The sequence below is a fragment of the Luteimonas salinilitoris genome, assembly GCF_041300785.1.
In the GTDB taxonomy this organism is placed as follows: Bacteria; Pseudomonadota; Gammaproteobacteria; order Xanthomonadales; family Xanthomonadaceae; genus Luteimonas; species Luteimonas salinilitoris.
This window is the reverse complement of the sequence record NZ_JBFWIB010000020.1, coordinates 1-42660: the sequence shown is the minus strand read 5'-3', so window position 1 is coordinate 42660 and position 42660 is coordinate 1. Positions and strand designations below refer to the sequence as shown.

Annotated in this window: 29 protein-coding genes and 2 pseudogenes; 20 read left to right on the top strand and 11 right to left on the bottom strand. The window is 67.8% G+C overall.

The window, feature by feature from the left end; all coding sequences use genetic code 11:
• Positions 1 to 1537 (top strand): ArnT family glycosyltransferase (locus AB5T46_RS18810; RefSeq protein ID WP_370565630.1); only part of this gene is annotated, 1537 nt, incomplete at its 5' end.
• A gap of 306 nt (positions 1538 to 1843) precedes the next feature.
• On the opposite strand, the gene AB5T46_RS18805 is transcribed toward AB5T46_RS18810, so the two are convergent.
• Positions 1844 to 2593: a LytR/AlgR family response regulator transcription factor gene (locus AB5T46_RS18805; protein WP_370565628.1), complete on the bottom strand. Its 750-nt coding sequence runs from the start codon at positions 2591 to 2593 to the stop codon at positions 1844 to 1846.
• A complete protein-coding gene (locus tag AB5T46_RS18800) occupies positions 2590 to 3834 on the bottom strand; it encodes a sensor histidine kinase (RefSeq protein ID WP_370565627.1) in 1245 nt (414 codons plus the stop codon). The genes AB5T46_RS18805 and AB5T46_RS18800 overlap by 4 nt, the downstream gene beginning before the upstream one ends.
• On the opposite strand from AB5T46_RS18800, the gene AB5T46_RS18795 reads away from it, so the two are divergent.
• Both AB5T46_RS18795 and AB5T46_RS18790 read left to right on the top strand, forming a co-directional pair.
• On the top strand, positions 3829 to 5790 hold the full coding sequence (locus AB5T46_RS18795) for a TonB-dependent receptor (protein ID WP_370565626.1): 1962 nt from the start codon (positions 3829 to 3831) through the stop codon (positions 5788 to 5790). The two genes, AB5T46_RS18800 and AB5T46_RS18795, sit on opposite strands and share 6 nt — an antisense overlap.
• Before the next feature lie 327 nt (positions 5791 to 6117).
• Entirely contained in the window at positions 6118 to 6753 is a 636-nt protein-coding gene (locus tag AB5T46_RS18790) for a hypothetical protein (protein WP_370565625.1), read from the top strand.
• Between the two features lie 89 nt (positions 6754 to 6842).
• Here AB5T46_RS18790 and AB5T46_RS18785 read toward each other — a convergent pair whose 3' ends face one another.
• The 6 genes and pseudogenes from AB5T46_RS18785 to AB5T46_RS18765 form a co-directional block, all read right to left on the bottom strand.
• The gene (locus tag AB5T46_RS18785) at positions 6843 to 9275 is read right to left on the bottom strand and encodes a glycoside hydrolase family 127 protein (RefSeq protein WP_370565624.1); all 2433 of its coding nucleotides are present in this window, start codon (positions 9273 to 9275) and stop codon (positions 6843 to 6845) included.
• 40 nt (positions 9276 to 9315) lie between these two features.
• Positions 9316 to 10713, bottom strand: coding sequence for a glycoside hydrolase family 27 protein (locus tag AB5T46_RS18780; protein WP_370565623.1), 1398 nt, complete (start codon positions 10711 to 10713; stop codon positions 9316 to 9318).
• Between the two features lie 488 nt (positions 10714 to 11201).
• Positions 11202 to 12116, bottom strand: coding sequence for an alpha/beta hydrolase (locus tag AB5T46_RS18775; protein WP_370565622.1), 915 nt, complete (start codon positions 12114 to 12116; stop codon positions 11202 to 11204).
• A gap of 59 nt (positions 12117 to 12175) precedes the next feature.
• Positions 12176 to 12364, bottom strand: coding sequence for a glycoside hydrolase family 97 C-terminal domain-containing protein (locus AB5T46_RS18770; protein ID WP_459558945.1), 189 nt, complete (start codon positions 12362 to 12364; stop codon positions 12176 to 12178).
• Positions 12344 to 12445 (bottom strand): annotated as a pseudogene (locus AB5T46_RS20500) (glycoside hydrolase family 97 catalytic domain-containing protein); the annotation flags it as partial. The pseudogene AB5T46_RS20500 and the gene AB5T46_RS18770, both read right to left, overlap by 21 nt.
• A 25-nt stretch (positions 12446 to 12470) precedes the next feature.
• Positions 12471 to 14066, bottom strand: coding sequence for an alpha-L-fucosidase (locus AB5T46_RS18765; RefSeq protein WP_370565620.1), 1596 nt, complete (start codon positions 14064 to 14066; stop codon positions 12471 to 12473).
• Between the two features lie 641 nt (positions 14067 to 14707).
• On the opposite strand from AB5T46_RS18765, the gene AB5T46_RS18760 reads away from it, so the two are divergent.
• From AB5T46_RS18760 to AB5T46_RS18715, 10 genes are all read left to right on the top strand, one after another.
• Positions 14708 to 17167 (top strand): glycoside hydrolase family 2 TIM barrel-domain containing protein, encoded by a 2460-nt coding sequence (locus AB5T46_RS18760; protein WP_370565618.1) that lies wholly within the window; start codon positions 14708 to 14710, stop codon positions 17165 to 17167.
• A gap of 458 nt (positions 17168 to 17625) precedes the next feature.
• Positions 17626 to 18963 (top strand): GntP family permease, encoded by a 1338-nt coding sequence (locus AB5T46_RS18755; RefSeq protein ID WP_370565617.1) that lies wholly within the window; start codon positions 17626 to 17628, stop codon positions 18961 to 18963.
• A 27-nt stretch (positions 18964 to 18990) separates the two neighbouring features.
• Positions 18991 to 19803 (top strand): fumarylacetoacetate hydrolase family protein, encoded by an 813-nt coding sequence (locus AB5T46_RS18750; RefSeq protein WP_370565616.1) that lies wholly within the window; start codon positions 18991 to 18993, stop codon positions 19801 to 19803.
• Positions 19800 to 21401: an aldehyde dehydrogenase family protein gene (locus AB5T46_RS18745; protein WP_370565615.1), complete on the top strand. Its 1602-nt coding sequence runs from the start codon at positions 19800 to 19802 to the stop codon at positions 21399 to 21401. Before AB5T46_RS18750 ends, AB5T46_RS18745 begins: the two co-directional genes overlap by 4 nt.
• 12 nt (positions 21402 to 21413) lie before the next feature.
• On the top strand, positions 21414 to 23417 hold the full coding sequence (locus AB5T46_RS18740; RefSeq protein WP_370565614.1) for a YjhG/YagF family D-xylonate dehydratase: 2004 nt from the start codon (positions 21414 to 21416) through the stop codon (positions 23415 to 23417).
• 204 nt (positions 23418 to 23621) lie between these two features.
• Positions 23622 to 24728 (top strand): WD40 repeat domain-containing protein, encoded by a 1107-nt coding sequence (locus AB5T46_RS18735; protein ID WP_370565613.1) that lies wholly within the window; start codon positions 23622 to 23624, stop codon positions 24726 to 24728.
• 258 nt (positions 24729 to 24986) lie between these two features.
• Positions 24987 to 25937 (top strand): MBL fold metallo-hydrolase, encoded by a 951-nt coding sequence (locus tag AB5T46_RS18730; RefSeq protein WP_370565612.1) that lies wholly within the window; start codon positions 24987 to 24989, stop codon positions 25935 to 25937.
• A 181-nt stretch (positions 25938 to 26118) separates the two neighbouring features.
• Positions 26119 to 26256, top strand: a complete 138-nt coding sequence (locus AB5T46_RS18725; RefSeq protein WP_370565611.1) for a hypothetical protein — start codon at positions 26119 to 26121, stop codon at positions 26254 to 26256.
• Between the two features lie 195 nt (positions 26257 to 26451).
• On the top strand, positions 26452 to 29061 hold the full coding sequence (locus AB5T46_RS18720) for a TonB-dependent receptor (RefSeq protein WP_370565633.1): 2610 nt from the start codon (positions 26452 to 26454) through the stop codon (positions 29059 to 29061).
• The gene (locus AB5T46_RS18715; protein ID WP_370565609.1) at positions 29061 to 30440 is read left to right on the top strand and encodes a CehA/McbA family metallohydrolase domain-containing protein; all 1380 of its coding nucleotides are present in this window, start codon (positions 29061 to 29063) and stop codon (positions 30438 to 30440) included. Before AB5T46_RS18720 ends, AB5T46_RS18715 begins: the two co-directional genes overlap by 1 nt.
• Before the next feature lie 248 nt (positions 30441 to 30688).
• On the opposite strand, the gene paoC is transcribed toward AB5T46_RS18715, so the two are convergent.
• From paoC to paoA, 3 genes are read right to left on the bottom strand one after another with little or no spacing between them, the layout of a single operon-like run.
• Entirely contained in the window at positions 30689 to 32890 is a 2202-nt protein-coding gene (gene paoC, locus AB5T46_RS18710; protein ID WP_370565608.1) for an aldehyde oxidoreductase molybdenum-binding subunit PaoC, read from the bottom strand.
• Positions 32887 to 33843 (bottom strand): FAD binding domain-containing protein, encoded by a 957-nt coding sequence (locus AB5T46_RS18705; RefSeq protein ID WP_370565607.1) that lies wholly within the window; start codon positions 33841 to 33843, stop codon positions 32887 to 32889. The genes paoC and AB5T46_RS18705 overlap by 4 nt, the downstream gene beginning before the upstream one ends.
• The gene (paoA, locus tag AB5T46_RS18700) at positions 33840 to 34472 is read right to left on the bottom strand and encodes an aldehyde dehydrogenase iron-sulfur subunit PaoA (protein ID WP_370565631.1); all 633 of its coding nucleotides are present in this window, start codon (positions 34470 to 34472) and stop codon (positions 33840 to 33842) included. Before paoA ends, AB5T46_RS18705 begins: the two co-directional genes overlap by 4 nt.
• Positions 34473 to 34761: 289 nt before the next feature.
• Between paoA and AB5T46_RS20495 the strand changes: the two are divergent.
• The 7 genes and pseudogenes from AB5T46_RS20495 to AB5T46_RS18670 form a co-directional block, all read left to right on the top strand.
• Positions 34762 to 34924, top strand: a pseudogene (locus tag AB5T46_RS20495) (MFS transporter); the annotation flags it as partial.
• 202 nt (positions 34925 to 35126) lie between these two features.
• Positions 35127 to 35975 (top strand): right-handed parallel beta-helix repeat-containing protein, encoded by an 849-nt coding sequence (locus AB5T46_RS18695; protein WP_370565606.1) that lies wholly within the window; start codon positions 35127 to 35129, stop codon positions 35973 to 35975.
• A 322-nt stretch (positions 35976 to 36297) separates the two neighbouring features.
• Positions 36298 to 36813 (top strand): 3-hydroxyacyl-[acyl-carrier-protein] dehydratase FabA, encoded by a 516-nt coding sequence (fabA, locus tag AB5T46_RS18690; RefSeq protein WP_370565605.1) that lies wholly within the window; start codon positions 36298 to 36300, stop codon positions 36811 to 36813.
• A 1-nt stretch (position 36814) separates the two neighbouring features.
• The gene (gene fabB / locus AB5T46_RS18685; RefSeq protein WP_370565603.1) at positions 36815 to 38068 is read left to right on the top strand and encodes a beta-ketoacyl-ACP synthase I; all 1254 of its coding nucleotides are present in this window, start codon (positions 36815 to 36817) and stop codon (positions 38066 to 38068) included.
• A gap of 331 nt (positions 38069 to 38399) precedes the next feature.
• The gene (locus AB5T46_RS18680) at positions 38400 to 39923 is read left to right on the top strand and encodes an OpgD/OpgG family glucan biosynthesis protein (RefSeq protein ID WP_370565602.1); all 1524 of its coding nucleotides are present in this window, start codon (positions 38400 to 38402) and stop codon (positions 39921 to 39923) included.
• Complete coding sequence (mdoH, locus tag AB5T46_RS18675) at positions 39911 to 41812, top strand: glucans biosynthesis glucosyltransferase MdoH (protein WP_370565601.1); 1902 nt, start codon at positions 39911 to 39913, stop codon at positions 41810 to 41812. Before AB5T46_RS18680 ends, mdoH begins: the two co-directional genes overlap by 13 nt.
• Before the next feature lie 65 nt (positions 41813 to 41877).
• Positions 41878 to 42543: an alpha/beta hydrolase gene (locus AB5T46_RS18670; RefSeq protein ID WP_370565600.1), complete on the top strand. Its 666-nt coding sequence runs from the start codon at positions 41878 to 41880 to the stop codon at positions 42541 to 42543.
• Positions 42544 to 42660 lie beyond the last annotated feature (117 nt).

Sequence of the window (42660 nt, the reverse complement as noted above, 5' to 3'; positions counted from 1 at the left end):
TCTCCTAACAAACAGCGAGAGCGGAAGGCTTAAGTTCGGAGCACTGCGGCTTCGGGGGCTTAGCAACACGGCATTCTTCCGTAAAGGTAACTCTCTGATGCGGCTTTCCGTTTTCACCATATCAATTTCGTTTCTTGCCGTTCACCTCGCCATCGCCGCATTGGTACCCCTCTTTGATGATGAAACCTACTACGCACTGTGGGCCCGCGATCTGGCGCTTGGTTATTACGATCATCCGCCCATGATCGCCTACATGATCCGCATGGGAACCAACCTCTTCGGTGAAACCTCGCTCGGCATCCGCCTGTTTCCGGTTATTGGTTTTGTCGCCTCGGGATACCTCGTGGGCGATATGGCGCGGCGCATGTCCGGTGGCGCTGTGGGTCTGCCAGTGCTGGCGACAACGCTCTATAACCTTAGCCTGCTTGTCTTCGCTCTGGGCAGTTTCGCCACCCCCGACGCGCCCTCAACCTTGTTCTGGGTCGCCGCACTTTGGGCCGCGATCCGCGCGACCAACACGCCCCCAGACACACGTTCCGCGATGCTATGGTGGGTCTGCACAGGTCTACTCATCGGGTTCGGCGGCCTGTCGAAGTTCACCAATGCCTTTCTGGCCTTCGGATTGCTGGCCTACCTGATTGCCACGCTAAAAGGCCGCGCGTACCTGCTCACACGTCTGCCCTATATGACCGTGGTAGCGGCGATTCTGCCGCTTCTGCCCTATCTTTTCTGGAACCTGCAAAACGATTGGCTCGGCTTGGAACGCCAAGGCGCGCGCCTCGTCGCCTCCGGCTTCTCGACCCGATATCTTGGGGAATATGCCGCGCTCCTGCTCCTGGCGCCGACACCATTGGTCACCTGGTTCGCCTTCCGAGCTCTCAAGGCCCCGCCAAAAGACAGCGCGCTGCTGGTCTGGAGCTCTGTTCCGCTCCTGCTCTACTTCGCCTATCACGCGACACATGCGCCAGTTCAAGCCAATTGGATCGTGCCGCTGCAGGCGCTCTTCGCCATTCCTGCGGCCTTTGGCCTCGCTCAAGCGCAGTCGCCGCGGCTTTGGACCAAGGCTACCCTCGCCATCGCATTGTTGATGAGCGTCGGTTTAGTCGCGACCGCCTTCAATCCGGTCACCCCGATCGGCACGACCGACAATCCACCAAACCAAACGCGCGGATGGTCAGCGACCCAAGATGCCATCACTGAACTGCTCGCGGAAACGGGCGCAACATGGATCGCCACGACCGACTACGCTCGAACCGGATCGCTCGCGCTTCGTTTTCCGCAAGTGCGCGTCTGGTCCGTGGCTCAACTGCAGCGCTACGGCTTCCGTGGCGCCTTCCCTACCGAATTGTGCACCGCCCCCGGCCTCTTAATCGAGCGGGCAAGACGGTCGGAAACGACCTCTGAGACAGCCCCAAGCCTCTTTGAAACAGTCGAAGCCACTCATGCAGCCATTCGAACGCAAGACGGAGTTACACTGATGCGATATCATCTAACACCGGTATCCCGGGTTAAATTGCCCGATTTGTGCCCAAACTAACGTACACGGCCTGGTCGCCATGCTTGCGAAGTAAGCTGGCGAATCCGACGCTACAGCTATCACGCCGTAAGTGAGTCAGCGTGTGAGTCACACGCCTGACGACGTATCAAGAAAGCCAACGGAATCAATCACGTATTGGCGGTGTGCGACTGCTGGTGGGCCATTCGTTGATCCAACGCGGTCCGATACAGTCCAGTTGGATACGATAAACCCAGGAAATCACGGGGTTTTTCGTTTTTGAGGCCCCAGCCAGTCGCATTGCATCCGGAGTGCAACGCCGGAAGGGGCACTCGCACCGGCTCTCGGCTATGCGGGAGGCGATGTCGAGATCAAACGCTCGTGCAGCGGCTTTCTGTAACGTCGGCTCACCGGCAGCTCGACGCCGGTGCGCAAAACGACCGCATATTCTCCAGAACTTTGAAGCGTGAGCCCGCGGACGCGCTCGAGGTTCACGATGGTCGAGCGGTGGATGCGGATGAAGGCGTCGCCGAGATCCCGTTCGAGCTCCGACAAGGTGCGGCGGATCACATGCGTCTCCCGCCCGACGTGCAGGCAAGCATAGTAGCTCGCGGCTTCCACCCAATCGATGTCCGGCACATCGATGAAAAGCAGCCGCCCCGGCGATTTGACGACAACCCGGCGCGGCGCCTGCCGATGCGACGCATAGTGCGCGATCTTCTCCTTCGCGCGAGCCAGCGCCCTCATGAAACGCGCGTCATCGAAAGGCTTCAGCAGGTAGTCGAGCGCGCCAGCCTCGAAGGCACACAGCGCATATTCATCGTGGGCAGTCACGAAGATGATCGTCTGGGGCAGATCGGCGCCCAGCAATTCCAGGACATCGAAGCCACCGCACTCGGGCATCTGCACGTCGAGGAACACCAGATCCGGCTTCCGGTGCCGAATGGCCTCGACGGCCTCCGCTCCCGAGGCGCATTCCTCGATCGATCCGATGTCGGGGTCGCGGCGCAGCAAGAGCGTGAGATTGCGCCGGGCGAGGGGCTCGTCGTCGACGACGAGGGTGCTGATTGGCGTGCCGCGCCGGTCGGACGGCGTCATGCGGCATCGGCCAGGGGCAGTGTCACGACCACTTCGACGCCGCCGCCCTCCACGCTCCTGACGAGAAGATCGGCAGCGTCGCCGTGCATGATCTGCAGTCGCCTGCGCAGATTTGCGAGGCCGACGCCGGCGCTCTTCGACTCCCAATCGGCCGCGAAGTCCGAGCCGTCGTTATAGACGCTGAGACACAGGGCCGCGTCCTTTCTCACTGCCGCAACGCGGATCTCTCCGCCCGCCACCCGCTCCGCCAGCCCATGCTTGATGGCGTTTTCCACGAGAGGTTGAAGCAGGAGGCTCGGGACTCGTGTGTCCATCAGTGCTTCCGGAATATCCACGCTGTACCCAAGGCGCTCTCCGAAGCGGACCTTCTGGATGTCGACGTAGCGCTGAAGATACTCGACCTCCTCCGCGAGCGTCACCTCCGGCCTGTGGAAGTCCTGGGACGCGCGGCGGAGGATTTCGCTGAGGCCGACGATCATGCCTACTGCCGCTGCCTTGCGGCCATCGCGCACCAGCCCGGCGATGGAATTGAGCGTGTTGAACATGAAGTGCGGCTCCATCTGGCGGCACAGCGCCGCGAGCTGGGCTTTCGAAAGCTCTGCGTTGAGCTGTGCGGTCTCGGCGATCTTGCGCGCAACCTTGTCCCGCGAGTCCACAAGATAGGTGATGGCCAGGATCAGCGCATAGGCAAACACGCAGATCAACCCGTGAAAAACCAGCGTCGCGCTCAACGTGTCCCAGAAGGTTGGCGCCTGCCGATGCGTCCAAGGATTGAAGAGCATCTGCAGTGCCGCAGACCACGCCTCCGCGATCATGCTGATGGCGAACAACGCCAAGAGATGAGCAGCGATGCCTCGCGCCGTGGGGGCGGGAATAATCGGGCGCCGCCTGGCCAACTTGATGACGAATGGGGTGGCCAGCGCCCAAGGCAGCCAAGCGGCCATTTCGGTCACGAAGAGCAGCAGTTCTCCGCCATGCCTTCCCAGCGCATGCAGGATCAAGACGGACTGAGTGGCCTCGAACACCGCGCCGGCGGACCAGAACACGGCGATCCATCGCCAGCTGATGGTCTGCGCGGAAGGGGCGGCGGCGTGGGTCATGCCGGCGATACTAGTCCAAGCAAACAAAAGGTGCGCATCGATGCAGCGAAACGCCAGATGGCTGCAGCGAGCTGCCTTCGCCTGCGCGATCGGCGCCCCTAAGCTGGGTGCGGCAATGGCGAGAGGAAGCACTTCATGCACGGCGCGCGCTCCTGGTTGTTTTCACGTTCCGCCGTGCGCGCTGATGCCATCGCGCCACTGTCACGGCTCGGAGGGATCGTTCTGACATTTGCCGCCGCCGCGCCGGCGGCGGCCCAGGACAACGCCGTCACCAGCGCTGCGGACGCGTTCGGCGAGCGCGTCGGGATCGAGCAATCGGGTCTCTATACCGAGAGCCAGGTGCGCGGCTTCGATCTCAATGACAGCGGCGCCTATCGCATCGACGACGCCTATTTCAGTCGTGCCCAAGCGCTGGACGACACGATTCTGGCGGGTGTGAGCGTGCGCGTCGGCGTGAACGCCGCGCGCCTCCCTTACCCTGCGCCCTCGGGAGTCGTGAACTATCGGTTGCGCGAGGCCGGGCCGACGAACGAGCTGCGGGTAGGTGGGGGCTTTCGCGATTTCGGCACGCGCGTGGTCCAGGGCGACGTTTCGTGGCGTGCAGGGGCGTTCAGCCTCGCCGGCGGCGTCGTGTGGCGCCCCGTGTGGCATCTCGCGCAGGGCTATCGCGGCTCGGGCATCAATGGCGGCGCCGTGGTCGGCTGGAACGTCGCGCCCGGTCACCGGCTGCGGGTGTTCGGATCGGTCAATGACCGCGAATATGACGGCGACTATGCGGTCATCCCGACCGCAGGGGCGATCCCGCCGAACCTGCGGAAGCTGCACCAGTATTCGCCGGAGTGGGCGCGGACCGTGGCCACGACCACCAACCTTGGCCTCCTCTACCGCGGCGAGCTCCACGGTTTCACCGTCGACGCATCGGCCTTCCGCTCGGTCTTCTCCCTCGACAATGCGGACAACACGCTGATCTCGTCGGACGCGCAGGGGAACGCTACCGCCACCACGCTGCGGACCCCGAAGCGCGACTACCGGGTCTCGAATACCGGTGAGATCCGGCTGGGGCGCGCATTCGATACGGGCGATTTCGGAAACCACGTCACGCTGTCGCTGCGCGGCCGGGACACCACCACCGAGCTCGCCTCCAGCCTCGCCATTCCGCTGGGCGCTTTCGACCTCGCCACCGGCGACCCGCCGGATATGCCGGAACGCCCATGGTCCGGCACGCGCGGCGAAGACACCGTCACGCAAACTACCGCCTCGGCGGGCTATGGCCTCACCTGGCGCGACCGGATCCAGCTGCGCCTCGCGGCGCACCGGACGCGCTATCACAAGACGGTGCTCTCGACGTCCGGCGCGACGAGCGAGCGCCTCAGCGAGACGACGCACTACAACGCTTCCGCCGTCGTCAACCTGAGCGACCGCGCCGCAGTGTTCGGGAGCTGGGTGACGGGGCTGGAAGAAAGCGGATCGGCGCCCGCGTCCGCGATCAACCGCGAGGAAGTCCTGCCGCCGGTGGAAGCCGAGCAGTTCGAGCTGGGCGCCCGCTACGCCCTTTCCCCACGGTTGACCTTGATCGGCGCGCTCTTCGACGTTTCGAAGCCCAGCCAGGGATTTCGTCTCGACCGTACGTTCGGCGTCGTCGGGGAGGTTCGCCATCGCGGCTTCGAGGCCTCGATCGCGGGGGAGCTCACCCCCGAGACCAGCATCCTGGCGGGCGTCGTCGCCTTCGAGTCCGAGCTCACCGGCACGCTTGTGGATGCCGGCCTGGTCGGTTCGCATGACGTAGGCGTCTCCCAGCGCGTCGCGAACGCCACAATCGTGCGTCGGTTCGGAAGAGATTGGTCGCTGGATGCCACAGTCAGCTACATGGGCGAGCGCTGGGCCGACACGGCGAACAGCTTCAAGGCCGTGACGACACTGAGCCTGGGCCTGCGCCATGGCTTCATGCTCGGCGGCCGCCGGGCCGACCTGCGCATCCTGGGTTCGAACCTCCTCGGCGAAGAGGGTTATCTGGTCGCGTCGTCCGGGCTCCTTTCGCCCGTCCCGCCGCGCACCGTGCGGGCGGTGCTCACGGTCGCCCTTGGCGCAAATGATTAGGATGTTCGCGCGAGGGAAATCCCGTCACGGAGATCGGCTCGTCGAGCTGCGGGATTCCATCCGGGCACACCCGTCGCATCGTGTCGCGGGTTGTTGCACCCATTCAACGCGGAAATCCAGCGGCACCGCCTAGAAACGGCAAATCCCTCGGATTTCAAGCCTAAGCGCCGAGACGTTCATGAGCCAGGCGCATCTCGACGATGGCCCGGATGGAGGAACTGCAATGGTCATGCAGTGAGTCGTCATTCCGGTGCAGTAAGCGGTCTCGATCCGTGTGTCGTTCGCACCTACACTGACTCTCCGAATTTCGGAAACGGGACTACTGATATGAAGAAGCATGCAGTGTGGCTGGTGGCTGCAGTATTGTTGTCTTCGCTGAGCGCTTGCAGTCGCGTAACGGCAACCGAGAAGGATGGCAACGCACCTGCCACCGATCCACGTCTCGGTCTGGTGACCGAACTCGCCGCTACGGGCCCGCATCCCTCATTGGGCAATCAGGCGGAAGTTGTCGGCCGCCTCGTCGGAACGTGGGATGTCGAATACACCCACTTCGCGAAGGACGGCGAGACGACTCACCGCACAGGTGAATTCATCGTCGGATGGGTCATGGACGGGCGAGCCATCCAGATTCTCTGGATCGTCAATCCTTCCGGGATACGCAAGGATCGGGAGGTCTACACGAACCTGCACTGGCTCGATCCGAAGTCGCGAGCGTGGCGCTCGGCCTTCGTCGATCCGGAACACGGTTCAGTCGCCAGATTTACGGGCGGCCCGGTGGGACACGATCGGTTCGTGCTCGAAACCGAGGATTTCGGCAGCGGGCAATCGCGATGGTCAGCCAATGACATCCGGCCCGACTCCTTTGTCTGGCGCGATGAGGCGTCCAGCGACGGCGGCAAGACTTGGAGATTACAGGCGGAGTATCAGATGAAGCGGCGGGGCGCTGCCCCAGCCGCGCAGTAATCGTCATTACCGAGCACGTTCGCGCCGACAAGGCGATAAGTGGTGACCAGACGCTGAGAGCTCTAATTCGCCTCTAACCGCATCGCGTCTTAGTTCGTTTCGGTACGCAGGAGGCGAAGACCGAATAAGCCGCTGGTTCGCCGCCCGGCGAGGGCGACCAACTTGATCGTCAAGCCTCGTTGAACAGCAGCTTGAGCGAGGTCCTGATGCAAAGCGATCTTGTGCTCGACGAACGTGTCTTTCGCATCGCCCTGCAGCCTGATCGTCGTCAGCCGACGCCCATCGACCAGCAGGTCGAAGCCTTCGTTGTGATCGCCGCCGTAGAAAGTAAGCATTAGTTCGATGGCGGTGGCCGGACCGGTGCCTTCCTGTGCTTTCAGCCGATAGGAAATCCACTTGCCGGTGTCGCGCCAGTGGCGCCCCATACGGACGCCGGTGCTGCTGTCCTCGCCCTGGTACTGATGATCGACCTCGGGCTGCTGTTCGCCCGGAACCACCTGATCCAGGGTGCGATCCTCCAGCGCCTGTCGCCTGCGTTCGTCGGCCTCGATCTGGCGGACCACAGCGGGATAGGCGGATGCAGTGGCGGTACGCCAGTACACGAGATAGCGCGCGTCATGCACACGGAACAGCGGCTCCAGCTGTAGTGCATTGAACGCGGCGGGTCGGATCAGTCCGCCGGCCTCGAAGGTGAGCGGGCGTCCCGGCACTGGCCTGACCTGCGTCGCCAGCGCATCCCGATCGCCGACCAGCATCGGCGCGCGGTCCAAAGGCAGATACGGGCCCGGGGCGACGTGGCTACCGCGGCCAGCGTCGGCGATCAGCCCGTCCAGCTCCTCGGTACCGGTGCGGGCGGCCAGCACGATCGGACCATGCATGAGCGCCACGTAGTCCGAACCGTCCGGCAGTCCTTCGGCGCGGGTGCGCATGGGCAAGTCGATCTCGACGGTATCCCCGTTGGCCCAGTCGCGCTCGATGCTGGCATAGGAGGAGGGAGTGGACTGCAGCGACCAGGGCTTGCCGTTGACGCGTACGTTGAGCGGCCCTTCCAACCAGTGCGGATGGCGCAGACGCAGTCGGAAGCGCTGCGGCCTGCGCAGCTGCAGGGACAGCCGGCTCGATTCCTCGTCCGGGAAGCGCGTGTCCTGGCGCAACACCAAGTCGCGCTCGCGCCACTGCAGTTGCGAAGCCATATACAGATTGACGGTCAGCGAGTGCGCGTCGTGGGCGTAGGCGAATGAACCATGGCGGCCGTGGTTCTCGATGCCGGTGCCGACGCAGCACCAGAAGCATTCCTGCGGCTGCGAATAGACCCGGTAGTGGCGCGGACGGATCGGGGTGAAGTAGACCAGGCCACCGTGCTGCGGATGCTGGCTGGAGAGAATATGGTTGAAAAGCGTGCGCTCGTAGAAATCGGCGTAGCGCGGCTGCGGATCCAGCCGGTACAGCTGTGTGCTCAGCCGCAACATGTTGTAGCTGTTACAGGTCTCCGGCCCTTCCGGCGATCCGAGCATCGCACTGAAGTCGCCGACAGGATTGAAATGCTCGCGCACGCTGTTGCCGCCGAAGGCGATGCTGCGCCGCCGGGTGACCGTCTCCCAGAAGAAGGCGGCCGCGTCGATCCAGGCCTGATCGTTGTCCAGTTCGCCGATGCGGGCAAAGCCGACGACCTTGGGAATCTGGGTATTGGCGTGCAGGCCGTCCAGCGCGTCTTCGCGGCGCAGCAGCGGCTCGAGCAGGGCACGGTGGGAAAAGCGCCGGGCCAACGCCAGATAGCGCCTGTCGCCGGTGATGGCATAGACGTCGGCCAGCACCTCGTTCATGCCGCCATGTTCGGTAGCCAGCAGCGCCTGCATCCGCTGCTCGTCGAGTCCGGCCACCAGGCGATCGGCCCAATCGGCGAAGGCGATCAGGACTTCGCGGGCCTGGCGGTTGCCCGCATACAACCAGGCATCGCGCAGGCCGGCGAACATCTTGTGCAGGTTGTAGAACGGCACCCACGCATTGCCCAGCGAAAAAGAACTGGCATCGACCGTGCCTGCCGCGACGCTGTTCCACAGCTCGCGGCCATTGGGGACGGCGCCAACGTAACCGTCGCCGTTGGCCTGCTGGCAAGCGGCCAGTTCCGCCACCATGTAGTCGAGCCGTTGGCGCATTTCGTCATCGCCCTGAGCGGCTTCCTGCGCCAAGGCCGACAAGTAGTGCCCGGCCGTATGCCCCTCCAGACCCATCGACTCCCAGTTGGGATACTTGGATGCGCGCGGCACCAACGCCGCTTCGATCCGATAAGGCGCGACCAGGCGGTCCACCGCCAGTGCGACCAGATAGCGACGGTTGAGCGCATGGGAGTGGGCGAACACTCCTTCACCGAGGTGGATATCGGCAAGCGCGAACATGCGGGTGACACCGGTTCCGGTATCGACGGCGCTGCCGGCCCATGCAAGACGCGGCACGGCCGCGGCCAAGGCCAGGGATTTGACGAAGGTGCGCCGGCTGAGTCCGCTGGTATGGTCGGTGCTCATGAGGGGGCGATGTGCGGTGGAGCGTGACGATGCGACGTCGTCACGGCTTCGTCGATGAGCCGTCGCTGGGGGTGAGACGGAACAGACGGGCGCCGTGCGGTGCGACCTGCGGCTTGAAAGTGCCGCTAACCGGCTTCAGCTGCGTGTGGCTCCACAGGTCGCGCACTTGCACCTGTCCCTGCAGTCCGAGCGCGGCCATTTCTACCGGGATCGGACGACTGTTGGCGGCCGCGGCGATGGCATCGCGGGTATCGAACACCGCCAAGTACTTGGACCTGCCGTCCGCCGCATCGGCGGCCCAGGCGATCAGTCCGTCGTCGGTGCGGAACAGTTGGCGATTGTGCGCGCTGTGCTGATTGACGGCGAGCACCTCGTCGTTGGTGAGCAAAGACAGGGTGAACGGATCGGTACGGGTCATGTCGCCACCATGAATCAGCGGCGAGCGCGCGATGCTCCACAAGGTCATCAGCGTGATCTGCTCGTCGCGGGTGAAGCGGGTAGGCCGATCGAACTCGACGATGCCCAGCGGCAACATGTCCGCATCCGGCCACGCGCCGGCGATCCGGTACGGCGTCCAATCATGCAGGCGCTTGAACTGAGCCAGCAGCAGTTCCCAGCGATCCCAGAAATCGTCGCTGATCCGCCACATATTGGCATGCTGGTTGACGTGAGCGCCGGCGGATAAAGCAGTCTCGCCCGGCGAGGTGCTGAACACGATGGGCCGGCCGGTCTTGTCGATCGCCTTGCGGATGGCCTCGATTTCCGCCCGGTTTTGGTCATACGGGCGACTGAGATCGTCGACCTTGACGAAGTCCACGCCCCAGTCGGCCAGCTGCTGCATCAGCGAGTCGTAGTACGCCTGCGCACCCGGTTTGGACATGTCCACGCCGTACATGTCCGGGTTCCAGGCGCAGGTGCTATTGATATCGGCGATGTCCGCGGCACGCAGATCGGTGCCCAGGATCGGTGTGTTCTGCTTGACCGCCTGGCGCGAGATGCCGCGCATCATGTGAATGCCGAACTTCAGTCCCTTGCTATGCACGTAGTCGGCCAGCGGCCTGAAGCCCTGGCCGCTGGCGGCCGAGGGAAACTTCTCCGGCGCCGGCACAAGACGACTGAAGTCGTCCATGGCCAGGGTGGCGCCTTCCTCGTAACTGTGGCCCTTGGCGGTGGGCTGGTACCACTGGATATCCACGGTGATGTACTGCCAGCCGTGGGCCTTGAGCTTGGCCGCCATGAAGTCGGTCTGCTGCTTGATCTGCGCTTCGGTCACCGTGGTGCCGAAGGCATCCCAGCTATTCCAGCCCAGCGGTGGCGTGGCGGCCCATTGATGGAAATAGTTCGATGGCGGTGCGGCTATTGCCGCGACCGTCCCCATGGACAGGCTGCCGCCGAGCAGCAGGACAGCTAGAAGTCGCAGAAAGCTCGATTGGCGCATGGACCACTCCTGTACTTCCGGGCAGCGGACAGCCGTAGAAAACGCGCAGGGCCGCTTCATGTGGACAGGTTAGGACGGGCAGTGACCGTGGGTCCAATGAAAAGATTGGCCGCAGCCATGCCAAATTGACATGGTTGTGATTGCCCGTCTGACCGCCTGATACAGGCTAGCACTTCTCACATAGATAAGTGACAAACCTGGTTCTTCGAGCTTGGCAGCGCACCGCGTGCTTTGCTGACCCACTGAGCTTCCGCTCTCGGCTGCCGATTCAATCGGTCGATGCAACACATTGGAGGCCGCCGAAGCAGCAGGAGTGTTGCAGGTGAAGCGCAGGAAGAGGATCTACTGCACCGATTGCCAGAGGTCGCTGATGTGGGATCGCTGGCAACGAGGCGAATCCCCGCATCGGATCGCAGCATTGTTGGATCGGCACCACAGTTTGGTAAGGCGGCATCAGGCGTTCCGAGGCGCCAGCGATCCGCGCCGGGTCAGCGGAAGATCCTCTGTGCGAAGTGGTAGAGGTTGTTGGCCCAGCTGTCGCCGTCGTGGCCGTGGTCGTCGACGTTCCAAACGTGCGGGACGTCGTGCCGCTTCAGGTACGCATGCAGGTCCTGGGAGACGTTGATCAACCCGTCGCGGTTGCCGCACGACAGGTACAGCAGCATTCGCTCGCGCACCGCCTCGGGATCGGGCAGCAACTCCGCCGGCGGCCGGGTGTTGGGGGCCGGGGAGAAGGCGCCGATCCAGCCGAACGCGTCGGGGTGACCGAGGCCAAAGTTCAACGCCTGGCCGCCGCCCATCGAGAGCCCGGCGATCGCCCGCTGTTCCCGGTCGGCGTAGGCCGAATACTTCGCCTCCACCGCAGGCATGAGGAAATCCAGCAGGTCGTGTTCGAACCGGGCGAACCCGGCCGCGTTCTCCGGAGTGAAGACACGCTCCTCCGACGGACTGCGGTCGTCCGGCAGCGCGCGGCCGTTGGGCATGACGACGATCATCGGCACGGCCTTACCGGCGGCGATGAGGTTGTCAAGGATCGCGGGGGCGCGCACGTAGCCCCGCCATTCGTCCTGGTTGCCGCCGATGCCGTGCAGCAGGTAGAGCACCGGGTACTTCCGGTCGGCCGAATAGCCCACCGGCAAATAGACCTGCGCCCGCCGAAGCGTGCCGGTGATGCCCGAATCGTAGGCCAACTCCACTACCTGTCCCTGCGCAACGCCGGCGTCTACGTCCCTGAAACCGGCCGGCGCATCGGGAAACGCACGCACGTCGTCCGGGCCGAGCACGACGGGCCGGGCGAAGTTGGCGCGCGCCCGTTCGGGGGTGACCTGCTCCTCGTCCCGCGCGAACGAAGCGCCGGCGATGGAGAACAGGAGGATGCAGGCCAAGGCGCCGATCAGCCTCATGGGCAGGACCGCGCGAAGGCCAGCATCCAGGCGGCGATCGCCCTGTGGATTCCTCGCCTTCATCGGTCCGAAGGCTCCAGGATCACGGCAGCGCCGCCGGCCGACGACAGGCGCAGCGCGAGAGCGTCGCGCGCGGTCACGATGCGCTCGTTGCGCCGGACTTCGTCGGGCGCTTCGCCGTCTTCCCACACGGTCGCGCGGTAGCGGCCCGCAGGCAGGAAATGCAAGCCACCTGGGGTGTAGTCCATCGGTCCGACCAGCATGCGAGTGTACGGCAGCATCAAGTTGTGCTGCGGCGTGATCCGTCGGTCCATCTTGTTCCATTCGGCGTCTGCTTTCATCTGCGCTCCTTCTTCAAACCAGGCCGTTGCCGTGGATCTTCAGGACGATGGCGATCGAGCCGGCGAGCCCTTCGGGCAGGCGCACTTCGAGCCCCCTGCGGCTGCGCTCGAACGGCAGGCTTTCCGCCGAGCCCAGCGCCTCGACGCGCTCGATGGTGCCTGGTGCCAGCGCCGAGTCCTCGGCCAGCGTCTGGATGCGCAGCACGCCGTCCCTGGGCCAGCCGAGCGCGATGGCATAGAGGGCGCCGCCCTTGGTCGTGAAGCGGATGTCCTCGGGGGTGAGAGGCTTGGACGTGCCCTCGCTGAACATGCCGCTGCCCACGCGCGTGGGGCCTTCGCCGAAGGTGCGCCACGGGCGGGTGCCGTAGATGGCCTCGCCATTGCGCGCCATCCAGGCGGCGATGTCCTCCAGGATCTTGCGCTCGTCGGCATCGATGCCGCCGTCGCCGCGCATCGGCACCGACAGCAGCAGGTTGCCGTTCTTGGAGACGATGTCGCACAGGCGATGGATGATGGTGCTCGCCGGCTTGTACTCGTGGTTGTCGAAGAGGGAGCGGGTGTAGTGCCAGTCGCCCAGGCAGGTGCAGGTCTGCCAGGGCAGGGGCTCGATGTTTTCGCGGAAGCCCCGCTCCACGTCCTCCACCACGCCAGGGCGCCACTCGGTCGGCAGCACCTTGGCGTTGACCACCGCCTCCAGCTTGCCGCCATGCCAGGCCATGTTGGCGTTGTAGTAGTGGGCGGTGATGTCCAGCCCGACCTGGCCGAGCGGCAGTCCGTGGTTGTCCATGTAGACGAGGTCAGGGCGGTAGCTGTCGATCAGGTCGCGGCAGCGCAGGAACCACTGGCGCGTGAACGCCGGGTTCTGCAATGGCGGCTTCTCGTCCCAGTAGAAGGTGTTGTGCTCATGCCAGGCTTCGACGGCGCGGATCGTCTTGAAACCATCGGGCATGACGATGTTGCGGCCGGTGTAGAGCTCCTGCGGGTCCAGGCCTTCCCACCAGGTGCCGCGCCCGTCGGCCTCGGTCAGGTGGTAGGCGTCGTAGCGCTGGCCGGCGTGGGGGCCTTCGGGGTCGTAGCCGTAGGCCGACTGGAACCAGTGCCAGGCGTGTGCGCCATGGTTGCTGACGCCGAAGCGCAGCCCGCGCGCGCGCGCGGCCTTCTCCCAGATGCCGATGATGTCCTTCTTGGGGCCCACCCGCATGGTGTTCCAGCCGTGGTACTTGGAGTTGTACGCGTCAAGGTTGTCGTGGTGGTTGGCCATCGCGACGAAGTACTTGGCGCCGGCCTTCACGTAGAGGTCCAGCAGTGCGTCCGGATTCCAGTTCTCGGCCTTCCAGAGGTTCTGGATCTCCATGAAGCCGAATTTGGTCGGGTGGCCGTAGGTCTTGACGTGGTGGTCGTACTGCCAGTTGCCCTGGATGTAGATGCGGCGGGCATACCAGTCGCCCATCTCGGGCTGGCACTGCGCGCCCCAGTGCGCCCAGATGCCGAACTTGGCGTCGCGGAACCAGTCCGGCGTGCGGTAGCCGTCGACCAGCGAATCCCAGGTCGGCGTGAAGGCGGGCGCAGGCGCCGCAGCCCTGGCACCCCACCAGGGAAGTGAAGCCACCGCGGCCGCGGATTGGATGAACGATCGTCGGGATAGTTTCACGGGCATAGGAATGAAAGCTTGAGAAGGCGGTTCCCATGGCCGGCAGCAGGGGTGGCCTGCGCCTCCTAGCGAAAGTGCAGCCGCCCCCGGGCAGCTGAAGCGCCCCTGATTCTGCGGGCTGCATTGATATGCCACAAATGCCTAAATGATCATTGTTGATACACGAATCGATATAGAAACATGCCGTGTCCGCGCCCCTGGTTCGGTCCCGCAGTTCGGAATGAAGCGCCCGGCCGATGCCGCGCCGAAGGCCGGCTCGGACGGGATATCGGGACAATGCACGCTGAAATCCTCCGCCGGATGGGACAGAAGCCATATCCGAATGGATATGGAAATCGGCGATATTGTTATTTTCGGAGTATCAATATGCCTTGTAGCATCACGCCGTAAAGCGTCGCCGCGCGATCAGCAGCTCCGGTTTCCGCTTCCTTTTCCGCGGGATTGCTTCATCCATGGATGCCCTCGAAAAGCCGCTCCGGCGCAGCCGGGTGTAGTTCGAAGGCATGCAGGGTTTCTGGCTCAAGAGCCTCGCTGTTCCGCATGGCGTGTTCGACGGCGCCAAGTCATCGGCATTTGCAACATCTAGCGGGAGAGCCACCATGAGAACGATTCCGGCCACGAAGCGACGCCTCGCGGCAGCACTGCTCATGGCGATCGCCGCATCGCCTGCCTGGGCGGAAATCCGCAACCTGTCGCAGGACTGGCTCTTCCACGCCGGAGAGGCCGCAGGTGCGGAGCGGACCGCCTTCGATGACCGCTCCTGGCACCAAGTGGCCGTACCCCACGACTTCTCGATCATGGATAGACCTGATGGAAGCAGGCCGGATGGGCGGCCACCGTTCGACCCGGATACCGTCAGCGGCCAGGATTCGGGCTATCTGCCGGGCGGCAGCGGCTGGTACCGCCGGCATCTGGTCCTCACGCCGACCGAGGCTTCCCGCATCGTCCGGCTGAACTTCGAAGCCGTGTACATGGACGCCGACATCTGGGTGAACGGCGAACACCTCAAGAAGCACCGCTACGGCTACACCGCCTTTTCCGTTGATTTGACCGACAAGGTCCGCCCCGGCAGCAACGTCATCGTCGTGCGCGTCGACCATGCCGACCCATCTTCGCGCTGGTATGCCGGCTCGGGACTCATCAGGCCGGTCGCCTTGGAGCTCCTCGATCCGGTCCACATCGAGCCCGAGAGCGTATTCGTCTCCACCCCGGTGGCGACCGAAGACCGAGGCGTGGTCTCGGTGAGCGCCGCCATCGACAACCGATCGGGCAAGGCGCAGTCCGCCGAATGGGTGACCCGGGTGGTTGCGGCCAGCGGCGAGACGGTCGCCGAGGCCAGGCAGACGCATACGGTGGCCGCCGGTGCGCGTGTGGAGCCTTCGCTGGAACTGGCCGTGGCCAAGCCACGCCTGTGGTCTCCGGATTCCCCCAATCTCTACACCCTGGTCCAGGAGGTCCGCATCGGTGGCGCGACCGTCGACGAAAGGCGCACCCGCTTCGGCATCCGCACGATCTCCCTGGACGCCGCCAACGGCCTGCGCATCAATGGCCAGCCGATACTGCTGCGTGGCGGCAACATCCACCACGACAACTACATGATCGGCGCCGCCGGCGCGCCCGACGCGGAGGCCCGCAAGGTCGCGCTGATGAAGGCCGCCGGGTACAACGCCATCCGCAGCGCACACAATCCGGCCAGCCGGGCCACCCTCGACGCCGCGGATGAGCTGGGCATGCTGGTCATCAACGAAGCCTTCGACAGCTGGAACAAGAGCAAGAAGCCGCAGGACTATTCGCGCTTCTTCGCCGAGGACTGGCAGCAGGACATCGACAGTCTTGTCGTCAGCGGCCGCAACCATCCCAGCGTGCTGTTCTGGAGCATCGGCAACGAGATCCCCGAGGACGGCACGCCCGAGGGCGTCGAAACCGGCCGCAAACTTGCCGAGCGCGTGCGCAGCCTCGACCCGACACGGCCCGTCACCCAGGGCATCAACGCCGACCCGCCGAAGAGCACGAACCAGGCCGCGGTACTCGGCGTGGTCGGCTACAACTACCACGCCCACATCTTCGCCAAGGAGCACGAGCGGCTTCCCGAGTTGACGATGTACACCTCCGAATCCACGCCGCAGGATCTGTTTCCCTACTGGCGCGCCGTCGAAAGCATGCCGTGGGTGATCGGCGATTTTGTCTGGACCGCCGTGGATTACCTGGGCGAAGCCGGCATCGGCTGGATGGGGTACAGCCAGGACTGGCAGAAGCTCGGCCCGTATCCCTGGCACCTGGCGTACTGCGGCGAGATCGACGCAACCGGACGCATGCGCCCGGCAGCCTACTACCGCCAGGTCGTCTGGAAGACCGGCGCGACGCCGATCTCCGCGTTCGTCCGGCAGCCCGAGGGCACCGAGGACCTGCCCGACCGCCGCCTGTACCCGATCGTGCCGCCGCACCTCGATTGGTCGCTGGACGACGTGCACCCCAGCTGGACGTGGCCGGGGCAGGAAGGCCGGCGCCAGGAGGTGCTGGTCTATTCCGAATTGCCGGAAGTGGAACTGTTCCTCAACGGAAAGAGCCTCGGTCGCAGACCGGTGGGCATGGAAAGCGAATACAAGGCCGTCTACGAGGTGCCCTACGTGCCGGGGCGCCTGCTCGCGGTGGGCTATCGCGATGGGCGCGAGGCCGGGCGCTGGGAACTGCGCACGGCAGGCCAGCCGGCCGCCGCCGTCGTGTCGGTGGACCGGCCGCAGCTCAGGGCCAACGGCGAGGATCTGGCCTACGTCGCCGTGGAACTGCACGACGCCGACGGCACCCCCGTCTATGCTCGCAAGGACGACAGGCAGGTACGTGTGCGCGTGACCGGAGCGGGAACGCTGGCCGGCATCGGCAACGGGAATCCCGTGGACGTGTCCAGCTTCCAGTCCGGCGAACGGAAGACCTTCCACGGGCGGGTGGTTGCCGTCGTCCGCGCCGGCGCCCAGGCGGGCCCCATCGTCGTCGATATCGATGCGGAAGGCCTGCCCTCCCGCCAGGTGCGGCTGAACGCGGTCGCGCCGCAGCCCTTCTGAACGGACCGGTTCTCGGCCGCACCGCGGCGCGGCCGGGACTTCCTAGGGAAAACAGCCGCGACGCCGAATGGTGAAGCTCCGCTCTTCCGCGACCGCGAGAAAGGCGATGAGGTCGGCGAGATTCTGTCGCTCCAGTCAGAGCAATTATGAGTAGCGCAGAGCATCGCAATGCGCACGGCCAATTCATGGTCACTCTCACACTACGGAGAAGACGGCGGCTGGCGCGCAGTCTTGTCATCCGTACGCGTGCGTACCCCAGCGCACTGCTTCTCCATTCCCTGACACTGCACTTGGACTCTCTGGGCGGACTTTTGGTCGAACTTCAGTCTCCTTGCGTGGTCATTGGGTGACAGCAAGTAGCCCGCTGGAAGAAAGCCGGATGACACGGTGCAACATGCGCTTCCGGCAGGAAAGGGCATCATAGGGCTTTAAATGATAGCGCTAACACAATATCCGAGATGCTGCCCCTGATCCTGCTGCTGCTGGCTGTCGCCTTCATCGTCGTCGCCACGACCCGGTTCGGGCTGCACCCGTTCCTGGCGCTGCTGGCCGCTGCCTTCATCTTCGGCCTGGGCAGCGGCATGCCGTTGCCGGAGCTGGTGGCATCGCTCAAGGAAGGCTTCGGCGGCACCATCGGCAACGTCGGCATCATCATCATCGCCGGCACCATCATCGGCATCTTCCTGGAGCGCTCGGGCGGCGCCTACGCCATCGCCGAGGCCATCCTGAAACGCATCGGCCACCACCGCGTGCCGGCGTCGATGTCGGTGATCGGCTACGTCACCTCGGTGCCGGTGTTCGGCGATTCCGGGTTCGTGATCCTGGCGCCGCTCAACCGGGCACTGACCCGGCGCGCCGGACTGTCGCTGGCCACCACCGCCACCGCGTTGAGTCTCGGGCTGATGGTCGCCCATACGCTGATCCCGCCCACGCCGGGACCCATCGCCACCGCGCAGGTGCTGGCGGCCGACCTCGGCCTGGTGGCGGCGGTGGCGGTGCCGGTCAGCCTGGTCGTGCTGGCCTTCAGCTGGTGGTGGGCCACGCGCGTCGCCAGCCGCCTGCACATCGATCCTGCGCCCGACATCAGCGAAGACGACATCGCACGCCGCCTGGCGCAGGCGCCGTCCGCGGCCAGGGCATTCGTGCCCGTGCTCGCGCCATTGGTCCTGATCATGCTGGGGTCAGTGTCCAGGCTGCCGTCGCGGCCGTTCGGCGAAGGCGTCGCGGCTTCGCTGGCGCAGTTCATCGGCGACCCGGTCGTCGCCCTGCTGCTGGGCATGCTGATGGCGTTCACCCTGCCCAGGAAGCTGGACCGGCAGATGTTCGCCCAGTCGGGCTGGGTGGGGAGCGCCATCCTGGCCGCGGCCATCATCATCCTGATCACCGGCGCCGGCGGCGCCTTCGGGCGGGTGCTGCAGAACTCCGGCTTCGCGCAGGCATTGGGCGATGCGATGTCCTCGTGGGGGCTGGGCCTGTGGCTGCCCTTCGCGATCTCCGCCGCCATCCGCGCCGCGCAGGGCTCGGCCACCGTGGCGATGATCACCGCGGCGGGCATCGTCGCCCCGCTGCTGCCGGCCCTGGGCCTGGACTCGGACCTGGGCCGCGCGCTCGCGGTCGTGGCCATCGGGTCGGGCGGGTTCTTCGCCTCGCACGCCAATGACAGTTTCTTCTGGGTCGTCACGCAGATGAGCGGCATGACGCCCGGCGACGGCTACCGGCTGCTGACGCTGGGCTCCAGCCTGATGGCCGTGCTGTCGGGCGCGCTGGTGTGGGTCGCCGGCCTGCTGCTGCTCTGATCTCCTTCCCCTGAAACGGTTCCCGCCATGCACGCCACCCTGACACGCCATGCCACCGCCGCCGGCCCGCGTTGGGCGCTGGACGGCCGCTACCTGCCACCGGACTTCGCGCTGGGCGGATGGCTGGGCCAGCCCGCTGGAGCGATGGCGCCGCCGTCACTGCCGATCGGCGAAGCAGCGACCGCGCCGCTGCTGGCGCCGATCGAGGACGGGCAGGAGGCCTGGGCCAGCGGCGTCACCTACCTCAGCAGCCGCATGGCGCGCGAGGCCGAGTCGCAGAGCCGGGACGTGTACCAGAAGGTCTACGGTGCCGAGCGCCCGGAGCTGTTCTTCAAGGCCAGCGGCTGGCGGGTCATGGGGCACGGCCAGCCCATCCGCATCCGCGCCGACAGCGCCTGGAACGTGCCCGAACCGGAGCTGGTGCTGCTGCTGGACGCCGCGGGACGGATCGTCGGCTACACCACGGGCAACGACGTGTCCTCGCGCAGCATCGAGGGCGAGAACCCGCTGTACCTGCCGCAGGCCAAGGTCTACGACGGCGCCTGCGCGCTCGGCCCCGGCATCCGCCTGTGCCCGCCGGAGGCCATGCGCGACTTGCCGGTCGCGCTGGACATCGTGCGTGGCGGCGCGCGCGCGTTCGCCGGCAATACGCGCAGCTCGCGGATGAAGCGCGGTCTCGAGGAACTGGCCGCCTATCTGTTTCGCGAACTGCATTTCCCGCAGGGTGCGTTCCTGTTCACCGGCACCGGGATCGTGCCGGGCGAAGATTTCACCCTGCAGGCCGGCGACGTCGTGCGCATCGACATCGACGGCCTGGTGCTGGAGAACCCGGTGCAATGAGCCCGATCGATACGCTGCACCCGATCCTCGTCGACGGTCGCTGGATCCGGGCCGGTGCGCCCACCGGCCGCTTCCGCGCCGTCGATCCGTCCACGAAGCGGGAACTCGGCGGCCGGGGCTATCCGGTGTCGGACTGGCCGGACCTCGAAGCCATGCTCGCCGCGGGCCGGCGCGCCGCCGCCGACATGGCGCGGCTGCCGGCCGGGCGGATCGCCGATTTCCTCGACACCTATGCCGGGGCCATCGAGGCGCGCGCGGCGGAGCTCGTGGAAACGGCGCATCGCGAAACCGGCCTGCCCACCGAGCCGCGCCTGCGCAACGTCGAGCTGCCGCGTACCAGCGGCCAGCTGCGCCAGGCCGCGCAGGCGGCGCGCGACGGCGGCTGGAGCCGGCCCACCATCGACACCGCGGCCGGCATCCGCTCGGTGCACGGCCCGCTCGGCGGCCCGGTGCTGGTGTTCGGCCCGAACAACTTCCCGTTCGCCTTCAACGGCATCGCCGGCGGCGATTTCGCCGCCGCCATCGCGGCCGGCAATCCGGTCATCGCCAAGGCGCATCCGGGGCACCCCGGCACTTCGGCGCTGCTCGCGGAGGCCGCGCTCGCTTCGGCGGAGGCCACGGGCCTGCCCGCCGGTGCGGTGCAGATGTTCTTCCATGCCGATGTCGGGCTGGGGTTGCGCCTGGCCGCCGACCCGGCCGTCGCCGCGGTCGCCTTCACCGGCAGCCGCGCCGCCGGCATGGCGCTGAAGGCCGCCGCGGACAAGGCAGGCAAGCCGGTCTACGTGGAGATGTCGAGCGTCAATCCGGTGTTCGTGCTGGCGGGCGCGCTGCGCGAGCGCGGCACCGCGATCGCCAACGAACTCCATGCATCCTGCGCCATGGGCGCGGGACAGTTCTGCACCAAGCCGGGGCTGGCCGTACTCGCGCCGGGCGGCCACGCCGAAGCCTTCGTCGAGGCATTGCGGCACCTGACCGCGGCGGCGGCGCCCGGCGTGCTGCTCACGCCGCGCAGCCCGCAGGCCGTCGCCGATGCGGTCGCGCGCCTGCGCAGTGCCGGCGCGGACCTGCTGGCCGGCGGCGGCATCGCCGACGCCGCCGCAGGCCATGCCTTCCAGCCGACCCTGCTGCGCGTGTCCGGCAGGCGTTTCCTCGAAGATCCCGTCGCCCTGCAGAGCGAGGCCTTCGGCCCTGTCTGCCTGCTCGTCGCTGCCGATTCCACGGAGCAGCTGCCGCGGATCGCGGAAGCGATGGAGGGCAACCTCACCGCCGCGGTCTACAGCGACACCGGCGGCGCCGACGACGAAACCTACGACGCGCTCGAGCGCATCCTGCGCCCCCGCGTCGGGCGCCTGCTCAACGACAGGATGCCCACCGGCGTCGCCGTCAGCGCAGCGATGAACCATGGCGGTCCGTTCCCGTCGACCGGGCATCCGGGTTTCACCGCGGTGGGTTTCCCGGCCGCCGCGATCCGGTTCTCCGCCCTGCATTGCTACGACAACGTCCGCCACCATCGCCTGCCGCCGTCGTTGCGCGACCACAACCCGACCGGCGCGCTGCTGCGATGGATCGACGGCGAATGGACCACGCGCGATGCCTGAGGCACGAACGCCATGAGCGGGCCCGGCTACGGCCTCGATGCGATCCTCGGCGACGGATCGGCCATCGCCGCCACCCGCACCTCGGGGGAGGGGCCGCGGGGGCACCTGCCGATCGACGCGCGCATGCTGCGCGAGGAGCCCAGCGGCAACCTCTTCGGCCTGACCCAGAACGCCGGCATGGGCTGGCGCGCCGCCGACGTCGGGCGCGATCCGTTCCTGATCGTCAGCACCCAGGGTGGCCTGCGCGCGGCGGACGGCCGCCCGGTCGCGCTGGGCATGCACACCGGACACTGGGAGATCGACCGCCTGGTGCAGGCCGCCGCGGAGACCTTCGCCGCGCACGGCGCGCTGCCGTTCTCGGTGATGTGCAGCGATCCCTGCGACGGCCGCACCCAGGGCACCACCGGCATGTTCGACAGCCTGCCGTACCGCAACGATGCCGCCATCACCATGCGCCGCCTGATCCGATCGCTGCCGCAGCGCAGGGGCGTGCTGGGCATCGCCACCTGCGACAAGGGCCTGCCGGCGACGCTGCTGGCGCTGGCCGGTTGCGCGGAACTGCCCGGTGTGGCCGTGCCCGGCGGCGTCACGCTGCCGGCGCGCGGCGCGGAGGATGCGGGCACCGTGCAGACCATCGGCGCGCGGTTCGCGCACGGCTTGATCGACCTCGAGCATGCCGCGGCGATGGGTTGCCGCGCCTGCGGTTCGCCGGGCGGCGGTTGCCAGTTCCTGGGCACCGCGGCCACCTCGCAGGTGATCGCCGAGGCGCTGGGCATGGCATTGCCGCACAGCGCGCTGATGCCGTCCGGCGAACCGGTCTGGACCGACATGGCGCGACGTTCGGCGCTGGCGCTGATGCGGCTGGCGGCGGACGGGATCCCGCTGTCGGCCATCCTGACCCACGAGGCGGTCGCCAACGCGCTCGTCGTGCATGCGGCGTTCGGCGGCTCCACCAACCTGCTGCTGCACGTGCCGGCGATCGCGCATGCCGCCGGCCTGGCGCCGCCCACGGTCGAGGACTGGACGCGTGCCAACCGTGCGACGCCACGGCTGGTCGACGCGCTGCCCAACGGTCCGCGGCACCATCCCACGGTGCAGGTGTTCATGGCCGGCGGCGTGCCCGAGGTGATGCTGCACCTGCGCGACATGGGCCTGCTGCACCTGGACGTGCTGACCGTCACCGGCCGGCCGCTCGGCGAGAACCTGGATTGGTGGGAACGCAGCGCCACGCGCGCCGCCGCACGTGCGCGCCTGCGCGAGCTGGACGGCGTCGATCCCGGCCACGTCATCATGGGTGCCGACGCCGCCCGCGCCGCGGGCCTGTCCAGTGCGCTGGTGTTCCCGGTCGGCAACCTGGCGCCGGAGGGCTCCGTCATCAAGGCCACCTCCATCGACCCGTCCGTGATCGATGCCGACGATGTCTACCGCCACACCGGCCGCGCCCGCGTGTTCGCCTCCGAGCGCGAGGCGATCCGCGCCATCAAGGCCAGGGGCGAGGGCGCGGTCCGCGCGGGCGACGTCGTCGTGCTCGCCGGCTGCGGGCCGGCCGGCACGGGCATGGAGGAGACCTACCAGCTCACCTCCGCGCTCAAGCACCTGCCCTGGGGCAAGCACGTGCCGGTCCTCACCGATGCCCGCTTCTCGGGCGTGTCGACCGGCGCCTGCATCGGGCACATCGGCCCCGAGGCGCTGGCGGGCGGACCGATCGGCAGGCTGCGCGACGGCGACCTGGTGCGCATCGAGATCGACCGCAGCCGCCTGGAAGGCCGTATCGACTTCATCGGCACCGATCACGCCGCGCCGCTCGATCCGCGGCAGGGCGCGGCGCTGCTCGCGGATCGCGAGCTCCACGCCGCGATCGCACCGCACCCGCGGCTGCCGGCCGACACCCGCCTTTGGGCCGCGCTGCAGGACGCCAGCGGCGGCACCTGGGCGGGATGCGTCTACGACGCCGACGCGATCATCGAGGCGTTGCGGCTCGGGCGTGCAGAGCTGGCGCGGCGGGGGAAGGAATAGGTACTTCCTGACCTTGCCGGACCGGAACGGGCCTTGGTCGTTGGATCGAAGTGGTCCCCAGAAGCCTGAAAAGCAGCTGGTTTGTTGATCACACCCCGTCGGCTCGGTCGCTCAGCGTCGCATGGGGGGTCGATGGATCGGGACCGGACCTGTTCTTGGGATTCCGTGTTAGAACAGGCGCCAATCGCCGCCGGGGGGACGGACATGCGCGCACGATCGTGGGGAATCTGGACGACGGTACTGCTGGCGCTGTGCGCGCTGCTGGCGCTGTCGTGGTGGTGGTTGGAATTCCGGAGCGCGCGGATCGACCCTGAGTTCACCCGGAACTTCGTCGACCTCAACCGCCGCGTGGACGACGGTGCGACCGCGGTGGCGTACGACCCGCAGCTGAAGATCCTCGCCGTCGGCCGGGAGAGCGGCCGGCTGGAACTGTGGGATGCACGCAGGAGCGATTCGCGCCTCACGCGCACGGCGCACACGGTGCGCATCGAGCACATCGCCTTCGGCGCAGACGACAGTATCGTGCTGACCAGTTCGGTCGGTTCCACCGTGATGGGTCTCGATCCGAACGGCATGCCCAAGGTGTGGGACGCGCGCAGCGGCGAGCTGCTGCTGGCCCTGCCAGGGGAGTGGATTGGGGGACCGTTGGCGGCCAGCCCGGTACCGGGGTTCTACCTGATCGCCAGCTACGACGAACTGCGCGTCTACGACCATGCGAAACGCGCGGTGGTGGGCGCGGCGCTGAAGGTGCGGGGTGGAGTCACGGCGCTGACCTCGGACAAGGCTTCGGGCCTGGTCGCCGTGGGCACCGGCAGCGGCGAACTGCGGCTGCTGAAGCTGGACGTTACGGGCGAGGTGCCGCGCCTGGACGTTGTCGCCGAGACTTCCACCTACCGCCTGGAAGCCGGCACCGATGTCCTGGCCGTGCTGCTGCGGGACGAGGGTCGGCGGCTGGTGACCGTGAACTGGCTGCCCGAGGCGCAGCGCCACGACTACCCGGCGAACATCGCCGGGCATCAGGCCGAGATCGTGCAGTGGAACACGCAGGACTGGCGGCGCGAGCGCACGTTCCCGCTCAGCCTGCAGACCGTGCACTGGGCCTCGTACACGCCGGGCGAGCCATGGCTGGTGCTGGCCGGCAACGAGTCCACGCGCGGCAGGATCGAGCTGGTCGACCTGCAGGGCGGGGAGGCCTGGCGCTACAAGGCGAACAGGTCGCACCCGGTCGCCGTGCTGCTGCCGGAGATCCGCACCGGCCTCATCTTGCAAAGCGGCGGCGCCACGCAAATCCGCTATCTGGATCAGCAGTAGCCTGTTGATCGCGCACCAGAGGGCATCGGCCAGCAGCCACTTCCGCCGCGCGAACGGCGGGCATCGACCGCTATCCAGCTCATGGGCCAAGCAGCGCGGCGATCATCTCAAGCTCACGGCCGGCAGCTTCGTTGCCACGCTTCATCCGCAGTCGCGGGCCCGGGTGACCACCCGCGAGTCCGCGAAGAAGTGCTTTCATCGCCCGTGGAGTGCTGCCGCGCTACAGTTGCGATGAATCCCTGTCGAGGCTGTCTCCCCGTGACCCGAACCAACGCCTTCATTCTCCTCGTTGCTCTGATTCCCGTGATGCTCCTTCCAGCTTGTTCGGAAGGCCAGCGGACCCAGGAAACTGCGTCACCGAGTGCTTCGCCTGCCGAGAGCCAGGATGCTTCCCAGAGTCCGGACATCTTCCGCTTCAATATCGGCGCCCTGGACGCAGTGGCCCTGAAGGATGGCGATATCGATGCCGACAACGATGGCAAGACCTTCGGTGTGGGCCGGCCGACCGGTGACGTGTCCGCAGTGCTCGCCGCCGCCGGCCAGCCGACCGACACCCTCCACCTCGGCATCCAGCCGCTGCTGGTCCGGAGCGGGTCACGGGTCCTGCTGTTCGATACCGGTGCGGCCGACGCCTCGTTCGCCCGGGCCGGCCGTCTGCCGGCTTCGCTGCGCGCCGCCGGTGTCGAGCCATCCCAGGTCACCGATATTTTCATTTCGCATCGCCATCCCGACCACGTCGGCGGTCTGCTGCTGCCCGATGGCGCGCTCGCCTTCCCCAATGCCACCATCCACGTCTCGGCGCCCGAATGGGAAGCCCTCGAGGCCGATGGCACGTCCGCCAGCCTGGTCTCCGCAGTCGCGCCGAAAGTCATGGCCTTTGAGCCCGGCGCCGTCATCCTGCCCGGTCTGGTCACGGCGGTCGCGGTCGATGGCCATACGCCAGGCCACAGCGCATACGAGATCGCCTCGGGCGACCAGCGCCTGCTCTACATCGGCGACTCGGCGCACCATCACGTGATTTCGGTCCAACGTCCCGGGTGGACCATCGCCTACGACGAAGATGCTCCCACCGCGCAGGCCAGCCGTCGTGCCCTGTTGCAACGCGCCGCCGACCAGGGTCTGCGCATCTATGCCGTTCACTTTCCGTTCCCGGGCCTTGGCCATGTTCGCAGCGAGGGCGAAAGCTTCGTCTGGGTGCCGGAGCATTGAAACGGAAGGTCTCCATCCGTCGATAGCCTCCGGATGGCGTTCACCGACCGGCCAAGCCGGCGATACCGGTTCGGATTCGTGACGAAAACGGCGGGCCGGCGCTCGAGCGGAATCGTATGCGCTTGACCTGACGCGAGAGTAGCGGTGCCCGACGATCTGCTCCTCGCCGCTGGGAGCGCTGGTGTCCAACTGGTTCGCCCGGCGGCGGCTGCGCGGCATGGGCGAGGTGCATTTCCGCACGATCGTGATCGGCTTCATGGCGCTGAGCGACGTGAGCATGCTGTGGCAGCAGAGGGAGATCCTGCTCGCGCTGCCGTGAGCGGAACCGATGCACTCGCACGCGGGCCGTCGATGACTCCCGGTGTCATCACGGTTTCACAAGTTTCGTTTTTCATAGCGGGCTGTCGTCCGGGGCGGCTTCGTTCCGCCCCCTCCGGTTTTCTCCCCCTACGGACCCAACGCCATGAAAGATCCTGCCGTGCCTCGGGCGCGACGTCCTTCCCATGCCCTGCTCATGCTCGCGGTGAGCACGGCGCTGTCGGCCACCGCCGCGCACGCGCAGGATGCGACCACCACGACCTCCGCCGACGAGGTCACCACCGAGCTCGAGACGGTGCAGGTGCTGGGCAGCTATGCGTCCAGCCTGCAACGGGCGCTCGACGACAAGCGCTACGCGCCGAGCGTAATCGATTCGATCGAGGCCGAGGACATCGGCAAGCTGCCGGCGCAGAACGTGGCCGAGGCGTTGCAGCGCCTGCCCGGGGTCACCATCGAACGCGACCGCGGCGAAGGCGTCTACGTGCGCGTGCGCGGCCTCGGCCCCGGCTTCCAGCTCACCACGCTCAACGGCCAGACCATGGCGGTCAACGAGAACGTGCGCAACTCCGGACAGACCGGGCGCCAGTTCCGCTACGACACCCTGCCGTCGGAATTGGTATCAGGGCTGGAGGTGATCAAGAGCCCGACCGCGGCGATGGACGAAGGCGCGATCGGCGGCGTGGTCAACGTCAAGACCTTCCGTCCACTGCAGCTGGGCGCATCGGAGACCCACCTGTCGGCCGAGTTGAGCCGCCCCCAGCTGGCCGGCGAGAATGATCCGCGGCTCTCCGGCCTGTACAACTGGGTCAACCGGGACGGCAGCTTCGGCCTGCTGGTCTCGGCTGCCTACGCCGAGCGCAGCCTGCGCCAGGACCGCGTCAACGAGACCTCGTGGGACTACCACGCCGACGGCATCGACAGCGACGGCGACGGCGTCGAGGACACCGGCGCGGTGTACGTGCCGGCCGGCATCCGTCCCACCCTCGAGCTGGAGAATCGCAAGCGCATCGGCGTGGCGAGCTCGTTGCAATGGAAGCCCAGCGACGCGCTCGAGCTGAACCTGGACCTGTTCTACTCACGCCAGGAGGTGGACTACGACGAACTGGCGATCGGCAGCGGATTCAATGTCGAAAGCATGCACAACCTGGTCGTCGACAACGGGGCGGTGACCGGCTTCGATCATCGCAACGGCCAGGTGCAGCTGTCGCGCGAGACATCGGGCATCACCGACGACAACCGCAGCGTGCGCTTCAACACCACCTGGCAGAACGACCTGTGGCAGCTGTCGGGCACGGCATTCGTGTCGCGCGCACACAGCTGGGACGACGACCCGATCCGCCGCACCCGCCTGCGGACCGATCACGTCGTCGACATGTCGGCCGACTTTCCGCAGGCCTCGGGCGACAACATCCCGGCCTGGGTGTTCACCGGCGGCTACGACCCCACGGATCCCGCCGCCACCCCCGGGCGGCGCCTGGAATGGCGCGAGATCGACGCGCTCGATACCGAGCGCGCGCTGCAGTTCGACGCGGACCGCATGCTCGACGGCGCCTTCTTCTCCAGCCTGAAGGCCGGCGTGAAGTACCGCGAGCGCGAGCGCACCTACGATCGCATGGACCTGATCAACAACGACATCTCGGGCATCACCTTCGACGGCAGCCGTTTCACCGCACTGCCCGTCGGCGATTTCCTCGGCGGCGCCTCCGGCAACGTGCCGACCGAATGGCTGGCTCCGATCGAGGCGCCGTTCTGGGGCAATTGGCCGACCGCCGGCGACCTGGCCGACAGCCCCACCGCCGGCGACCTGCAGAACTCCTACGAGGTCGCCGAGGACATCGCGTCCGCTTACCTGATGGGCGAGTTCCGCCGCGACCTTGGCGGTCGCGAACTGCGCGGCAACGTGGGCGTGCGCGCGGTCCGCACCCGCCAGCGCACCAACGGCCATGCCAGCGTCGACGGCGCCGCCACGCCGGTCGACTTCCGGCGCAGCTACAACGACATCCTGCCCTCGCTCAATGTCGCCTACGACCTGACCGGCAACATGCTGCTGCGCGGCGCGGTGGCCAAGGTGATGACGCGTCCGGACCTGGCCGACCTGTCCTCGAAGCTGACCTTCAACTCCAGCGGCGAGATCCTCACCGCCACCGGCGGCAACCCGAACCTGGAGCCGTTCGAGGCGCTGCAGTACGACCTGACCTTCGAGTGGTACACCGCGCCGTCGTCGGCGTTCGTGGCCGGCTTGTTCTACAAGGACATCAGCCGCTTCATCCAGACCCAGATGACGGACCTGCAGTTCGGCGGGCAGACCTACCTGCTGTCGTCGAAGGTCAACGGCGGTGCCGCCTACGTGCGGGGCGTGGAGCTCGCCTGGCAGCAGGTGTTCAGCGGCCTGCCGGCACCGTTCGACGGGCTCGGCATGCAGGTCAACTACACCTGGACCGACAGCGAGGCGAACTACGTCGACGAGGAGGCGCGCTTCAAGGATGCGCTCGAGGGCGTGGCAAAGAACAGCTACAACATCGTCGGCTTCTACGAGAAAGGCCCGCTCTCGGCACGGCTGAGCTACAGCTGGCGCGACGACATCGTCAATTCCGTCGGCACCGCGGACGTGGCCACCAACAACAGCAAGGCCTACGGCACGCTGGACGGCAATCTCTCCTGGCAGATCAACGACGTGCTGGCGGTCTACGCCAACGCGATCAATCTCACCGGCGAGGTGCAGCGGATGTACGTCGGCGAAAACCTGTTCACCGGCTATACCGACTACGGCCGCACCTACTCGGTGGGCCTGCGGGCGAAGTTCTGATGCGCCTGCCGGCGACCCTGGTGCTGCTTGCGCTGGCGGGCGGCGCGCACGCGACCGACGACAGCGACAGCGGCCGTCGGTGGCTGGCGGGCGACCACCACGTGCACAGCGAGTGGAGCGTCAAGTGGGACGAATCGAGTTCGCCGCCCGAGCCGATACGCGGCGGCGACTCGCCCTACAGCCGCAGCCGCAACGCGCGGCAGGCGCTGGCGCATGGCCTGGCGTGGATGGTGCATACCGACCACGGCGGCCCCGGCCATTCGGCGGTGACCCGCGATTTCGCCTGGCCTGCGCTGCAGCAGGCCAGGCGGGACGTGCCGTCGCTGATCCAGTTCCACGGCATGGAGTTCGACGTGCCGGCCGGCGAGCACGCGACGCTGATCATCGCGCCGGGCCCGGAAGAGCACACCCAGCTGGAACGGATCGAACGCGACTACAACCGCCGGGAACCGCTGGACCCGACCACCCGCGACAGCAGCGGGCTGATGCTCGATGCGCTGCACTTCATGCAGAACCTGCCTTCGCAGCCGCTGATGTTCGTCAACCATCCTGCGCGCACCGCCACGGGGATAGGCGCATGGGGCAAGGTGGAGCCGGACGAATTGCGTGCCTGGCAGGATGCCGCGCCGCAGGTGCTGGTGGGCATGGAGGGCGCGCCGGGGCACCAGGCCAACGCGCGCCACCGCGGCGGCTATACCCACGCCGCCGCGCCCACCTTCGGTGGCTTCGACCAGATGACCGCGCAGGTCGGCGGCGTCTGGGACACCCTGCTGGCGGAAGGCAGGCGATTCTGGATCACCGCCACCTCCGATTCGCATCTGCACCAGCGCGATGGCGGCGCCGAGTTCGATCCCGGCGAATACAGCAAGACCTACGTGTGGGCGCGCAAGGAGGCCGACGACATCCTGGACGGCCTGCGCCACGGCAGACTTTTTGCGGTGACGGGCGACCTGGTCGATGCGCTGGAGTTGCGTGTGCGTGCTGCCGATGCATCGGGCGGCGCTGCCGAGATGGGCGGCACGCTCGCGCTGCCGGCCGGGCAGGCCATGGTCGTCGAGCTCAGGGTCCGCCAGCCATCGCGGCCCAACTTCAATGACCAGCAGCCGACGCTGGACCATGTCGAAGTGATCGTTGGGACGGCCGGCGACGATGGCGAGCCGCGGATGCAAACCAAGCATTTTGGCGCCGACGACTGGCGACGCGAGGGCCAATGGCTGTCCCTGTCCTGGGAGTTGCCGGCACCGGAGCACGGTGGATTCGTGCGCGTGCGCGGCACCAGCACCGACGAGAAAACGCCCCTGGCGGACATGCCCGGCGAGGACCCGTGGCAGGACCTGTGGTTCTATTCCAACCCGGTATTCGTCGAGGTCGCTCGCTGACCGGCCAGTACGCAGGAACCGGGCGCGAGCGCTATCCGCCACAGATGGCCGCCATGATCGGGCGCTAGAACGGTCTTGACGCAAGCGCGAGCGGAAACAGGTCGGCGATTCTTGTGGGAGCGACGGAAGTCGCGACGACCGGCTGATCATCGCGACTTCCCGGCGGCGACATGCCGCTGCCCCTGCCGCAAGATCCAAAAAGGGCGATGGCCTCGCCCTGCAAGCAGGAGAGGGAGTGTCCCGCGACGTCAAGCCGGCGCCGGCAGTCCGGCCAGCAGCTTGTCCAGCGTGATCGGATACTCGCGAACGCGGATGCCGGTGGCGTTGTGGATCGCGTTCGCGACCGCGGCGCCGACGCCGCAGATGCCCAGTTCGCCCACGCCCTTCGCCTTCATGGGCGAGGAGATCGGGTCGGTTTCGTCGAGGAAAATGACGTCCTGGTGCGGGATGTCCGCGTGCACCGGCACCTCGTAGCCCGCGAGGTCGTGATTGACGAAGTACCCCAGGCGCCTGTCGACGGCGAGCTCCTCCATCAATGCCGCGCCGGCGCCCATGGTCATCGCGCCGATCACCTGGCTCCGCGCCGCTTTCGGATTGAGGATGCGTCCCGCGGCGCATACCGCCAGCATGCGCCGGATGCGGACCTCGGCCGTTGCCGCGTCGACGCCCACCTCGACGAAATGCGCGCCGAACGTCGACTGCTGGAACTGCTTGTCCAGGTCGCCGTATTCGATGGCGTCCTCGGCGACCAGGCCGGTCTCGCCGGCGGCTTCGGCCAGCGTCGCCCGGCGGCCTCCGGAGCGGATTTCGCCGTCGACGAATTCCGCCTGCTCCGGGTCGAACCCGAGCCTGTTCGCGACCGCCTCGCGCAGCTTCACGCACGCGGCATAGACGCCGGAGGTCGAATTGTTCGCGCCCCACTGGCCGCCCGAGCCGGCCGACACCGGGAATGCCGAATCGCCCAGGCGCACCACCACGCGGTCCAGCGGCACGCCCATCATCTCCGCCGCGGTCTGGCCGATGATGGTGTAGGTGCCGGTGCCGATGTCGGTCATGTCGGTCTCGACCGTCACGATGCCGCGGCCGTCCAGGCGCACGCGCGCGGCCGACTTCCTGAGCAGGTTGTTGCGGAACGCGGAAGCCACGCCCATGCCGACCAGCCAGCGCCCGTCGCGGGTCTTGCCGGGGGTAGTCGCGCGCCGCTGCCAGCCGAACCGCTCGGCGCCGGTGCGCAGGCACTCCACGAAGCGTCGCTGGGAGAAAGGCCGCTCGGGATTTTCGGGGTCGACCTGCGTATCGTTGCGGATCCGGAATTCCACCGGGTCCATGCCGAGCTTGTCCGCCATCTCGTCGATTGCGATCTCCAGCGCCATCAGGCCCGGGGCTTCGCCGGGCGCGCGCATCGCGTTGCCTTCAGGCAGGTCGAGCACGGCCAGGCGCATCCTCGTCATGCGGTGCTCGCCGGCGTACAACAAGCGCGTCTGCTGTACCGCCACTTCCGGGCCGCCGCCCGGCAGGTCGCCCGACCAGCTCTCGTGGCCGATCGCGGTGATCCTGCCGTCCTGGGTCGCGCCGATGCGGATGCGCTGGATCGTCGCAGGCCGATGCGTGGTGTTGTTGATCATCAACGGCCGTTGCAGCGCGACCTTCACCGGGCGGCGGGCGGCCCTGGCCCCCAGCGCCGCCAGCACCACGTCCGCGCGCAGGAAGAGCTTCCCGCCGAAACCGCCGCCGATGTACGGCGACACCAGGCGGATCTTCTCCTTCGGGATGCCCAGCGTCGTCGCCATGTCGCTCCTGCCCCAGTCGATCATCTGGTTGGAGGTCCAGAGCGTGAGCTCGTCGCCGTCCCACGCGGCGATCGACGCGTGCGGCTCCATCATCGCGTGCGACTGGTCGGGCGTGGTGTAGGTGGCGTCGAGCTTGACCGGCGCCGATTCGAAGGCGCCGGCGAAGTCGCCGACGGCACTGTCGGGTTCGTCTTCCGGCTTCGGAACGCCCGCCGCGTCCTTCTCGCGCGCCAGGTCGTAGGCGCCCTTGTCGCGCGCGTAGTCGACGCGGATCATCTGCGCCGCGGCGCGCGCCTGTTCGAAGGTCTCGGCGACGACGAGGGCGATCGCCTGGTGGTAATGCTCGATCTCGGGCCCGCCGAGGAGCCTGGCGGTGTTGAATCTGCCTTTCCCGAGCTTGCCTGCGTTCTTCGCACTCACCACGGCCAGCACGCCGGAGGCCTTGCGTGCGGCGCCGTCGTCGAGGAACGCGATGCGGCCCTTGGCGATGCCCGCGCCGACGACATAGCCATAGGCCTGGTTCGGCACGACGTCGTGGCGTTCGTACGCATACGGTGCGGTGCCCGTGGTCTTCAGCGGGCCGTCGATGCGGTCGGTCGGCTTGCCGACGACCTTGCCCCGGTCGATGGGGTTGCTGGTGGCGGGGCGGTCGAATTTCATGCCTTGGCTCCCGCATCGACCAGCACCGCGGCGAGGGTGCGCTCCACCAGCGGTACCTTGAATGCGTTGTGGTGCGTGGTGCGGGCGCCCTCGAGCAGGTCCGTGGCCACGGCCTTGGCGCCGCGAGGAAGTCCGGCCTCGGCCGCTTCGAGCCGCCACGGCTTGTGCGCGACGCCGCCCAGCGCCACGCGGCCGGTCCCGTCGCGCTGCACGACGGCGGCCACCGAGACCAGCGCGAAGGCGTAGGAAGCGCGATCGCGCACCTTGCGGTAGATGTGCTTGCCGCCGATCGGCCTGGGCAGGGTGACGGCCGTGACCAGTTCGCCCGGGGACAGCGTGGTCTCGACGTGCGGCGCCTTGCCTGGCGGGCGATACAGGTCGGGCAGGGGGATGGTGCGCACGGTGCCGTCGGCCTGGACCGTCTCCACCGACGCGTCCAGCGCGCGCATGGCCACCGCCATGTCGCTGGGGTGGGTGGCGATGCACGCGTCGCTCGTTCCCACGATGGCGTGATGGCGGCTGAACCCGTCCAAGGCCGCGCAGCCGCTCCCGGGCTGGCGCTTGTTGCACGATTGGTTGGTGTCGTAGAAATAGGGGCAGCGGGTGCGCTGGAGAAGATTGCCCGCCGTGGTGGCGCGATTGCGCAACTGCCCGGAGGCGCCGGCGAGCAGGGCGCGGGACAGCACGGCGTAGTCCCGGCGCACCCGGGGCTCGGAGGCGAGATCGGTATTGCGCACGAGCGCGCCGATGCGAAGCCCGCCCTCGTCCGTGGCTTCGATCCTGTCGAGCCCGAGCGCGTTGACATCGACCAGGTGCGCGGGCGTTTCGATCTCGAGCTTCATCAGGTCGAGCAGGTTGGTGCCGCCGGCGATGAACTTCGCGCCCTTCGTCCGTGCGGCGGCCGCGGCGGCCTCCGCGGGCGTCTTCGCCCGTTCGTACGTGAAAGCCTTCATGCCTCGATCCCCGCCACGTCCGAGATCGCATCGATGATGTTGGAGTACGCGCCGCAGCGGCAGATGTTGCCGCTCATGCGCTCGCGCAGCTCCTCGACGGTCGCTTCGGGCCGTGCCTCCAGGTCGGCGCTGACATGGCTGGGGATCCCGGCCTCGATCTCATCCAGCACAGCCACCGCCGAGCAGATCTGCCCCGGGGTGCAGTATCCGCACTGGAAGCCGTCGTGTTCGACGAACGCCGCCTGCATCGGGTGCAGGGCGTTGGGCGTGCCCAGTCCTTCGATGGTGGTGATGCGTGCGCCCTCGTGCATCACCGCGAGGGTCAGGCAGGGATTGATCCTGCGGCCATCGACGATCGCGGTGCAGGCGCCGCACTGGCCGTGGTCGCAGCCCTTCTTGGTGCCGGTGAGATGCAGGTGTTCGCGCAATGCGTCCAGCAGCGTGGTGCGCGTATCGAGTTCGAGGGTTTCGACCTTGCCGTTCACCTCGAACGATACCTTCGACATCGCCGGCGGCGAGGAGGCCGCGTCCGTGCCCGTTCCTTGCGCGGTCGCCGCCAGGGGCGCCGCCAGGGCCGTTGCCGCGCCTGCCTTCAACAGTTCGCGTCGCGTGATGGTCAGGTGCCCGATGTCCACGTGTCCGGCTCCTCTTGGCTGGCAGGCACAGGCCCGCTTGCTATCGCAGCACGCTGGCGGTGTCCGGGTGCCGGACGAACCGCACGCCGGCGCGCGAGCGCTCATGTCGGAATATCGCCGTACCGATGCTGCCCCGGGTCCTGCCCGGGAATTAGGGCCGGAGTACGCAAGCGGCTATGCGTTATTCATGAATCCATGCGATGCCATGAGCAAGGCGTTCCGGCGCCTCTTGCTCGTATGCTGCCATTGGCGCGTCGACACGTCGTGAAGAGCAGCGCAAGCCGGACGCCTGTTCGACATCATCGGCGTGCGCCTTGGCTTTGCGCTGTCGGTCGCGGTGTGGTCGATCTCGATCGCCCTGCACAGTAGTCGCCCACGCGATCCTGTCCTTCGGCGTGTTCCGCGTGCTGCTGGGCGTGAGCGAGGCCGGCGCCTGGACGGGCGCGCGATCCTCATGCGCGCTGCACTACAAAACGATACCGAGAAGTTCAGAAAGACAGACTCCGCAAAGCCGGGCAGTCGCTGCGCCGGTCCTTCGAAGGGCAACCGGTTGGCCGGGCCTTCCCGGAAAGCGCGTTAGACCGGCTTGTCCACTCGCTGTCGCGTCTGGCGATGGGGCGATCTCCTACGCACCTTCAGGACACACCCATGACCCGACACCTTCGCATCGCCCTTCTTCTCGCCGTCGCAGTGAGCCCGTTGGTTGCGCAGGCCGAGACCAATGACACCTGCACGACCTTCATCCAATCCGTGCCGGCCTCCATTTCCACACAAGGCGTCTACTGCCTGAAACAGCATCTCTCGACCGCTCAATCGGCCGGCGCCGCGATTGCGGTGACCACCAACAACGTCACGATCGACTGCAACGGCTACAAGCTGGGCGGCCTTGCCGCCGGCCCCGGGACGCAGACAACGGGAATCATCGCCAGCGACAGGCAGAACCTGACGATTCGCAACTGCAATATCCGGGGCTTCCGTATCGGCATCGTCGCCACCGGCAGTGGGCATCTGATCGAAGACAACGCCATCAACAACAACACCGCAACCGGTATCGACGTCAGTGGCGACGGCAGCCTGATTCGGAACAATGCGGTTACCGACACCGGCGGCGGCACCGGGAACCCCACCTCGCACGGCATTTTCGGCAGCGGCAACGCCGATATCCGCAACAACTTCGTCGACGGCGTGATCGGAACCAGTGGCAGCAACACGACCGTGTACGGTATCCGGCTGACCGGAGGTACCGGTGCCACCGTCGGCCAGAACGTTGTCCGCAACCTGGTGCCCGAGGGGACCGGCCTTGCCCGCGGGATCTACACATCCAACGGAACGAAGATCTTCGTGGACGACAACCGGGTCAGCCTGCCCGCGGCCGTGACGGGTTCGACTGGCTATCGTTGCAACGGCAACAATGGCGCGCTCCGCAACAGCACCAGCTGGGGATTCGAAACGGCCAATACCGGTTGCCTCGACGACGGCGGAAACGCGTCGCACTGAAGACGCATCCTGAGCGGGATGGCCCGACCTCGAACCCCGCGACCGCAAACGAAAGGTCCGCCGAAGCGGGCCTTTCGCGTACTGCGTTCGGCGACGTACAGCGTGGCCTGAAAGGCCAGCCGCCCCCGAGGACGCGCCCGATGCGCATCGCGGCGCCGGCGGTGAAACCGGCACGGTCGCCGGCGATCGTCACGCGCGGAGCTCGCGAAAGCGCGGCTATACGCCACCGTACTGAAGCCGATCATGGCGCGCGCTTGATGCCCATCAAGGCAGTTTTCGCCCGGTGCTGGCAAAGTGTGCGATTCCCTGCCTGCGAGACGACATGAATCGACCCTCCTCGTTCGACCGCGAACAGCTGCTGGCCTGCGCCCGCGGCGAGATGTTCGGCGCCGAGAACGCGCGCCTGCCGCTGCCGCCGATGCTGATGTTCGACCGCATCACCGAGATCTCCGCCGAGGGCGGCCGCTACGGCAAGGGCGTCATCCGCGCCGAGCTCGATATCAGGCCGGACCTGTGGTTCTTCGACTGCCATTTCCATGGCGATCCGGTGATGCCCGGCTGCCTCGGACTGGACGCGATGTGGCAGCTGTGCGGGTTCTATCTGCCGTGGCTGGGCGAGACCGGCCGCGGCCGGGCGCTGAGCGTGGGCCAGGTAAAATTCACCGGGCAGGTGCTGCCCGGTGCCAAGGTGGTCGGCTACGAGGTCGACATCCGCCGGGTGATGCGCGGCAAGCTGGCGCTTGTCATCGGCGACGGCCGCACGCTGGTGGACGGGCGCGAGATCTACACCGCCGCGGACCTGCGCGTGGCGCTGTTCCGTTCGACGGAGGGCTTTTGAGATGCGTCCGTTTGAAACGAAGCGTGTTGAAACGAGGCGTGTCGTAGTGACCGGACTGGGCGTGGTGTCGTGCCTGGGCAACGAGGCGGCCGAGGTCGCCGAATCGTTGCGCCTGGGCCGCTCCGGCATCCGCGCCGTGCCCGAATACGCCGAGTTCGGCCTGCGCAGCCAGGTCGCCGGCGTTCCGCAGATCGACCTGACGGCGCAGATCGACCGCAAGCTGAAGCGCTTCATGGGCGACGCCGCCGCCTACGCCTACGTGGCGATGCGCGACGCGATCGCCGACGCCGGACTCGACGACGCGACCCTGCACGACCCGCGCACCGGCCTGATCGCCGGTTCCGGCGGCGGCTCGCCGCAGTGGCAGATCGAGACCGCCGACCTGCTGCGCAACCGCGGCGTGCGCAAGATCGGCCCGTACATGGTGCCGCGCTCGATGGGTTCGACGGTCTCGGCCACGCTGTCCACCGCGTTCGGCATCCGTGGCGTGAGCTATTCGATCTCGGCCGCCTGCGCCACCTCGGCGCACTGCATCGGCGCCGGCGCCGACATGATCCGCCACGGCATCCAGGACGTGGTGCTGGCCGGCGGCGGCGAGGAGCTGCACTGGGCGATGACCGCGCAATTCGACGCGATGGGCGCGCTGTCGACGCGGCACAACGACACGCCGGCCACCGCCTCGCGCCCGTACGACGCCGATCGCGACGGTTTCGTCATCGCCGGCGGCGGCGGCATGCTGGTGCTGGAGGACTACGAGCACGCGCGGGCCCGCGGCGCCGGCATCATCGCCGAACTGGTCGGCTACGGCGTCACCTCGGACGGCGTCGACATGGTGGCGCCCTCGGGCGAGGGCGCGGCGCGCTGCATGCGGATGGCGATGCAGGGCGCGGCGGGACGCGCGACCGGCGACATCGACTACCTCAACACCCACGGCACCTCGACGCCGGTCGGCGACGTGATCGAGCTGCAGGCGGTGCGCGACGTGTTCGGCGACCGGGTGCCGCCGCTGTCGTCGACCAAGGCGCTCAGCGGCCATTCGCTGGGCGCGGCCAGCGTGCACGAGGCGATCTATTGCCTGCTGATGATGCAGGGAGGCTTCATCGCAGGCTCGGCCAACATCGAACACCCGGATCCGAAGGTGGAGGGCTATCCGATCGTGCGCGAGAGCCGCGACGCCAGGCTCGACACGGTGATGTCGAACAGCTTCGGCTTCGGCGGCACCAATGCCAGCCTGGTGTTCGCGCGCGTCGACTGAGCCGTTCCCGACACGCACCCCGGGCTTCCGCCCACGGTTGGCGCGCGTCCGGCGCGCGCGGATCGAGGCGGCGGCCCATCGCCGTCGCCGATCACTCGCCCGCGGCGCCGTCGGTCCGGGTCGGCAGCCGCGGGCGGATCCGTTCCGGGGTGGGCGATCGTCGATCCGGTCCAGGGCTGGAGCGGATCGCCTTGGCTGAATGGCGATTCAGCTACCCGCCCGCGTCGGCGCGCCCACGTCGGTGCGAACGACGGCCCGGCGCACCCGGCTTAGCGGAAAAATCACGGCGGAGTCACGATCATGCGCCGTTGGGTATTTCGAGGGCTTCCGCGTGAAGCGACGACAACTGCTGTCCGCCGCGCTTTTGGGGCCGCTGGCGTTCGGACCGGCCGCGCGCGCGTTCGCGCAACCGGCGGCCGGTCCTGGCGCGGCGACGGCGTTCGACGACGGCACCGTGCCCGCGCTGGCGCGCCGGCTGGCGGCCGCGCCCTACCGGAAACCGGCGGCGGACCTGCCGGCCGCGCTCGATGCGATCGGCTACGACCAGTACCGCGATTTCCGCTACAAGGCGGCCCGCGCGCTGTGGCGCGAGCAAGGCCTGCCGTTCCAGGCGCAGTTCTTCCACCGCGGGTTCCTGTTCAAGGACCGGGTGGCGATCCATGTCGTGCAAGGGCGCCGTTCGCGGCCGTTCGCGTTCTCCACCGACCTGTTCGACTATGCGCCGCAGCCGGTGCCGGAACTGGGCGATATCGGCTTCGCCGGTTTCCGCCTGCATGCGCCGCTCAACGATCCCGGGCGCTTCGACGAACTGTGCGCGTTCCTCGGCGCCAGCTACTTCCGCGCGCTGCCGCGCGGGCTCGGCTATGGGCTGTCGGCGCGCGGGCTGGCGCTGGGCACCGGCGAGCCGGAGCCGGAGGAATTCCCGGTCTTCCGCGCGTTCTGGCTCGAGCAGCCGGACACCGATGCCGATCACATCGTGGTGCATGCGCTGCTCGACAGCCCGTCGGTGGCCGGCGCGTTCCGCTTCCGCATCGTGCCGGGTGCGGAGACGGTGTTCGACGTCGACGCGCGGCTGTTCCCGCGCCGTACGCTCGCCCTCGCCGGCATCGCGCCGCTGACCAGCATGTTCCACTTCGACGCCGGCGACCGCGTCGGCATCGACGACTGGCGCCCGGCGGTGCACGACTCCGACGGCCTGGCGCTGCTGACCGGCGCCGGCGAGCAGGTGTGGCGGCCGCTGGCCAACCCGGCGACGCTGCAGCACAGCGGCTTCCAGGAACGCGATCCGCGCGGCTTCGGGCTGATGCAGCGCAAGCGCGCGGCCGCCGATTTCCTCGACGCCGAGGCCGCCTACGAGAACCGGCCGAGCCTGTGGGTCGAGCCGCTCGACGACTGGGGCGAGGGCGAGGCGCACCTGGTGGAGATCCCGACCGCCGACGAGTACCACGACAACATCGTCGCCTTCTGGCGTCCGCGCGCGCCGCTGGCGGCCGGCCGCGAGTCGCGCTGGCGCTACCGCCTGCACTGGTGCGACCGCCACGAGTGGAAACCGGCGCTGGCGACGGTCGCCGCCACCCGCGCCGGCGCGGCCGCCGACGGCGCGCGCCTGTTCGTGATCGACTGGCGGGGCGAGTCGCTGGCGCGGCTGGCCGATGATGCCGAGCCGCCGCTGCAGGCCAGCGCTTCGGCCGGCGAGCTGCGCAACGCGGTGGCCTACCGCAATCCGCGCACCGGCGGCTGGCGTTCCAGCTTCGAACTGGTGCCCGGCGACGCCGCCGCGATCGAACTGCGACTGGTCCTCGGCGAGCCGTCGCGGCCGCTGTCGGAGACCTGGCTGTACCGATGGACGGCATGAGTCCGGTGCCTGCGTCGCTGCCGCCGGAATCGCCGCTGCCGATGCCGGTGCAATCGCTGCGCGACGGCCGCATCGCCTCGCGGCACCTGCCGAGCGCACCGCCGGCGATGCGCTGGCGCCGCGGCGCGGTGATCGGCATCGCTGCGCTGCTGACCTTCGTCGCCACCTACCAGATCTGGTGGCTGCTGCGCGCCGACGGGATCGACCTGCTCGAAGCGCTGCTGCTGGTGATCTTCGTGGCGCTGTTCGCCTGGATCGTGCAGACCTTCGTCGGCACCCTGGCCGGATTCGTGGTGATGCTGCAACGACGGCCGGGGCGGTTGGGACTGTCGCCGCAGGCGCCGCTGCCGGCGCCCGCATCGTCCACCGCATTGCTGCTGCCGACCTACCACGAGGACCCGGCGCGGCTGATGGCCGGGCTGCAGGCGATGCACGAGTCGCTGGCGCAGGCCGGGCACGCGGAGAAGTTCGACTTCTTCGTGCTCAGCGACAGCCGGCGGCCGGAGGTCCAGGCCGCCGAGACGCGCGAGTTCGCGGCGTTGCGCGCACGGCTGGGCGACGGCGCACGGATCTGGTACCGGCTGCGCGAGGACAATCGCGAGCACAAGGCCGGCAACATCGCCGAATGGGTGCGGCGCTGGGGCGGCGCCTGGCCGCAGTTCGTGATCCTGGACGCCGACAGCCTGATGACCGGCGACACCCTGGTGCGGCTGGCGGCCGCGATGGAGCGGCACCCGGACGTCACGCTGATCCAGACCCTGCCGCTGATCGTCAACGGCAACACCCTGTTCGCGCGCACGCAGCAGTTCGCCGGGCGCATGTTCGGGCAGGTGATGGCCTACGGCGTGGCCTGGTGGCACGGCGCCGAAAGCAACTACTGGGGTCATAACGCGATCATCCGCACCGCGGTATTCGCCGCTCATGCCCGGTTGCCGCCGCTGTGCGGCCTCGCCCCGTTCGCCGGCCACGTGCTCAGCCACGATTTCGTCGAGGCGGCGCTGCTGCGCCGCGGCGGCTGGGCGCTGCACATGGTGCCGGGCCTGCCCGGCAGCTACGAGGAAGGGCCGCCGTCGCTGACCGACATGCTGGTGCGCGACCGCCGCTGGTGCCAGGGCAATCTGCAGCACGCCGCGGTGCTGCCGGCGCGCGGGCTGCACTGGGTCAACCGCTGGCATCTGCTGATCGGCATCGGCCACTACATGACCGCGCCGCTGTGGGCGATGCTGATGCTGGTCGGCATCGCGATCCCGCTGCGGCAGGAATTCGACGGCAACGGCGACGGCTATTCGGCGGCCGCCTATTGGCTGGCGCAGGACGCGGACCGCTTCCTGTGGGTGTTCGCGCTGACGATGTCGATGCTGATGGCGCCGAAGTTACTGGGCTACGTGGCGAGCATGGCCGATCCGCAGACGCGACGAGGCTGCGGCGGCGCGGTGCGGGCGGCGGTCGGCGTGCTGCTGGAGATCGTGCTCGCCGCGCTGATGGCGCCGGTGACGATGTACGTGCAGTCGCGCGGCGTGGCCGGAGTCCTGGCGGGCAAGGATTCGGGCTGGGATCCGCAGCGCCGCGACGACGGCAGCCAGCCGCTCTCCGGACTGCTGCGCAGCTACGGCGGCGCCACCCTGATGGGCGTGGTGTCCGGGGGGGTCGCGTACGCGGTCTCGCCCGGCCTGGCGGCGTGGATGTCGCCGGTGATCGTGGGGCTCGGGCTGTCGATTCCGATCGTGATGCTCACTTCCTCGCGCGCGATCGGACAGCGGCTGCGACGCTGGCGCCTGCTGTGCACGCCGGAGGAGCTGGCGCCGCCGCTGCTGCTGCAGCGCGCGGCCGCACTGCGTGCAGCGCCGCCTGCCGCGGTCGAACCGGAGGAGCGCACGGCGGCGACGTGACCGCTGGCGGCGGCGCGGAACGCACGCCGTGCATAATGCGGATCGCTCCCGATTCCGTGCCCGCCATGCTCGAAACGCTCGAACGCGACACCGCCCCCGATCCGCGCTGGAGCGTGCTCTGGCTGCATGGCCTCGGCGCCGACGGCCACGATTTCGTGCCGATCGTGCCGGAACTGGTGCGGCGCGACTGGCCGCCGCTGCGCTTCGTGTTCCCGCATGCGCCGGTGCGCGCGGTGACGATCAACAACGGCATGCGCATGCGCGCCTGGTACGACATCCGCGACGCCGACCTCGCCAACCGCGCCGACGAGCAGGGCGTGGCCGAATCGGTGACGCAGGTCGAGGCGCTGATCGCGCGCGAGGTCGAGCGCGGCGTCCCGGCGTCGCGGATCTTCCTCGCCGGCTTCTCGCAGGGCGGCGCGATCACCCTGGCCGCGGGGCTGCGCCGGCATGCGCCGCTGGCGGGGCTGATCGGCCTGTCGACCTATCTCCCCGGCGCGCAGGCGGCTGCGGCCGGGCCGCCGGATGCGGCGACGCGGCAACCGGTGTTCATGGCCCACGGCACCCAGGACCCGGTGGTGCCTTGTGCGGCCGGCGAGCACAGCGCGGCGCTGCTGCGCCGGCGCGGCTTCGACGTCGAATGGCATGCCTATCCGATGCCGCATTCGGTCTGCGCCGAGGAGATCCGCGATCTCGGCGACTGGCTGTCGGCGAGGCTGGCGGACGCCTAGGGCCTGTTAGCACTTATGGAGCATGCCGCGTTGCTTCCCAATGGCCGCCAGGTGGTGTTGCGCCGCGCAGCGCCTTGCTGCCTGCAAGGTCAAGCGGCGCGGCGCCGCATGGCGGCC

Bases quoted from the DNA above. Each gene is read 5' to 3' on its own strand.
- AB5T46_RS18805 (WP_370565628.1), bottom strand. From the start codon at position 2,593: ATGACGCCGTCCGACCGGCGCGGCACGCCAATCAGCACCCTCGTCGTC.
- AB5T46_RS18795 (WP_370565626.1), top strand. From the start codon at position 3,829: ATGCACGGCGCGCGCTCCTGGTTGTTTTCACGTTCCGCCGTGCGCGCT.
- AB5T46_RS18790 (WP_370565625.1), top strand. From the start codon at position 6,118: ATGAAGAAGCATGCAGTGTGGCTGGTGGCTGCAGTATTGTTGTCTTCG.
- AB5T46_RS18785 (WP_370565624.1), bottom strand. From the start codon at position 9,275: ATGAGCACCGACCATACCAGCGGACTCAGCCGGCGCACCTTCGTCAAA.
- AB5T46_RS18780 (WP_370565623.1), bottom strand. From the start codon at position 10,713: ATGCGCCAATCGAGCTTTCTGCGACTTCTAGCTGTCCTGCTGCTCGGC.
- AB5T46_RS18775 (WP_370565622.1), bottom strand. From the start codon at position 12,116: ATGAGGCTGATCGGCGCCTTGGCCTGCATCCTCCTGTTCTCCATCGCC.
- AB5T46_RS18770 (WP_459558945.1), bottom strand. From the start codon at position 12,364: ATGGACTACACCCCAGGTGGCTTGCATTTCCTGCCTGCGGGCCGCTAC.
- AB5T46_RS18760 (WP_370565618.1), top strand. From the start codon at position 14,708: ATGAGAACGATTCCGGCCACGAAGCGACGCCTCGCGGCAGCACTGCTC.
- AB5T46_RS18755 (WP_370565617.1), top strand. From the start codon at position 17,626: ATGCTGCCCCTGATCCTGCTGCTGCTGGCTGTCGCCTTCATCGTCGTC.
- AB5T46_RS18750 (WP_370565616.1), top strand. From the start codon at position 18,991: ATGCACGCCACCCTGACACGCCATGCCACCGCCGCCGGCCCGCGTTGG.
- AB5T46_RS18745 (WP_370565615.1), top strand. From the start codon at position 19,800: ATGAGCCCGATCGATACGCTGCACCCGATCCTCGTCGACGGTCGCTGG.
- AB5T46_RS18740 (WP_370565614.1), top strand. From the start codon at position 21,414: ATGAGCGGGCCCGGCTACGGCCTCGATGCGATCCTCGGCGACGGATCG.
- AB5T46_RS18735 (WP_370565613.1), top strand. From the start codon at position 23,622: ATGCGCGCACGATCGTGGGGAATCTGGACGACGGTACTGCTGGCGCTG.
- AB5T46_RS18720 (WP_370565633.1), top strand. From the start codon at position 26,452: ATGCTCGCGGTGAGCACGGCGCTGTCGGCCACCGCCGCGCACGCGCAG.
- AB5T46_RS18715 (WP_370565609.1), top strand. From the start codon at position 29,061: ATGCGCCTGCCGGCGACCCTGGTGCTGCTTGCGCTGGCGGGCGGCGCG.
- paoC (WP_370565608.1), bottom strand. From the start codon at position 32,890: ATGAAATTCGACCGCCCCGCCACCAGCAACCCCATCGACCGGGGCAAG.
- AB5T46_RS18705 (WP_370565607.1), bottom strand. From the start codon at position 33,843: ATGAAGGCTTTCACGTACGAACGGGCGAAGACGCCCGCGGAGGCCGCC.
- AB5T46_RS18695 (WP_370565606.1), top strand. From the start codon at position 35,127: ATGACCCGACACCTTCGCATCGCCCTTCTTCTCGCCGTCGCAGTGAGC.
- fabA (WP_370565605.1), top strand. From the start codon at position 36,298: ATGAATCGACCCTCCTCGTTCGACCGCGAACAGCTGCTGGCCTGCGCC.
- fabB (WP_370565603.1), top strand. From the start codon at position 36,815: ATGCGTCCGTTTGAAACGAAGCGTGTTGAAACGAGGCGTGTCGTAGTG.
- mdoH (WP_370565601.1), top strand. From the start codon at position 39,911: ATGGACGGCATGAGTCCGGTGCCTGCGTCGCTGCCGCCGGAATCGCCG.
- AB5T46_RS18670 (WP_370565600.1), top strand. From the start codon at position 41,878: ATGCTCGAAACGCTCGAACGCGACACCGCCCCCGATCCGCGCTGGAGC.